This is a genomic window from Sphaerotilus uruguayifluvii, assembly GCF_013294065.1.
GTDB classification, from domain to species: Bacteria; Pseudomonadota; Gammaproteobacteria; order Burkholderiales; family Burkholderiaceae_C; genus Sphaerotilus; species Sphaerotilus uruguayifluvii.
In genome coordinates, this window is sequence record NZ_JABSNM010000007.1 from 173,015 (window position 1) to 229,134 (window position 56,120).

General features: G+C 69.8%; 49 protein-coding genes, 5 tRNA genes and 1 CRISPR repeat array (1 of these 55 cut by a window edge). Of the genes, 10 read left to right on the forward strand and 44 right to left on the reverse strand.

Annotated elements, in window-relative coordinates:
* The first annotated feature begins 29 nt into the window (after positions 1-29).
* Entirely contained in the window at positions 30-362 is a 333-nt protein-coding gene (locus HNQ01_RS09875; RefSeq protein WP_173805211.1) for a hypothetical protein, read from the forward strand.
* Between the two features lie 80 nt (positions 363-442).
* On the opposite strand, the gene HNQ01_RS09880 is transcribed toward HNQ01_RS09875, so the two are convergent.
* The 12 genes from HNQ01_RS09880 to HNQ01_RS09935 all read right to left on the reverse strand — a co-directional run bounded on the left by HNQ01_RS09880 (position 443) and on the right by HNQ01_RS09935 (position 12,332).
* Positions 443-673 (reverse strand): MbtH family protein, encoded by a 231-nt coding sequence (locus HNQ01_RS09880; RefSeq protein ID WP_173805212.1) that lies wholly within the window; start codon positions 671-673, stop codon positions 443-445.
* Between the two features lie 196 nt (positions 674-869).
* A tRNA-Pro gene (locus HNQ01_RS09885) sits at positions 870-946 on the reverse strand.
* 105 nt (positions 947-1,051) lie between these two features.
* Positions 1,052-1,513 (reverse strand): MerR family transcriptional regulator, encoded by a 462-nt coding sequence (locus tag HNQ01_RS09890; protein WP_173805213.1) that lies wholly within the window; start codon positions 1,511-1,513, stop codon positions 1,052-1,054.
* Positions 1,514-1,548: 35 nt separating this feature from the next.
* Positions 1,549-1,911 (reverse strand): integration host factor subunit alpha, encoded by a 363-nt coding sequence (locus HNQ01_RS09895; RefSeq protein ID WP_173805214.1) that lies wholly within the window; start codon positions 1,909-1,911, stop codon positions 1,549-1,551.
* A gap of 60 nt (positions 1,912-1,971) precedes the next feature.
* Complete coding sequence (gene pheT, locus HNQ01_RS09900; RefSeq protein ID WP_173805215.1) at positions 1,972-4,434, reverse strand: phenylalanine--tRNA ligase subunit beta; 2,463 nt, start codon at positions 4,432-4,434, stop codon at positions 1,972-1,974.
* Between the two features lie 46 nt (positions 4,435-4,480).
* On the reverse strand, positions 4,481-5,524 hold the full coding sequence (gene pheS / locus HNQ01_RS09905; protein ID WP_173805216.1) for a phenylalanine--tRNA ligase subunit alpha: 1,044 nt from the start codon (positions 5,522-5,524) through the stop codon (positions 4,481-4,483).
* Between the two features lie 134 nt (positions 5,525-5,658).
* Complete coding sequence (gene rplT, locus HNQ01_RS09910) at positions 5,659-6,015, reverse strand: 50S ribosomal protein L20 (RefSeq protein WP_173805217.1); 357 nt, start codon at positions 6,013-6,015, stop codon at positions 5,659-5,661.
* A gap of 25 nt (positions 6,016-6,040) precedes the next feature.
* The gene (gene rpmI, locus HNQ01_RS09915) at positions 6,041-6,244 is read right to left on the reverse strand and encodes a 50S ribosomal protein L35 (RefSeq protein ID WP_173805218.1); all 204 of its coding nucleotides are present in this window, start codon (positions 6,242-6,244) and stop codon (positions 6,041-6,043) included.
* Positions 6,245-6,445: 201 nt separating this feature from the next.
* On the reverse strand, positions 6,446-6,994 hold the full coding sequence (gene infC / locus HNQ01_RS09920) for a translation initiation factor IF-3 (RefSeq protein ID WP_173805278.1): 549 nt from the start codon (positions 6,992-6,994) through the stop codon (positions 6,446-6,448).
* A gap of 77 nt (positions 6,995-7,071) precedes the next feature.
* On the reverse strand, positions 7,072-8,997 hold the full coding sequence (gene thrS, locus HNQ01_RS09925; RefSeq protein WP_173805219.1) for a threonine--tRNA ligase: 1,926 nt from the start codon (positions 8,995-8,997) through the stop codon (positions 7,072-7,074).
* 405 nt (positions 8,998-9,402) lie between these two features.
* On the reverse strand, positions 9,403-10,719 hold the full coding sequence (gene aceA / locus HNQ01_RS09930) for an isocitrate lyase (RefSeq protein WP_173805220.1): 1,317 nt from the start codon (positions 10,717-10,719) through the stop codon (positions 9,403-9,405).
* Positions 10,720-10,958: 239 nt separating this feature from the next.
* Positions 10,959-12,332: a transaminase gene (locus HNQ01_RS09935; RefSeq protein ID WP_173805221.1), complete on the reverse strand. Its 1,374-nt coding sequence runs from the start codon at positions 12,330-12,332 to the stop codon at positions 10,959-10,961.
* 48 nt (positions 12,333-12,380) lie between these two features.
* Between HNQ01_RS09935 and HNQ01_RS09940 the strand changes: the two genes are divergently transcribed.
* The 3 genes from HNQ01_RS09940 (at position 12,381) to HNQ01_RS09950 (ending at position 14,845) form a co-directional block, all read left to right on the forward strand.
* Positions 12,381-13,316, forward strand: coding sequence for an agmatinase (locus tag HNQ01_RS09940; protein WP_173805222.1), 936 nt, complete (start codon positions 12,381-12,383; stop codon positions 13,314-13,316).
* A gap of 138 nt (positions 13,317-13,454) precedes the next feature.
* Positions 13,455-14,000 (forward strand): hemerythrin domain-containing protein, encoded by a 546-nt coding sequence (locus tag HNQ01_RS09945; protein ID WP_286180660.1) that lies wholly within the window; start codon positions 13,455-13,457, stop codon positions 13,998-14,000.
* A 44-nt stretch (positions 14,001-14,044) separates the two neighbouring features.
* Positions 14,045-14,845 carry a sulfite exporter TauE/SafE family protein gene (locus HNQ01_RS09950; protein WP_173805223.1) on the forward strand — a complete coding sequence of 267 codons (801 nt, stop codon included), beginning with the start codon at positions 14,045-14,047 and terminating at the stop codon, positions 14,843-14,845.
* Positions 14,846-14,872: 27 nt separating this feature from the next.
* Here HNQ01_RS09950 and HNQ01_RS09955 read toward each other — a convergent pair whose 3' ends face one another.
* Positions 14,873-15,259: a hypothetical protein gene (locus HNQ01_RS09955; RefSeq protein ID WP_173805224.1), complete on the reverse strand. Its 387-nt coding sequence runs from the start codon at positions 15,257-15,259 to the stop codon at positions 14,873-14,875.
* Positions 15,260-15,383: 124 nt separating this feature from the next.
* Between HNQ01_RS09955 and HNQ01_RS09960 the strand changes: the two genes are divergently transcribed.
* Entirely contained in the window at positions 15,384-15,704 is a 321-nt protein-coding gene (locus HNQ01_RS09960; RefSeq protein ID WP_173805281.1) for a DUF2322 family protein, read from the forward strand.
* Between the two features lie 27 nt (positions 15,705-15,731).
* Here the strand turns inward: HNQ01_RS09960 and HNQ01_RS09965 are convergent, their stop codons facing one another.
* On the reverse strand, positions 15,732-17,459 hold the full coding sequence (locus HNQ01_RS09965) for a putative bifunctional diguanylate cyclase/phosphodiesterase (protein WP_173805225.1): 1,728 nt from the start codon (positions 17,457-17,459) through the stop codon (positions 15,732-15,734).
* 139 nt (positions 17,460-17,598) lie between these two features.
* Complete coding sequence (locus HNQ01_RS09970; RefSeq protein WP_173805226.1) at positions 17,599-18,330, reverse strand: ABC transporter ATP-binding protein; 732 nt, start codon at positions 18,328-18,330, stop codon at positions 17,599-17,601.
* A gap of 65 nt (positions 18,331-18,395) precedes the next feature.
* Here HNQ01_RS09970 and HNQ01_RS09975 point away from each other — a divergent pair, with 65 nt between their 5' ends.
* The gene (locus HNQ01_RS09975) at positions 18,396-20,627 is read left to right on the forward strand and encodes a helicase-related protein (RefSeq protein WP_173805227.1); all 2,232 of its coding nucleotides are present in this window, start codon (positions 18,396-18,398) and stop codon (positions 20,625-20,627) included.
* A gap of 16 nt (positions 20,628-20,643) precedes the next feature.
* On the opposite strand, the gene HNQ01_RS09980 is transcribed toward HNQ01_RS09975, so the two are convergent.
* From HNQ01_RS09980 to argG, 11 genes are all read right to left on the reverse strand, one after another.
* A complete protein-coding gene (locus tag HNQ01_RS09980; protein ID WP_173805228.1) occupies positions 20,644-21,372 on the reverse strand; it encodes a VIT1/CCC1 transporter family protein in 729 nt (242 codons plus the stop codon).
* 127 nt (positions 21,373-21,499) lie between these two features.
* Positions 21,500-21,898 carry a VOC family protein gene (locus tag HNQ01_RS09985; protein ID WP_173805229.1) on the reverse strand — a complete coding sequence of 133 codons (399 nt, stop codon included), beginning with the start codon at positions 21,896-21,898 and terminating at the stop codon, positions 21,500-21,502.
* Between the two features lie 25 nt (positions 21,899-21,923).
* Entirely contained in the window at positions 21,924-22,199 is a 276-nt protein-coding gene (locus HNQ01_RS09990; protein ID WP_173805230.1) for a hypothetical protein, read from the reverse strand.
* Positions 22,196-22,645, reverse strand: coding sequence for a hypothetical protein (locus tag HNQ01_RS09995; protein ID WP_173805231.1), 450 nt, complete (start codon positions 22,643-22,645; stop codon positions 22,196-22,198). Before HNQ01_RS09995 ends, HNQ01_RS09990 begins: the two co-directional genes overlap by 4 nt.
* Before the next feature lie 184 nt (positions 22,646-22,829).
* Positions 22,830-25,437: a CRISPR direct-repeat array (repeat unit 28 nt; unit sequence TTTCTGAGCTGCCTACCCGGCAGTTCAC).
* A 137-nt stretch (positions 25,438-25,574) separates the two neighbouring features.
* Entirely contained in the window at positions 25,575-26,132 is a 558-nt protein-coding gene (cas6f, locus tag HNQ01_RS10000) for a type I-F CRISPR-associated endoribonuclease Cas6/Csy4 (protein WP_173805232.1), read from the reverse strand.
* Positions 26,133-26,144: 12 nt separating this feature from the next.
* The gene (csy3, locus tag HNQ01_RS10005; RefSeq protein WP_173805233.1) at positions 26,145-27,203 is read right to left on the reverse strand and encodes a type I-F CRISPR-associated protein Csy3; all 1,059 of its coding nucleotides are present in this window, start codon (positions 27,201-27,203) and stop codon (positions 26,145-26,147) included.
* Between the two features lie 21 nt (positions 27,204-27,224).
* The gene (gene csy2 / locus HNQ01_RS10010; RefSeq protein WP_353621679.1) at positions 27,225-28,244 is read right to left on the reverse strand and encodes a type I-F CRISPR-associated protein Csy2; all 1,020 of its coding nucleotides are present in this window, start codon (positions 28,242-28,244) and stop codon (positions 27,225-27,227) included.
* Between the two features lie 25 nt (positions 28,245-28,269).
* Positions 28,270-29,577 (reverse strand): type I-F CRISPR-associated protein Csy1, encoded by a 1,308-nt coding sequence (gene csy1 / locus HNQ01_RS10015; protein ID WP_173805235.1) that lies wholly within the window; start codon positions 29,575-29,577, stop codon positions 28,270-28,272.
* 24 nt (positions 29,578-29,601) lie between these two features.
* A complete protein-coding gene (gene cas3f, locus HNQ01_RS10020) occupies positions 29,602-33,030 on the reverse strand; it encodes a type I-F CRISPR-associated helicase Cas3f (RefSeq protein ID WP_173805236.1) in 3,429 nt (1,142 codons plus the stop codon).
* A complete protein-coding gene (cas1f, locus tag HNQ01_RS10025; protein ID WP_173805237.1) occupies positions 33,027-34,052 on the reverse strand; it encodes a type I-F CRISPR-associated endonuclease Cas1f in 1,026 nt (341 codons plus the stop codon). Before cas1f ends, cas3f begins: the two co-directional genes overlap by 4 nt.
* A 309-nt stretch (positions 34,053-34,361) precedes the next feature.
* Positions 34,362-35,705, reverse strand: coding sequence for an argininosuccinate synthase (argG, locus tag HNQ01_RS10030; protein WP_173805238.1), 1,344 nt, complete (start codon positions 35,703-35,705; stop codon positions 34,362-34,364).
* Between the two features lie 238 nt (positions 35,706-35,943).
* Here argG and HNQ01_RS10035 point away from each other — a divergent pair, with 238 nt between their 5' ends.
* On the forward strand, positions 35,944-37,227 hold the full coding sequence (locus HNQ01_RS10035) for a putative Na+/H+ antiporter (protein WP_173805239.1): 1,284 nt from the start codon (positions 35,944-35,946) through the stop codon (positions 37,225-37,227).
* 163 nt (positions 37,228-37,390) lie between these two features.
* Here HNQ01_RS10035 and HNQ01_RS10040 read toward each other — a convergent pair.
* The 9 genes from HNQ01_RS10040 to HNQ01_RS10080 all read right to left on the reverse strand — a co-directional run bounded on the left by HNQ01_RS10040 (position 37,391) and on the right by HNQ01_RS10080 (position 42,336).
* Positions 37,391-37,466, reverse strand: a tRNA-Lys gene (locus HNQ01_RS10040).
* A 39-nt stretch (positions 37,467-37,505) separates the two neighbouring features.
* Positions 37,506-37,581: transfer RNA gene (locus HNQ01_RS10045), tRNA-Lys, on the reverse strand.
* Between the two features lie 56 nt (positions 37,582-37,637).
* Positions 37,638-37,713: transfer RNA gene (locus HNQ01_RS10050), tRNA-Lys, on the reverse strand.
* A gap of 49 nt (positions 37,714-37,762) precedes the next feature.
* Positions 37,763-37,838, reverse strand: a tRNA-Lys gene (locus tag HNQ01_RS10055).
* Positions 37,839-37,907: 69 nt separating this feature from the next.
* The gene (locus tag HNQ01_RS10060; RefSeq protein WP_173805283.1) at positions 37,908-38,687 is read right to left on the reverse strand and encodes a tRNA threonylcarbamoyladenosine dehydratase; all 780 of its coding nucleotides are present in this window, start codon (positions 38,685-38,687) and stop codon (positions 37,908-37,910) included.
* A gap of 14 nt (positions 38,688-38,701) precedes the next feature.
* Entirely contained in the window at positions 38,702-39,523 is an 822-nt protein-coding gene (gene ybgF, locus HNQ01_RS10065) for a tol-pal system protein YbgF (protein WP_173805240.1), read from the reverse strand.
* A 1-nt stretch (position 39,524) separates the two neighbouring features.
* The gene (pal, locus tag HNQ01_RS10070; protein ID WP_173805241.1) at positions 39,525-40,082 is read right to left on the reverse strand and encodes a peptidoglycan-associated lipoprotein Pal; all 558 of its coding nucleotides are present in this window, start codon (positions 40,080-40,082) and stop codon (positions 39,525-39,527) included.
* 50 nt (positions 40,083-40,132) lie between these two features.
* Positions 40,133-41,443 carry a Tol-Pal system beta propeller repeat protein TolB gene (tolB, locus tag HNQ01_RS10075; RefSeq protein ID WP_173805242.1) on the reverse strand — a complete coding sequence of 437 codons (1,311 nt, stop codon included), beginning with the start codon at positions 41,441-41,443 and terminating at the stop codon, positions 40,133-40,135.
* Between the two features lie 8 nt (positions 41,444-41,451).
* A complete protein-coding gene (locus tag HNQ01_RS10080) occupies positions 41,452-42,336 on the reverse strand; it encodes a glycosyltransferase family 2 protein (protein ID WP_173805243.1) in 885 nt (294 codons plus the stop codon).
* Between the two features lie 115 nt (positions 42,337-42,451).
* Between HNQ01_RS10080 and HNQ01_RS10085 the strand changes: the two genes are divergently transcribed.
* The 3 genes from HNQ01_RS10085 to HNQ01_RS10095 are packed head-to-tail and all read left to right on the forward strand — an operon-like array spanning position 42,452 to position 45,053.
* A complete protein-coding gene (locus HNQ01_RS10085; protein ID WP_173805244.1) occupies positions 42,452-43,039 on the forward strand; it encodes a peroxidase-related enzyme in 588 nt (195 codons plus the stop codon).
* A gap of 42 nt (positions 43,040-43,081) precedes the next feature.
* Positions 43,082-43,972, forward strand: a complete 891-nt coding sequence (locus tag HNQ01_RS10090; protein ID WP_286180667.1) for a glycosyltransferase family protein — start codon at positions 43,082-43,084, stop codon at positions 43,970-43,972.
* A 10-nt stretch (positions 43,973-43,982) separates the two neighbouring features.
* Positions 43,983-45,053, forward strand: a complete 1,071-nt coding sequence (locus HNQ01_RS10095) for a glycosyltransferase (RefSeq protein ID WP_173805246.1) — start codon at positions 43,983-43,985, stop codon at positions 45,051-45,053.
* Here the strand turns inward: HNQ01_RS10095 and HNQ01_RS22590 are convergent.
* The 9 genes in view from HNQ01_RS22590 to nadD are tightly spaced (at most 55 nt apart) and all read right to left on the reverse strand, a layout consistent with a single transcriptional unit that may run on beyond the window.
* Complete coding sequence (locus HNQ01_RS22590) at positions 45,011-46,168, reverse strand: glycosyltransferase family 9 protein (RefSeq protein ID WP_173805247.1); 1,158 nt, start codon at positions 46,166-46,168, stop codon at positions 45,011-45,013. The genes HNQ01_RS10095 and HNQ01_RS22590 overlap by 43 nt on opposite strands.
* The gene (locus HNQ01_RS10105; protein ID WP_173805248.1) at positions 46,165-47,142 is read right to left on the reverse strand and encodes a DUF5672 family protein; all 978 of its coding nucleotides are present in this window, start codon (positions 47,140-47,142) and stop codon (positions 46,165-46,167) included. Before HNQ01_RS10105 ends, HNQ01_RS22590 begins: the two co-directional genes overlap by 4 nt.
* Positions 47,143-47,145: 3 nt before the next feature.
* Positions 47,146-50,379 (reverse strand): glycoside hydrolase family 99-like domain-containing protein, encoded by a 3,234-nt coding sequence (locus HNQ01_RS10110; protein WP_173805249.1) that lies wholly within the window; start codon positions 50,377-50,379, stop codon positions 47,146-47,148.
* Positions 50,366-52,126, reverse strand: a complete 1,761-nt coding sequence (locus HNQ01_RS10115) for an ABC transporter transmembrane domain-containing protein (protein ID WP_217427482.1) — start codon at positions 52,124-52,126, stop codon at positions 50,366-50,368. Before HNQ01_RS10115 ends, HNQ01_RS10110 begins: the two co-directional genes overlap by 14 nt.
* 16 nt (positions 52,127-52,142) lie before the next feature.
* Positions 52,143-53,624, reverse strand: coding sequence for a ribonuclease G (gene rng / locus HNQ01_RS10120; RefSeq protein ID WP_173805287.1), 1,482 nt, complete (start codon positions 53,622-53,624; stop codon positions 52,143-52,145).
* Positions 53,625-53,679: 55 nt separating this feature from the next.
* Positions 53,680-54,288, reverse strand: coding sequence for a Maf family protein (locus HNQ01_RS10125; protein ID WP_173805250.1), 609 nt, complete (start codon positions 54,286-54,288; stop codon positions 53,680-53,682).
* Between the two features lie 48 nt (positions 54,289-54,336).
* Positions 54,337-54,807 (reverse strand): 23S rRNA (pseudouridine(1915)-N(3))-methyltransferase RlmH, encoded by a 471-nt coding sequence (gene rlmH / locus HNQ01_RS10130; protein WP_173805251.1) that lies wholly within the window; start codon positions 54,805-54,807, stop codon positions 54,337-54,339.
* 15 nt (positions 54,808-54,822) lie between these two features.
* On the reverse strand, positions 54,823-55,503 hold the full coding sequence (rsfS, locus tag HNQ01_RS10135; RefSeq protein WP_173805252.1) for a ribosome silencing factor: 681 nt from the start codon (positions 55,501-55,503) through the stop codon (positions 54,823-54,825).
* Positions 55,503-56,120: the 3' portion of a nicotinate (nicotinamide) nucleotide adenylyltransferase gene (gene nadD, locus HNQ01_RS10140; RefSeq protein WP_173805253.1), read on the reverse strand. It continues 63 nt past the right edge of the window; 618 of the gene's 681 nt are visible here — the last part of the coding sequence; the start codon falls outside the window, past its right edge; its stop codon occupies positions 55,503-55,505. Before nadD ends, rsfS begins: the two co-directional genes overlap by 1 nt.

The window sequence follows — 56,120 nt, forward strand, 5'->3', positions numbered from 1 at the left end:
TGCTCCAGACAATCACGAGGGAGATCTTCATGAGGAAAACGATCCAGCTCCTGGCGGGCCTGTGCCTGCTGCTGCCAGCGCTGGTGCTGGCGAAGGACAGCGGCCACGGCACCCAGTCGGTGGCACGCATCAAGCAGACGATGATCGCCGAGTCCCGGGCGGACTATCCCGGACGCTGCCCCTGTCCGTACGACACCATGCGCAACGGCGCCTCCTGCGGCGGGCGCAGCGCCTACAGCCGTCCGGGCGGCAGCTCGCCGCTGTGCTACGAGCGCGACATCGATGCGGCGATGGTGCAGGCGTGGGCGGCACAGCGTCGGGCCACCACGATGCCTGAAACACCAGAAGCGCCGGCACAGTAAGCCCTCCAAGGCCGAAAGGGCCCGCCCCCTCGCGGAAGCGGACCCTTTCCAGGCAATGCGGCGGCAGACCGGCCGCGGCTTCAGTCGGACACGTCGCTCATCGCCTCCATCCGCTTGCGCAGACTCAGCGGTCGCATGTCGGTCCACACTTGCCTGATGTGCTCGAGGCATTCGGCTTTCAGGCCCTGCATGCCTTCGTCGCGCCAGCCCGGCGCATTCAGGCGGTCAGCCGGCCAGATCGAATACTGCTCCTCGTGGTTGACCACCACCTTGTAAAGGGTCAGGTCCTCGCGGTCTTCGTCGTAACTCATTCGGCGTCTCCTCTGACAGATGGGACAAGGAGAGGCCATCGTAGAAGAAGCCGGATGATTTTTTCACATGCGGAGACACGAATGTGACAGGGCGCACGTAACATCCAGCAGGCACCGTACAGGCACCCGCGCGAATTTCGGATCCCACAAAGGCCAACGGGTTGGACCCTTGTGAGGTCCAACCCGTTGAGTTCATTGGTCGGGGCGGCGGGATTCGAACTCGCGACCCCTTGCACCCCATGCAAGTGCGCTACCAGGCTGCGCTACGCCCCGACTGCTGAGAAAGAAATTATATGACGCTTTTCGCGGCTGCGTCCAGCGTTTTTGGCTCTTTTTTGTCACCGCCGCCCGGCTGCGGCGTCAGTCCTGGCACGCGGATCAGTCGAGCTGCAGCAGCGCGCGGATCGCCAGCAGCTCGTCGCGCAGGCTCGCACCCGGGAGCGGCAGGTCCACGGGCGCGACGGCGGGCGCTGGCGCAGCGACCACCACCGCCTCGGCGGGCGCCGGGGACAGGGCCGGCGCGTCGTCGTCGGGCAGCAGCTCGTCCAGGTCGGCCTCGTCCTCGAGCGCCCGCACGCCGCCGGGCCCCAGTTCGGCCAGCCGGTTGCGCGCGCCGCTGATGGTGAAGCCCTGCTCATAGAGCAGCTCGCGGATCCGGCGGATCAGCAGCACCTCGTGGCGCTGGTAGTAGCGCCGGTTGCCGCGGCGCTTGACCGGCCGGAGCTGCGCGAACTCCTGCTCCCAGTAGCGCAGCACATGCGGCTTCACGCCGCAGAGCTCGCTGACCTCGCCGATCGTGAAGTAGCGCTTCGGCGGGATGGCGGGCAGGACGTTTTCCATTCCAGATCAAGGCCTTCGGACAGGGTCCTCAGACTTTACTCCGAGTCGCCCGGCCCGGGAACCTCGCCCTGGACGACCGCCTTGAGCTTGTGGCTGGCATGGAAGGTCACGACGTTGCGCGCCTCGATCGGGATCGGCTCGCCGGTGCGCGGGTTGCGGCCCGGGCGCGGCGCCTTGCGCCGGACCTGGAAGTTGCCGAAGCCGGAGAGCTTGACCTCCTCGCCGCGCTCGAGCGAGGCGTGGATGAACTCGAAGAAGGCCTCGACCATGTCCTTGGACTCGCGCTTGTTCAGGCCGAGCCGCTCGAAGAGCATCTCGGCCAGCTCGGCCTTGGTCAGCGTCGGGGTCTCGATCGAGACGACGCGGGCGGGGACGGGATCGTGGTCATCGATGGGCATGCGGTCTCCTCGAGTATCACTGCATCGTCGTCGTCATCGGAATCGGCGTCGGCCGCTCCTTCATTCGCCACGCAGGCGCGCGCCCACGGCCTGGCGGGCGGCATCGATCGCGGCCTTGACCGCCGCATCGCTGCGCTCGTCGGTCAGCGGGGCCTCGTCGTCGAGCAGCTCCAGGCGGATCGCCAGGCTGCGCTCGCCGCTCTGGAAGCCCGCGGCGCCCGGCGCCGGCCGGTAGACATCGAACAGCCGCGCCGAGCGCAGCAGCCCGCCGGTGTCGGCCGCCAGCAGGCTGCCGATCACCGCATCATGGCCGGCCGCCTCGCCGACGATCAGCGCGATGTCGCGGTTGACCGCCTGCTGACGCGCCACCGGCTGGTAGGCCGGCACCGGACGGGCCAGCAGCGCCGGCACGTCGAGCTCGAACAGCACCGGCGCGCCCTGCCCGGCCGGCAGCTCGTAGCCCTGCTTCCATCGCGGATGCAGCTCGCCGACGAAGCCGACCGTGCGGCCGCCCAGCTCGACGCGGGCGCAGCGGCCCGGGTGCATCGCCGGATGCTCGGCGGCGACGAAGGTCGCCACCCGCGGCGCCAGCAGCGCCTCGACATCGGCCTTGACGTCGAAGAAGTCGACCGCGCGCTCCCTGGCGCCCCACTGCAGCGGCTCGACCGGGCCCCAGGCGAGACCGGCGAGCTTCAGCGGCTGGTCGATGCCGACCACCGTCTGCTCGCTGGTCTGCACCGAGGCATCGCGGCGGAACACCCGGCCCAGCTCGAACACCCGCACGCGGGTGGCGCGGCGCGCCAGGTTGTGGCGCAGCACCTGCACCAGCGAGCCCAGCAGGCTCGAGCGCATCACCGACAGCGGCGCGGCGATCGGGTTGAGCAGGCGGATCGGCTCGAGGTTGCCGGCCAGCTCCGCCTCCCAGCGCTCCTCGACGAAGGAGAAGTTGATCGTCTCCTGGTAGTCGAGCGCGGCCGCGGCGCGGCGCAGCGCATGGCTGCCGCGCTGCGCCTCCGGGCGCACCCGGGCGCTGACAGGGGCCAGCGGCGCGCTCAGCGGCAGCTTGTCGAAGCCGATGACGCGGATCACTTCCTCGATCAGGTCTTCCTCGATCTCGAGGTCGAAGCGCCAGCTCGGCGGGGTGACGGTCAGCACGCCCTCGGCCTCGGTGAAGTCCAGGCCCAGGCGGCGGAAGACCTCGGCGCACTGGGCCTGCGTCACCGGCATGCCGATGACCTTGGCCGCGCGCGCCACCCGCAGCGCCACCGGCGAGCGCGCCGGCAGGTTCGGCTGCACGTCGGTCACCGGGCCGCAGGCGGTGGCCTCGCCGCCGCAGATCTCGAGGATCAGCTGCGTGATGCGCTCGATGCGCGCCACCGTCTGCGCCGGGTCGACGCCGCGCTCGTAGCGGTGGCCGGCGTCGGTGCTGAAGTTGTAGCGACGGCCCCGGCCGGCGACCGCGTCCGGCCACCAGAAGGCGGCCTCGACGTAGACGTTCTTCGTGTCGTCGCCCACGGCCGTGGCGTCGCCGCCCATGATGCCGGCGAGCGACTCGACCACCTGGCGGCCGTCGGCATGCTCGTCGGCGATCACGCCGACCTGGCCGTCGACCGTGATGGTGTTGCCGTTGAGCAGCTTGAGGCTTTCACCCTCGCGGCCCCAGCGCACCACCAGGCTGCCGTGGATCTTGTCGAGGTCGAAGATGTGGCTGGGCTGGCCGGTCTCGAACATGACGTAGTTCGAGATGTCGACCAGCGCGCTGACCGGGCGCTGGCCGCAGCGCGCCAGCCGGTCGACCATCCACTGCGGGGTCTTGGCGGTGGTGTCGATGCCGCGCACGATGCGGCCGGAGAAGCGGCCGCACAGGTCGGTCGCCTCGACGCGCACCGCCACCGTGTCGTCCAGCGTCGGCGCGACCGGCGCGGCCGTCAGGGCCTTGAGCGGCGCGCCGGTCAGGGCAGACACTTCGCGCGCGATGCCGTACACGCTCAGGCCGTGGCCGAGGTTCGGCGTGAGCTTGAGCGTGAACAGCGTGTCGTCGAGGTTCAGGTAGGTGCGGATGTCCGTGCCCACCGGCGCGTCGGCCGGCAGCTCGAGCAGGCCGCCGTGGTCGTCGGCGATCTTCAGTTCGCGCGCCGAGCACAGCATGCCGAAGCTCTCGACGCCGCGCAGCTTGCCCTTGCCGATCTTGAAGGGCTTGCCGTCCTCGCCGGGCGGCAGCTCCGCGCCGATCGTGGCCAGCGGGATCTTGATGCCGGCGCGGGCGTTCGGGGCGCCGCAGACGATCTGCAGCGGGCCGTCCTTGCTGAACGGGCCGGCCGCGACGGTGCACACGCGCAGCTTGTCGGCGTTGGGGTGCTGGTCGGCGGTCAGGATCTCGGCGACGACGATGCCGGTGAAGGGCGGCGCGACCGGCTGGAGCTCCTCGACTTCCATGCCGGACATCGTCAGCAGGTCGGCAAGCTCTTGCGTCGTCAGCTCAGGGTTGCAGTACTCGCGCAACCACGATTCGGGAAATTGCATCTTCTGGTCCTTGGAATCCGGGGCGTGGCGGGCTGGGGCCGGGAAATCAGCGGAACTGGCCGAGGAAGCGCAGATCGCCCTCGAAGAACAGGCGCAGGTCGGCCACGCCGTAGCGCAGCATCGTCAGCCGGTCCGGGCCCATGCCGAAGGCGAAGCCGATGTGGCGCTCCGGATCCAGGCCGAAGTTGCGCACCACGTTCGGGTGCACCTGGCCGGAGCCGGCCACCTCGAGCCAGCGGCCCTTCAGCGGCCCCGACGAGAAGGCGATGTCGACCTCGGCCGACGGCTCGGTGAAGGGGAAGAAGCTCGGACGGAAGCGCAGCTGCAGGTCGTCGGTCTCGAAGAAGGTGCGGAAGAAGTCGGTGAAGACCGCCTTCAGGTCCTTGAACGAGACGTTCTCGCCGATCCACAGGCCTTCGCACTGGTGGAACATCGGCGAGTGGGTCGCGTCGCTGTCGACGCGGTAGGTGCGGCCCGGCGCGATGACGCGGATCTCGGGCAGCGGATCCTTGCCGGCATGGGTGGCGGCATGCTGGCGCGCATAGCGCACCTGCATCGGCGAGGTGTGCGGACGCAGGCACAGCGGGCGGCCGGCCTCGTCCTTCATGTCGACGTAGAAGGTGTCCTGCATCGAACGCGCCGGATGGTTCTCCGGGTTGTTCAGCGCGGTGAAGCTGTACCAGTCGGTCTCGATCTCGGGGCCGTCGGCGACGTCGAAGCCCATCGAGCCGAAGATCTGCTCGATGCGCTCCATCGTGCGCGACACCGGATGCAGGCCCCCGACGGAGCGGCCGCGACCGGGCAGCGTGACATCGAGCGCCTCGGCCTTGAGCTGCGCCTGCAGCTCGGCCTCGGCCAGCGCCTGGCGGCGGGCCGTCAGCGCGGCTTCGATGCGCTGCTTGGTCTCGTTGATCGCGGCGCCGCGGGTCTTCTTCTCTTCGGGCGACAGTTTCGCCATGCCCTTGAGCAGCTCGGTCACCTGACCGGTCTTGCCGGTGTAGCGCGCCTTGGCGTCTTCGAGCTGGGCGGGCGTGGCGGCCGCCGCGAAGTCGGCCTGCGCGGCCTGCACGAGTTGGTCGAGATCGTTCATCGGGGGACGGGATGTGCGTGCCGTCGCCTTTCCGCACACGCGGGCAGCGACGGCCAAGAAAAAAGGCCGAACGCAGTGTCGGCCTTTTTCGTGGGACACGGAAACGGCGCGAACCGCTTCCGGTGCCGTCAGACTCAAGCGAGCTGGGCCTTCACCTTCTCGACGATGCTGCCGAAGGCGGCAGGATCGTTGACGGCGAGGTCGGCCAGGACCTTGCGGTCGAGGTCGATCTGGGCCTTCTTCAGGCCGGCCACGAACTTGCTGTAGGTCAGACCCAGCGAGCGCGAAGCGGCGTTGATACGCGCGATCCACAGGCGGCGGAATTCGCGCTTCTTGGCACGGCGGTCACGGTAGGCGTACTGGCCCGCCTTCATCACCGCCTGCTTGGCGATGCGATAGACGTTCTTGCGACGACCACGGAAACCCTTGGCCAGGGCGAGGACCTTCTTGTGACGGGCGCGGGCGGTGACACCACGTTTGACGCGAGGCATTGTGTGACTCCTTCAGTGTGGTGGATTACAGACCGGCGAACGGCAGCATCTGTGCGATGTGACCCATGTTGGTCTCGTGCACATTGGCGGCGCCGCGCAGCTGGCGCTTCGTCTTGGTCGACTTCTTCGTCAGGATGTGGCGCTTGAAGGCTTGGCCGCGCTTCACGGTACCACCCGGACGCACGCGAAAACGCTTCTTCGCGCTGCTCTTGGTCTTCATCTTGGGCATGACTGCTCCTTCGGATTGTTCCTGCGAGGCGGCCCGAACGGACTCGGACTCTTGGGGGCCTGCGGGCACTGAGCCACGGGGATCGGCGACCAGACCGCCCGCGGGCTCGAAAAACGTCGATTGTCGCCCAGCGGCGACTTTTCTGCCAGCCCCCTGCCCCGACGAAACGCGGGGCACGGGCTCAGGCAGAGCGCGCAGGCTTCACTTCTTGCGCTTCGGGGCCAGCACCATGATCATCTGGCGGCCTTCGAGCTTGGGCATGTGCTCGACCACCGAGACGTCGGTCAGCTCGTCGCGGACGCGCTCGAGCAGCCGCATGCCGATCTCCTGGTGGGTGATCTCGCGACCGCGGAAGCGCAGCGTGACCTTGCCCTTGTCGCCATCCTCGAGGAAGCGGCGCAGGTTGCGCATCTTGATCTGGTAGTCGCCTTCGTCCGTGCCCGGACGGAACTTGACTTCCTTCACGTCGATGACGTGCTGCTTGGCCTTGGCCTCGGCGGCACGCTTCTGTTCCTGATACTTGAACTTGCCATAGTCCATCAGGCGGCACACCGGCGGCTGCGCCGTCGCGGAGATCTCCACCAGGTCCACGTCGCTTTCGGCGGCCAGCCGCAGGGCCTCCTGGATGCTGACGATGCCCAGCGGCTCGTTTTCCGGTCCGTTCAGACGGACTTCGGGGACGACGATCTCGCGGTTGAGGCGATGCTTGCGCTCCGCGTTGGGCGTGCGGCGATCAAGAAAGGTAGCGATGGTGAGATTCCTTCAAGGGCTGGCGACCCAAAAACCATGGATTCACGCCTGGGGACAAGGACCGAAGGCGCCGGGCCTCACTCGCTCCGCACGGGAGCCAGTTCGGCGGCGATCTTCCGGGAGAAGGCTTCGAGAGCCATCACCCCGAGGTCCTGATTGCCTCGGGCGCGCACTGCAACGGCCCCCGCGGCCCTCTCCTTGTCACCGACAACGAGCAGGTAAGGAACCTTCTGCAAAGAATGCTCGCGGATTTTATACGTGATCTTTTCATTACGCAAATCGAGAGCCACCCTAAGTCCTTGTTTTTGCAGCGTTTTGACCACGTCGCGTGCATAGTCGGCCTGCGCGTCGGTGATGTTGAGCACCACGACCTGGGTCGGCGCCAGCCAGGCGGGCAGCGCGCCGGCGTGCTCCTCGATCAGGATGCCGATGAAACGCTCGAGGCTGCCGAGGATGGCGCGGTGCAGCATCACCGGGTGCACCCGATCGCCCGATTCCGCGACATATTCCGCACCCAGGCGCTCGGGGAGCGAGAAATCGACCTGGATCGTGCCGCACTGCCAGTGGCGGCCCAGCGCATCCTTCAGCGTGTACTCGATCTTCGGGCCGTAGAAGGCGCCGTCGCCCGGGGCGATCTCGAACTCGCAGCCGGTGCGGCGCAGGCTCTCGATCAGCGCGCTCTCGGCCTTGTCCCACAGCGCGTCGGCGCCGATGCGCTTCTCCGGGCGGGTGGCGACCTTGTAGAGGATCTCGGTGAAGCCGAAGTCGGCATAGACCTTCTGCAGCAGCGCGGTGAAGGCGTCGCACTCGGCCTGGATCTGGTCCTCGGTGCAGAAGATGTGGCCATCGTCCTGCGTGAAGCCGCGCACGCGCATGATGCCGTGCAGGCCGCCGGTCGGCTCGTTGCGGTGGCACTGGCCGAACTCGCCGTAGCGCAGCGGCAGGTCGCGGTAGCTCTTGATGCCCTGCTTGTAGATGAGGATGTGGCCGGGGCAGTTCATCGGCTTGAGCGCGTAGTCGCGCTTCTCCGACTCGGTCACGAACATGTTGTCGCGGTACTTGTCCCAGTGGCCGGTCTTCTCCCACAGGCCCTTGTCGAGGATCTGCGGACCCTTGACCTCCTGGTAGCCGTTGTCGCGGTAGACCTGCCGCATGTACTGCTCGACCGCCTGCCAGACCGTCCAGCCCTTCGGGTGCCAGAAGACGGTGCCGGGCGAATGCTCGTCCATGTGGAAGAGGTCGAGCTCGCGGCCCAGGCGGCGGTGGTCGCGCTTCTCGGCCTCTTCCAGCATCGTCAGGTACTTCTGCAGATCGTCCTTGGTGGCCCAGGCGGTGCCGTAGACGCGCTGCAGCATCTCGTTGCGGTGGTCGCCGCGCCAGTAGGCGCCGGCCACCTTCATCAGCTTGAAGAACTTCAGCTTGCCCGTCGACGGCACGTGCGGGCCGCGGCACAGGTCGGTGAAGGCGCCCTCGGCGTAGAGCGAGACGTCCTGGTCGGCCGGGATGCTCTCGATGATCTCGGCCTTGTAGGCCTCGCCGATCGACTTGAAGTAGCCGACCGCCTCGTCGCGCGGCACGACGCGACGCACGACCTTCTCGTCCCGGTTCGCCAGCTCGGTCATCTTCTTCTCGATGGCCGCCAGATCCTCGGGCGTGAAGGGGCGCTTGTAGGCGAAGTCGTAGTAGAAGCCGTGCTCGATCGTCGGGCCGATGGTGACCTGCGCGTCGGGGAACAGCTCCTTGACCGCGTAGGCCAGCAGGTGGGCGGTCGAGTGGCGGATGATGTCCAGGCCGTCGGCGTCCTTGGCGGTGATGATCGCCAGCTTCGTGTCGGCCTCGATCAGATGGCTGGTGTCGACCAGGCGCGCGCCCTCGCCCGCGCCGACGCGACCGGCCAGGGCCGCCTTGGCCAGTCCGGTGCCGATCGACGCGGCGACATCGGCCACGGTGACCGGGCCGGGAAATTCACGCAGGGAGCCATCGGGGAGCTGGATCGAGATCATCGGGGAACCTTGGACGGAAGAGGAATTCGGAAAAGCAAAAAGCGCGGGGCCGCCGCGCTTTCCGTCTGGGGACTGTCGGGAAACAAGCCGCGGCCGACCGGTCAGACCGCGGTGGCGGTCCGTGATGGCGGAGGAGTTCGCGGTGTCATAACCCTTGGTGCCTTTCCCGTGTCTTGCTGGTCGGTGGATCGGAGGGATCCGGTCATTTTATCCGATGGCATCCGCTCGTGCCGAGCGGCGATGTCGTCGGCGATCGCACAAAAAAAGAGGCCCCGGAGGCATGAACTCCAGGGCCTTCAAGAACAGAACTCAAAACAGAACGTTGCAAAGCCACATGAACTGTGGGTTGGCACCCGCGCGGCCGACCGGATCACGGACCGGCCCGCACGGGCGCCGGAGCAGTCATCAGTGGAACTGCTCTTCCTCGGTCGAGCCGGTCAGCGCCTTGACGCTGGACGACCCGCCCTGGATCACGGTGGTCACTTCGTCGAAGTAGCCGGTGCCGACTTCCTGCTGGTGCGACACGAAGGTGTAGCCTTGTTCGCGAGCCTGGAATTCCGGCTCCTGCACCATGTTGACGTAGTGCTTCATTCCTTCGCCGCGGGCATAGGCGTGGGCGAACTTGAAGGTGTTGTACCAGTTGACGTGGATGCCGGCCAGCGTGATGAACTGGTACTTGTAGCCCAGCGCGCTCAGCTCTTCCTGGAAGGAAGCGATCTGGCTGTCGCTCAGGTTCTTCTTCCAGTTGAACGACGGCGAGCAGTTGTACGACAGCAGCTTGCCCGGGCAGGCGGCCAGGACGGCCTGCGCGAATTCACGGGCGAAGCCGATGTCGGGCACGCCGGTCTCGCACCACACCAGGTCGGCGTAGGGCGCGTAGGCGACGCCACGGCTGATCGACTGCTCCAGACCGTTCTTCACGCGGAAGAAGCCTTCCTGGGTGCGCTCGCCGGTCAGGAACGGCTTGTCGTTCTCGTCGTAGTCCGAGGTGATCAGGTTGGCGGCTTCGGCGTCGGTGCGGGCCAGGATCAGGGTCGGCACGCCCATGACGTCGGCGGCGAAACGGGCGGAGATCAGCTTCTCGACGGCTTCGCGGGTCGGGACCAGCACCTTGCCGCCCATGTGGCCGCACTTCTTGGCCGCGGCCAGCTGGTCTTCGAAGTGAACGCCGGCAGCGCCCGACGCGATCATGTTCTTCATCAGCTCGAAGGCGTTCAGCACGCCGCCGAAACCGGCTTCCGCGTCAGCGACGATCGGCAGGAAGTAGTCGATGTAGCCTTCGTCGCCCGGGTTGATGCCGCGGCTCCACTGGATCTCGTCGGCGCGCTTGAAGGTGTTGTTGATGCGACGGACCATCGTCGGCACCGAGTCGTAGGCGTACAGCGACTGGTCCGGGTACATCGTCTCGGAGGTGTTGCCGTCGGCGGCGACTTGCCAGCCCGACAGGTACACGGCTTCCAGGCCGGCCTTGGCCTGCTGCATCGCCTGACCGGCGGTGATCGCGCCGAAGGCGTTGACGTAGCCCTTCTTGGCGCCGCCGTTGACCTTGTCCCACAGGACCTTGGCGCCGCGCTGGGCCAGGGTGTACTCGGGCTGCAGCGAGCCGCGCAGACGCACGACGTCGGCGGCGCTGTAGCCGCGCTTCACCAGCTTCCAGCGGGGGTTCTCAGCCCAGTCCTTCTCGAGGGCGGCGATCTGTTGTTCGCGGGTCAGGTTCGTCATGAGTCTCTCCGTTCGACGGTGTTTCAAGGAGGCTGAACACGGCGTGTTCGATGGCTCAAGCTTAATCCCGACCCTTCCGGACGCCAACACTTATGTCTTATATAAGACATCTTTTTGATCTCAATTAAATCAACAACTTAGCGCATTCATTGCACATCATGGGAAAAGTTTTCTCACGATGGAAAATTTTGATGCGCCGCAGCACCGATTCTTTCCGCATTATGGAAACGCTTTCGCCTTCATGAAAAAAGTGCCCCGTCGCCGAGGCCCGGCCGCGCGAGCAGTTCGTCGAGCCGCTGCGCGACCCGGTCGATCGCCGCATCGTCCGTCTCGGGCGAGACCAGCAGCATGTCGTGGAAGGGCGTCAGCAGCACGCCGCGGTTGAGCAGCCACAGGTGCAGCAGCCGCTCCAGCGGCGCGTGCATCGCCGCGGCGGCCTCGCGCGCATCGCGCGGCGCGCGGGCACAGAACTGCAGTTCCATGCGCGCGCCCAGCCGGGTGACGCTCCAGGGCAGCGCACGCGCGGCGATCACCTGCTCCAGCGCGGCCTGCAGCCGCGCCGCGCCGGCCTCCATGCGCGCCCAGGCCGCGGGCGTCATCACCTCGGCCAGACAGGCCTGCAGCGCCGCCAGCCCGAGCAGGCCGCCCGAGAGCGTCGTGCCGATGCCGGAATGGCCCTCGGGCGCGGCCTCCTTCGTGCGCGCCATGCGCTCGGCCACCGCATCGGTGAAGCCGTAGACCGCGCAGGGCATGCCGCCGGCCACCGCCTTGCCGGCGACCAGGAAGTCCGGCTGCAGCCCGAGCCGGCGGCCCAGCCCGCCGGGGCCGCTCGACAGCGTGTGCGTCTCGTCGAGCACCAGCAGCGTGCCGTGGCGCCGGCAGGCCGCCTGCACCGCCTCCAGGAAACCCGGCAGCGGCGGCACCAGGCCGCAGTTGGTGAGCGCGGGCTCGGTCAGCACCGCCGCGATGTCGCCGCCGGCCAGCGCCGCCTCGACCGCCGCGGCATCGTTGAACGGCACGACGACGGTGCCGATCGCCAGATCCTGCACCTGGCCGAGCAGGCTGGCGCGGGTGAGCGTGCGCCCGTCGTCGGCGCGGTCGACCAGCGTGTCGTCGACGGTGCCGTGATAGCAGCCCTCGAAGACCAGCAGCTTCGGCCGCCCGGTGATCGCGCGCGCCCAGCGCAGCACGAAACGGTTGGCGTCGGTCGCGCTCAGCGTGACCTGCCAGCGCGGCAGCCCGAACAGCGCGGCCAGCCGCCGGCCGATGTCGGGCAGCGTCCCGGGCGGCAGCATCGCGGTCAGGCCGCGCCCGGCCTGAAGCGCCAGCGCCTGCGCCACCGGCGCCGGGCCGTGGCCGAACATCGCGCCGGTGTCGCCCAGGCAGAAATCGTCGTAGACATGCCCGTCGACGCAGCGCAGCCACGCGCCGCGCGCCTCGGCGACGAAGAGCGGCCTCGGCGCCGGCCAGTCGCGCATCCAGTGCATCGGCAGGCCGTAGAGCCAGTGGCGCGTGGCCTCGTCGGCCAGCGCGACCGAACGCGGGTGGGTGTCGAGATAGCGCTGCACCTCGGCGGCGTGCAGGGCCTGCAGGGTTTCGGGCGAGGTCTTCATGCCGCGGATCTTGCACACTGCGGGCCTGATCGACCCTCGGTTCAAGCCATGAGCGACCACGCCTTCGCCTTCCTGTCCGCGCACACCTTCCTGAAGGTGCCCGCAGGCCCGCAGCCCCGCCCCTTCGGCCTGGCCGGCATCGCCTGGGACGGCGCCGTCACCAACCGCCCCGGCGCGCGCTTCGGCCCGCGCTCGATCCGTCAGGCCAGCCACATGCTGTGCGACGGCATCCATCCGCTGTTCGAGGTCTCGCCGGACGCGCTGCTGTGCGACCACGGCGACCTGGCGCTGCCCAACACCAGCCTGGAGCGCATGCGCGCGGCGCTGGAGCCGCAGGCCGCGGCGCTGCTGGCGCGCCAGCACATGGTCTGGCTCGGCGGCGACCACTCGATCACGCTGTCGCTGCTGCGCGCCCAGCGCCGGCTGCACGGCCGCCCGCTCGGCGTGCTGCACTTCGACGCCCACTGCGACACCTGGGAAGACCATTTCGGCGAGCCCAGCGGCCACGGCACCTGGGTGTACGAGGCGATCCAGGAGGGCCTGGTCGATCCGCAGGCGTTTGCGCAGATCGGCATCCGCAGCGCCGGCCACCGCGCCGCGCGCGACTACGTGCGCGACCAGGGCGGCCTGATCTGGACCGCGCGCGACCTGCGCGGGCGCGAAAGCGCCGCCCAGCTCGCCGAGGTCATCGACGCGCTGAAGGCGCGCTGGGCCGCCTGCGGCCAGCCGCCGCTCTACCTCAGCTTCGACATCGACGCGCTCGATCCGGCCTTCGCGCCGGGCACCGGCACGCCCGAGCCCGGCGGCCTGACGACCGCGCAGGCGCTGACGCTGCTCGAGGAGCTCGCCGGCGAGAACTGGGTCGGCATGGACTGCGTCGAGGTCGCGCCGCCCTACGACCACGCCGATCTCAGCAGCAACGCCGCCGCGACGCTGGTCTGGACCTATCTGTGCGGCCAGGCGGCGAAGAAGGCACCAGAATGAGGCAAGATCGGCTCGGATGCACCTGAAATGTGAATTCCGGCATGACTGATCCCGGGTTGACCTCGCTCAACCCGCGCCTGCGCCGCAGGTCAAGAATGGGCTCATCGCGCTGCAGCAGCGCACACCCAGGAGTCGATCATGAGCATGCTTGCGTCCGTTGCCGTCGAAGCCGTCGTCCCGATGATGCCGCTGGCGGCCGAGCACGAATTCGAGGCCCTCGATGCCTGCCACCGCGAGGTGCTGGCGACGCTGCGCGACCTGGCGCGCCTGATCGAGCATCTGGACGACCAGGGCGTCGATCCGGTGGCGCGCCGCATGGCCTCCGACGTGGTGCGCTTCTTCGGCCAGACCGCGCGCGCCCACCACGCCGACGAGGAACGCCTGGTCTTTCCGGGCCTGCTCGCCAGCGACGACGCCGCACTGGTGCAGCACACCCGGCGCCTGCAGCAGGACCACGGCTGGCTGGAAGAGGACTGGCTCGAGCTGTCGGCCCAGCTCGACGCGGTCGCGCAGGGCTACAGCTGGTATGACATCGACGCGCTGCGCCAGGGCGTCGTCATCTTCACCGAGCTGTACAAGGACCACATCGATCTCGAGGAATCGCTGATCTATCCGGAAGCGCGGCGCCTGCTGGCCGAGCGTCCGGAGGCCGGCCAGGCCCGCGAGCGCCGCGCGCAGCGCTGAGCCGCGCCGGGGCGCCGGTCGCGGCCGGGTGCGACACTCGGGGCATGTCCCCGAACGACCTGGCTCTTACCCTTCCCCATCTGCTGATCCTGGCCGCCTCCGCGCTGGGTGCCGGCGCGCTCAACGCGATCGCCGGCGGCGGCAGCTTCCTCACCTTTCCCGCGCTGGTCTGGACCGGCCTGCCGCCGATCGCCGCCAACGCGACCAGCGCGGTGGCGGTCAGCCCCGGCTACCTGGGCAGCGCGCTGGGCTTCCGGCGCGAGCTTGCCGCGCTGCCGGCCGCCCGGCGCCGCGTCGAGGCGCTGATCTGTGCCGTCGGCGGCCTGGCCGGCGCCGGGCTGCTGCTGGTCACGCCGGCCCGGCTGTTCTCGGCCGCGGTGCCGTGGCTGCTGCTGTTCGCCACCGTGCTGTTCGCGCTGGGTCCGCGGCTGCTGGCCGCGCGCCGCGCCCGGGCCGAGGCCGCCGGCCGGTCATCCTCGCCCGAGGCCGTGTCGCCGCTGGCACAGCGGCTCGGCCTGCTGGCGGTGGCCGTCTATGGCGGCTACTTCAACGGCGGCCTGGGCATCCTGCTGATGGCGCTGTATGCGCTGACCGGCGAGTCGAATCTCAACACCGCCAACGCGCTGAAGAACCTGAACTCGCTGGTGCTGTCGCTGCTGTCGGTGGCGGCCTTCGCCTGGGCCGGCGCGGTCGCCTGGCCGCAGGCGCTGGTGATGATGGTGGCGGCCACGCTGGGCGGCTTCATCGGCGCGCGGCTGGCGCGGCGCCTGCCGGCGGCCTGGGTGCGCACCGGCGTGGTGCTGACCGGGCTGGCGATGACGGTGGCCTTCCTGCTGCGCGGCTGAGCCCCGTCCGCCTTCCGCCGCCCGACGTCAGCCGAAGCGGCGCCGCTCCAGCGCCGCGCCGCCCTGGCCGTCGCCGCCCGGCGGCTCGCGGTAGCGCTCGAGCAGCAGCTCGCGCGCGCTGCGCTGGCTGAGCCGGCCGACGAAGGGGGCGGCATCCGTCGACGCCAGCACATGCAGGTACTCGCCCGAGGGCAGGCGCAGCACCAGCGTCAGCGCCGGCACCGCCGGGCGCCAGAACGTGCCCGGCCGCGGCGTCTCGACCGAGCGCATCACCTCGAAGCCCGGCCCGACGGCCGTCTCCACATGCGCCATGCAGCGCCGATGCCAGTCGGCGGGCGGCCTGGCCCCGGCCCGCCACAGCCCTGCGGCCGCCAGCAGCGCCAGCGCGACGCCACCCCAGTCCATCCACTCCATTGTTCTCCCTCGTGCACGGGATGAGCTCCCGACGAACCTGATCCTAACGCCTGCAGAGATAGACTCGGCCTGCCCGAGAATCTCTCTCCCGACCCTGACCGAACCGTTCCCGATGAGCCCTGCCCTGACCTTCGCCGAACAGCTGGCCCGCCTGCCCTCGATCGCCCACATCGCCGCCGTCGAGCTGCTCGACGCGGCCGGCACCGTGGTGTCGACGCTGCCCAACCGTCCCGGCACCGCCGGCTCGGCCGCCGTCTACCACGCGCTGGCCGCCCGCCACGGCGCGATCACGCCCGAGGCCGCCCGCGAGGGCCTGGCGCTCTACGCCGAGCACACCGCCGACGCCCGCGCCTTTCCCGGCAAGCATCCGAACATCGACCGGCTGATCGACATCGAGGCCGGCCGGATCGCGCCGCTGACGGTGCGCCTGCAGCCGGGCGCCTGAGCCCCGCACGTCCGGCCCGCGGCCGGCTCAGCAGGCCCGGCCGTGGGGCGGCAGCGTGCCGCCGCGCGTGTCCGCGCAACCGCAGCGCCCGCGGATGAAGTCGAGAAAGAGCGCGAAGGGCTGCGGCATGCCATAGCCGTAGCCCTGCACCGCGTCGCACTGCATGCGCCGCAGCATGTCCATTTCCTCGTCGCTCTCGGCGCCCTCGGCCACCACCTGCAGCTGCAGCGCGTGCGACAGCCGCACCAGGCTGTGCACGATGGTGCGGCTGCTGGCCTGGCTGACCATGTCGTGCACGAAGGAGCGGTCGATCTTCAGCGTGTGCACCGGAAAGCGCGCCAGGTAGGCGAAGGACGAGTAGCCGGTGCCGAAGTCGTCGATCGACAGCCGCACGCCCAGCGCCGACAGCGCCGCCAGCACCCGGGTGCTGACCTCGACGTCGCGCATCAGCGCGTTCTCCGGAATCTCGATCTCCAGCAGCTCCGGCGGCACGCCGTGGCGCTCGATCGCCGCCTGCACGTTCTCGACCAGCAGCAGATCCGACAGCGACTCGACCGACAGGTTGATGCTGATCGGCAGCCGGTGGCCACCGTCGAGCAGCAGGCGCTGCAGCCGCATCACCTCGTCGATCACCCAGCGGTCGAGCTCGACCATCAGCTGGCATTCCTGCGCGATCGGCAGGAAGCTGCCCGGCATCAGCGCGCCGCGCAACGGATGCTGCCAGCGGATCAGCGCCTCCGCGCCGATGACCGCGCGGTCGCGCAGCCGGCCCTTGGGCTGCAGCGCCAGGCTCAGCCGGCCGGCCGTGGCCGACGAGGTGCCGCACAGCACCGCGCGGAAATCCAGCTCCAGCTCGGCGCGCAGCCGCCCGGCCGCCTCGAGCTCGTCGTCGAACAGCGCCATCGACGCGCTGGCGCGCTTGGCCTGGCGCAGCGCCAGCGCCGCGCGGCGCAGCAGCAGCGGCGCCGCGTCGCCGTGCGAGGGAAACAGCACGCCGCCGGCATGGCTGCCGAGCACGAAGACCTGGTCGCGCATCAGGATCGGCTGGCCGATGCGCGAGGCGATCATGCCGACGCGCTCGCGCAGCCGCGCCTCGTCGTCGGCCGGCGTCAGCAGCACGAACTCGACGCCGGTCAGCCGGAACAGCGCCTCGCCCTCGACGGTGGCGGCCTGCATGCGCGAGACCACGTCCATCAGCGCCAGGTCGCCCAGGCCGTGGCCGAGCGTGTCGTTGATCGCGTTGAAGCGCCTCAGGCCGATCAGCACCAGCGCGCCGCGCTGACGCTGCGCGAGCCGCTCCTCGAGACCGGCCAGCAGCGCGCGCTTGTTGCCGATGCCGGTGAGCGGATCGCGCAGCGCCTCGCGCGCCAGCTCGAACTGGCCGACCGTGTGCTCGTCGGCGTCGTTGGCCAGCGCGACCATGCCCTCGCCGAGCGGGAAGGCCCGCACCATCAGCCAGCGCCGCACCACCTTCGAGAAGCCGATGCCGATACGCGGCTGGCGATCGCGCCGGCAGGCCTGCAGCACCCGGTGGAAGACCGACTCCTCGAAATGCGCCTGGTACTCGAACGGCGTGCGGCCGATGACCTCGCTGGCCGGCAGGCCCAGCCCTTCCAGGTAGGCGGGGCTGCAGTAGCGCACCCGCCAGTGCGCGTCGACATGGACGACGCATTCGCCGATGCCCGCAAGCAGCTCCTCCAGCTGCCGGGCCTGCGGCCGATCGACGATCGGGTCCGCGCTCCGAATTCCGTGCACTGCAACGCTCCCTGATCCGCCGCGCGGCCGGCCCGCTTCGACGCCCCCCGCGGCGAATGCGACCGGCCCTGCGCAGGCTGCCGCTGTATCGGCGCGACCGCGCGGGCAGTTGAGCGGCCCCGCCCGATCCGGTGAACACTCACCGGACGGCGGACACACCCGGTACGGCAGCGACATCCAGCGACAGCCGCGCCGCCGGCGCCGGCATCAGCCGGTCGTCATGGCCGGTGACGACGATCAGCCGGCCGGCGGGGGCCTCGTGGTGGCGGCGCAGCGCCTCGGCGAGGTGGCGCAGCGAGCGTGCGTCCAGCGCCGCGCCGGGATCGTCGAGCAGCACCAGCGTCGCGCCCGAGGCCAGCGCGGCGGCCAGCCGCAGCTTGCGCCGCGTGCCGGTGGAGAGCATCTCCAGACGCTTGTCCAGATGCTCGTGCAGCGCAAAGCCCTCGAGCTGCGCGGCCAGCGCCGCCTCGCTCCAGCCCGGGCGGCCCTGGCGCTGCATCGCCAGGTAGTCGCGCGCGACCCGGCCGTCATGGCGGTCGGACTGCGGATCGCACCAGAACAGCCGCTCGCGCAGGCGGGCGTCGCCGGCCGGCAGCGCGTGAGGATCGAGCGCCTCGGCCGGGGCGTCGATCCGGATCCGGCCGGCGTCCGGGCGCAGCTCGCCGGCGATCAGCCGCAGCAGCGCGCTCTTGCCGCGGCCCTCGTCGCCGGTCACGCCGAGCACGCCGGCCCCGGCCTGCAGGCCGAGACCTGCGAACAGCGGCGGCGCCCCCTCGAAGGGGGCGCGCCAGTGCAGGCCCTCGACCTGCAGCAGCGGCGGCGCGGCGACGGACAGGGCCGCGGAATCGGAATGGACGGGAAGGACGGGCATGGCCGGGATTATCGAGTCGGGACCGAGCGGTTAGAGTTCGACCCCTGACCGTTCCGGATTCCCCCATGGCCACGACAACAACAACACCTCGCCCGCTGCCCCATCCGCGCCACGCCGCACGCATTCCCGCCGACATCGACCCGCTCGCGCTCGACCGCATCCGCCAGGCCGGCTACCTGCTGCCGCAGGTGGTGCGCCCGTCCGACATGCTCGAGGAGGGCACGCCCGAGCCCGAGGCGGCGATGGACCGCCTCGGCCTGATCCTGCTGCAGCGCGGCGCCGCCGGCCAGCGCCCGAGCCGCTGGATCGACCCGGCGCTGATCGGCGAGGCGCTGCGCCACCTCGACGCGGTGGGCAGCGGCCAGGGCGTGCGCCCGCTGATGGCCGAGCGCGCCGCGGTGCTCGACGGCCTGGGCGTGAGCCGCCGGCTCGGCGCCTGGGAGCGCGAGGCGCGCCAGGGCCTGGAGCTGCCCTCGGCCGACATGCGGCTGACGGTCGCCTACGGCCAGGCGGTGCCGGCCGCGGCCGTCTGGGACTTCTTCCGCACCGGCGACCGCCCGGCGCTGGTCCAGGTGCTCTCCGCGCTGCCGGGCCACCCGCAGGCGGCCGAGCTGGCCGCGCAGCTCGACGCGCTGGTCGAGCGCGCCTGCGCCTTCGCCGACGACCAGCTCGGCTCGCTGGAGCCGGCGCTGCAGGCCGAATGCGCGCAGCCCCAGGCCGCCGAGACGCTGATCGCCGCGTGCCAGCGCGCCTTCGAGCGCTGGATCCACCGCGTCCACGAGCAGGACACGCTCGAGGACCTGAACGACGAGCTCGCCTTCCAGGGCTATCCCGACAGCTTCGGCCAGGCGCGGCGCCTGCAGCGCCAGGTCACGCTCTTCGTCGGCCCGCCCAACAGCGGCAAGACCTACCAGGCCTTCGAGCGCCTGGCGCAGGCGGCCAAGGGCGCCTATCTCGCGCCGCTGCGCCTGCTCGCGCTGGAGGGCCGCGACCGGCTGGCCGCGCGCGGCGTGCCCTGCTCGCTGCGCACCGGCGAGGAGAACGTGCCGGCGGCGGATGCGCGCGTCATCTCCAGCACCATCGAGATGGTCGACACCAGCACGCCCATCGAGGTCGCGGTGATCGACGAGGCGCAGATGATCTTCGACCCCAGCCGCGGCTGGGCCTGGACGCAGGCCATCGTCGGCGTGCCGGCCAAGGAGCTGCTGATCATCTGCTCGGACTACGCGGTGGAGGCGCTGCGCAACCTGCTGGGCCTGTGCGGCGAGCAGGTCACGGTACGCCGCTTCGAGCGCAAGCAGCAGGTCGAGCTGCTGCCCGGCCCGGTGTCGCTGCATGCGCTGAAGAAGGGCGACGCGGTCGTGGCCTTCAGCCGCCGCGACGTGCTGATGCTGCGCGACCAGGCCTCGGCCGACGGCACGCCGGTGTCGGTGATCTACGGCGCGCTGCCCCCCGAGGTGCGCCGTCGCGAGGCCGAGCGCTTCGCGCAAGGGCAGTCGCAGATCCTGATCGCCACCGACGCGATCGGCATGGGCCTGAACCTGCCGGTGCGCCGGGTGCTGTTCAGCACGCTGACCAAGTTCGACGGCCAGGGCGACCGCGCGCTGACCGAGTCCGAGGTGCACCAGATCGCCGGCCGCGCCGGGCGCTTCGGCATCCACGAGGAAGGCTTCGCCGGCGTGCTCAAGGAGGCCGAGCCGACCGCGATGAAGCAGCTGCGCCTGCTGATGCAGCGCTCGCCGAAGGCGCCGCGCCACTTCAAGGCGCCGGTGGCGCCGAACTGGTGGCACATCGAGACCATCGCCGAGCGTCTGGGCAAGAACAGCCTGGCCGAGGTGCTGCGGGTCTTCGTCGAGCAGCTGCAGCTCGACAACTCGCACTTCGCGGTGGCCGAGCTGGAGCAGATGCTGGAGCTCGCCGGCGAGATCGACCGCGTCGCCGCCAGGCTGCCGCTGCGCCAGCGCTTCACCTACGCGCAGGCGCCGGTCGACACCCGCACCGCCGGCCAGGTGGCGCAGTTCCTCGACTGGGTCGCGCACCACGCCCGCAGCGGCCAGGCCGGCCCCGCCTGGTTCCTGCAGGACACCGACGAGAACAGCCGCCTCGAGCGCATGGAGCAGGCGCTGCGCACCTGCACGCTGTGGCTCTGGCTGGACCTGCGCTTCCCCGGCGTCTACGGCGAGGTCGACGAGGTGATGGACCTGCGCTCGCGCCTGAACGACGGCATCGAGCGCGCGCTCAAGGCCAAGCGGCCGCTGTGGCAGAAGCGCGGCGGCCGTCCGGGCGGACGGCGCTGAGCGCCGGCGACCCGGATCAGACCGCCACGCCGAAGAGCCGGCCGATGCCGGCGGTGGCGGCCATCGCCACCGCGCCCCAGACGCTCACCCGCAGCGCCGCCGCCAGCGGGGCCGCGCCGCCGACCCGCGCCGACACCCAGCCCAGCAGCGCCAGCGCCGCCAGCGAGCCGGCGCCCAGCCCGGCCATGCGCATCGGCGCCGGCAGCATCACCAGCGCCAGCGGCAACGCCGCGCCGAGCGCGAAGGACGCCGCCGAGGCCAGCGCCGCCTGCCCCGGGCGGGCCGACAGCGCCTCGGTGATGCCCAGCTCGTCGCGGGCATGGGCGCCGAGCGCGTCGTGGCGCATCAGCTGCTCGGCCACCTGCACCGCCAGCGCCGGCTCCAGCCCGCGCTTGACGTAGATCGCCGCCAGCTCGGCGCGCTCCTGCTCGTCGTCCTCGGCCAGCTCGTGGCGCTCGCGTGCGAGGTCGGCGCGCTCGATGTCGGCCTGCGAGCTGACCGAGACATATTCGCCCGCGGCCATCGACATCGCGCCGGCCACCAGCCCGGCGGTTCCCGCCACCAGCAGCGCGCGGGTGTCGGCGCCGGAGGCCGCCACGCCGAGCAGCAGGCTCGCGGTCGAGACGATGCCGTCGTCGGCGCCGAGCACCGCGGCGCGCAGCCAGCCGCTGCGGTGGACGAGGTGCGGCTCGTGGTGGCGGGCGCGAGGGCCGGCGGCGGCGGAGGGTGGCGGACGACTCGACATGAGCCCCAGCATCGCAGGTCAGGGCCGCGGCCGGATGGCCGCATCGCAGTCCGGCGCCCTGGCCGGCTCATCCGATGCGCCCGCGCCACACTCGGCCGCCGAAGCCTCCAGCGCGCCATGCGCGCGTTCAGCCCGGCAGCGCCTGGTGGCAGGCCACGGCGAGCTTGTTGCCGTCCGGGTCGCGCACATAGGCGCCGTAGTAGTCGGGGTGGTAGTGCGGGCGCAGCCCCGGCGGGCCGTCGCAGCGCCCGCCGTGCGCCAGCGCGACCGCGTGCACCCGGTCGACCTGCTCGCGCGAGCCGGCCAGGAAGGCGGTCATCTGGCCGTTGCCGGGATCGTGCGCCAGGCCGTCGAAGGGCCGGCCGATCAGGAACAGCGGCCGGGGACCGGGCGTGCTCTGCCACCCCGCCCAGGGCCGCTCGGCCTCGACGAAGCGCAGCGGCAGGCCCAGCGCCTCCATCACCGGCCGGTAGAAGGCCATCGCCCGATCGAAGTCGGACACGCCGACGAAGACATGCGAGAACATCGCTGGATTCCTTTCCCTTGCCGGATCAGTCGCCCCCGCCGCCATCGCCGCCGCCCCCGTCGCCGCAGCCGCCATCGTCGTCGCCGCAGTCGCTGCCGGCATCGTCCGGTCCGAAGCCGGAGCCGCCCGACGCGCTGTCGTCGCTCGGCAGGTACTCGCGCGACAGCAGCCATTGCAGCACCCGGTGCAGCAGCGCGAAGCCCAGCACCAGCACCACCATCGACACCAGCGATCCCATCAGGAAGCCCAGGATGCCGCCGGCGAGCAGGAAGGGCAGCCGGGGCAGGCGGCGCCGGCTCATGCGCGGTGCTCCGGCCGATGTCCGGGCGCCGGCCGGTGCGCACGCGCCTCGGCCTGCCGCTCGAACAGGTTATCCTGGTAGAGATGCCCGCCGCGCGCCCAGGCCCACAGGCTGGCCAGCGGATAGGCGAGCAGGAACAGCGCGCCGAGCTGCTCGTACTGGCGCACATGCACCTGCTCGTGCGGGCGCAGCCGCGCCAGCAGCTCGTGGCTCTGGCCGAGGATGACGTGGCCGAGCGTGATCGCGCCGAACGGCAGCGCCCTCACCCGCCGCGGCAGCCCCGCCTGGAGCGGCCGCAGCCCGACCTCCAGCACGCCCTCGACGCGCCGCGCGCTGCCCCCGGCCAGCAGCACCGGCGCCGCGGCGACCAGGCCGACGAGGGTGCAAGGCAGCGCCCACAGCCGAGGCAGCAGCCTTCGCGACAGGATCCCGGAATCAGACGACATGCCGGACAGTCTATGCCGCCCGGGCGCCCTCGTGGCGGCGCGCCGTTGTGGGCATGACGCCCCCCACCCCCGTCATCCTCGCGAAGGCGAGGACCCACCCGACCTTCACCGCCTCTCCCCACTCGCCACCCTTCCCTGACCGACGATTCGTCGCCGACTTTCAGAGGCTGGTGCTGCTGTTCAATTTCTGAGCTGCCTACCCGGCAGTTCACGGTGCTGGCCATGATCGACCGGCGCCACCGGATTTCTGAGCTGCCTACCCGGCAGTTCACACCGCGCGATGCCCGAGCCGGTCAGCATGTGATTTCTGAGCTGCCTACCCGGCAGTTCACGTTTCCCTGAGCGGCACCACGGACGCGTTCGTTTTCTGAGCTGCCTACCCGGCAGTTCACGGGAAAGGGGTTTGCTGACGAGCGGCACCTATTTTCTGAGCTGCCTACCCGGCAGTTCACCGACCATGTACATCGGCGCGTGCATCACCGATTTTCTGAGCTGCCTACCCGGCAGTTCACCTGGACATGGAGGTCAACATGGACCACGGACATTTCTGAGCTGCCTACCCGGCAGTTCACAACAAATATCTATCTTGTTAGCGTGCCACCGTTTTCTGAGCTGCCTACCCGGCAGTTCACTCGCAGTATTCGGCGACCCCTCGGCGCTGGTTTTTCTGAGCTGCCTACCCGGCAGTTCACGAGTACGCCGACGGCACCGTGATTGCCCAGCATTTCTGAGCTGCCTACCCGGCAGTTCACCGGACAAGCTCGATGGGTCGGCCGATCTCGAATTTCTGAGCTGCCTACCCGGCAGTTCACGACGGCAAGGAGCGCTCCATGGGCAGCGTCATTTTCTGAGCTGCCTACCCGGCAGTTCACTCCGTCGTCTCCGAAGCCGGCCCGCTGATCTCTTTCTGAGCTGCCTACCCGGCAGTTCACCGGCTGCGGCTCGGCGAGCTGGCGCAGGTGCATTTCTGAGCTGCCTACCCGGCAGTTCACTCGGTGCGGGTCAGCTTGACGCGCTTCGAGTCTTTCTGAGCTGCCTACCCGGCAGTTCACGGGCAGACGAGTAGCTTCCTCTTTGCCTCCCATTTCTGAGCTGCCTACCCGGCAGTTCACACGATCAAGCTGTGGAACGCCGGCCGCATCCCTTTCTGAGCTGCCTACCCGGCAGTTCACTGGATTGCGCGCGACTGCGGCTCCGATTGACTTTTCTGAGCTGCCTACCCGGCAGTTCACAAATGCCGCGCCGGGCTACCTCGAGACCGTCCTTTCTGAGCTGCCTACCCGGCAGTTCACCCTGCCGGCGCTGCTGGTGCTGTCGGCCCGCATTTCTGAGCTGCCTACCCGGCATTTCACCATGCCGCGGGTGTTGACGCCGCAGTGCGCGATTTCTGAGCTGCCTACCCGGCAGTTCACTGTCAAATATCAACGTACCCGCCGCGCCTACATTTCTGAGCTGCCTACCCGGCAGTTCACTCCGTCGTCTCCGAAGCTGGCCCGCTGATCTCTTTCTGAGCTGCCTACCCGGCAGTTCACATTGCTGGCGGGGTGGTCAATGCTCGCCGGTATTTCTGAGCTGCCTACCCGGCAGTTCACGTCGAGGCCCTGGCCGCCCAGGCTGCCGATGTTTTCTGAGCTGCCTACCCGGCAGTTCACTCCGAGGGCGCGGCATTGGTGGAAGGGCGGGATTTCTGAGCTGCCTACCCGGCAGTTCACGCACTCTGGACCATCGCCGGCGGCGGCCTCGTTTTCTGAGCTGCCTACCCGGCAGTTCACTAGCTGGTCGATCGACACCAGCAGGCGCATCATTTCTGAGCTGCCTACCCGGCAGTTCACGATCATGGGCAGCACGCCGGGTGCGCCGATCTTTTCTGAGCTGCCTACCCGGCAGTTCACAGCACCGCGGTCGGCCGGTCGCGCTCGGCGTATTTCTGAGCTGCCTACCCGGCAGTTCACCGAGCGTCGGGACGATGTGGCGCATGGGGCATTTTCTGAGCTGCCTACCCGGCAGTTCACACCATCGGCGTGCTGTTGTTCGACACCGACATTTTCTGAGCTGCCTACCCGGCAGTTCACAGCGATCTGGCCGGGACGACGATCAACGCGCTTTTCTGAGCTGCCTACCCGGCAGTTCACGACCAAGATCATCGAAGCGCGGCAGCGCGCCGTTTCTGAGCTGCCTACCCGGCAGTTCACGGCTTGATCGTCACGAGAGGGATCTCCGGCAGTTTCTGAGCTGCCTACCCGGCAGTTCACATCGAAGACCGACGCGCGCGAGTTCACACGCATTTCTGAGCTGCCTACCCGGCAGTTCACGTAGCGCAGCCGCCCGGACTCGTGCCCGATCTTTTCTGAGCTGCCTACCCGGCAGTTCACTGCGGGTCATCCCCGCGCCGTGCGATTCTATCTTTCTGAGCTGCCTACCCGGCAGTTCACGTCGGGCGCCGCGTTGCCCAGCCGCTCGCGCATTTCTGAGCTGCCTACCCGGCAGTTCACGTGTCCTTGGTCCATGAGGGTGGCCAGGACCTTTTCTGAGCTGCCTACCCGGCAGTTCACGTGGCGGTAGACGCGCGGCGGCACGGCGCCGGTTTCTGAGCTGCCTACCCGGCAGTTCACGGCCCGGCTGGTCCGCAGGGGCCTGCCGGCCCTTTCTGAGCTGCCTACCCGGCAGTTCACGGGCTGCTCGTCGTCGCGCCCCTGACCTTCGATTTCTGAGCTGCCTACCCGGCAGTTCACTCGTCGAGCTGCAGCTCTTCGCCGGCCTCGTGTTTCTGAGCTGCCTACCCGGCAGTTCACAAGAGCTGGCAAACGCGCAAGTGCTTGTCGCGCTTGAGCATTCTGCCAGACTCTGGCGCGAGACCCTCTTGCGGGATCCTGCGCTAAGTGCTTGATTTTTAAGGAGCAGAGGCTGCCGCCCCGAAAAAGGGTCGTCGTCAGAACCAGGGCACGGTGGCGGTGGCGCTGAGGCCGTAGGCGTTGAAGACGCCGGGCACCGGGTCGTTCTGGAGCGGTCCGTGCCGGATGAACAGCCGGAAATGCTGGCCGGTGCTGCTGCTGCGCACCTGCAGGCTCGGCAGCCTCAGGAAGGTGGCGGCCTGGTCGGGAATGCGCTCGCGGGCCGTGGCCTCGTCGATCTGCTGGCGACGCATCAGGCGACGGCGCATCCGCTCAGGGCTGCTGTGGGACTGCCGCCGCGACACGCAGCAATGCCGAGCCTGCGCCGGCACCGCGCTGATCTCGCCGATCGCCAGGTGATCGCGCATGCCGCGCAGCCAGGCCGTGCCCATCAGCATGGCCAGCGCCTCACGTGAACCATGCAGCCGCAGACACAGCCCCAGATCGAGCCCCTTCACGTCCGGAAAGCTCACGCCGATGCCGGTGGTGCCGCCCGCGGCCAGCGCCCGGTGAAGCTTGGCGTACAGCGCCTCCATCAGGGCCAGCGGACCGAACTCAGGGTCCGGCAGCAGCCGAAGATCGAGATGGTGATCCATCGTCGTCCCCGCTCAGTCCTTGCCGGCGTCGCCGAAGACGCCGCCGCGCACCAGCGTGGCCATCACGAAGTGCCGGTCGCCCTCGCTGGCCGGCGCCTGGTCCTTCAGCAGCCACTGGTCCAGCAGCGTGTAGAAATCGACCTTCTTCACCGGCGGGCGGCAGGCCGAACCCAGCGTCGTCACCGAACCGTACGGCTCGACGGCGATCGGCCCGATCTGGTCCGGCGCAAAGTCCGGGTACCAGGTGTCGATCGTGCGCAGCGCATTGCCGATCTTCTGCGAGTGCATGCCGGCGATGCCGCCCACCGTGTACAGCGTCTTGCTCTTGCCGGCCTTCTCCTTGTCGAGGATGAGTTCCTGCGACGGGAACACCTCCTGCCCGGCCCCGATGCGCACGAAGGCGGTCACCTGCAGCAGCACATGCCGGCTGCCCGCCAGCCCTTCGGCGATCAGCGCCCCGACGGCGTCGAGCGCTGCGGCCTGGTCGGCCGGCACCGCATCGAAGCTTCGCAGCGACAGCGACAGCGCGTCGAAGGTCCACGACGCGGCCGGCTGCCCGCCGACCAGGTGCGCCACCTGCACCTCCACCTGCTCGGCCCCGACGCGGTTGCGCCACAGGAAGCGGCCGTTGGCCAGGTTGGTGGCATAGCGCCGCGCCAGCACGCCGAAGCCCTGCGTCTCCACATAACCCTTCACGGTCGCCAGCAGCTTGGCCTGGTAGTCGGCGCTGTTGCAGGCCGACGGCGTGCCGGTCCCGCCCAGCACCCGCAGCGTGAAGGTCACCTTCAGCGTGTCGGCCTCGGCCGGCAGCGCCGCCACGTCGACGGTCTGCAGATTGGGGTTCTGGATGGCGGCATCCAGCTTGGCCGGATCGGCGTCCTTGGTCTTCAGGCGGTTGGAGATGGTGCCTCGCACCGATTTCGCGCGCACCTCCACCGCCGGCCAGCCGGCGCTGCTCTTGCGCCCATCCCAGGCACCGGCAAAGAACAGCGCGTCCGACGGGTCGAGCTTGCGCTCGAAGGCCAGAACGGAAGCGGTGACGAGGCCGGTCGAGTCTTTCTTGGTTGCCATGATGAATCTATCTCCTTGAATTCAGACGTAGTGGAACGGGTCATCGAGGTCGTCCAGCGCCTCTGCGAGATCGGCAGGCGCCGATTCAGGCGGCGGCGCCGGAGGCCGGTACGCATTGCGGCAGCGGTAGAGGCCGGTGGCCGGGTCGTGAGCGGGCCACCACATCAGCTCGGCGGCATCCCCCAGCCGATGCGGGCTGATCCACTGCCCCAGGCTGTAGACGCTCTCGACAAAGCGCAGCGGCGTGCCACCGTCGCGCGCACGAGCCACGGCACCGGCCTCATGCAACGCCGACAGCGCGGCATAGCCCACCGGAATCGGCACGATCCAGCCTGGCGAGCGCTCGGTCTGCCATTCGACTTGTTCGGTGCCATCGGATGCCTTGACACGCCGTGCCCGCTGGGTCAGCGCGGCCGTGTCGAGCCAGGCGTCCAGCAGCGTGGCCTCGGGCTCCTCGGCACGAAGACCCGCCAGCCGGCTGGCCAGAAGATCGTCGCGGGCCACCAGGGCGAAGCCGGGCAGCCAGCGCCGGCTCAGGCGCCGCCAGGCCCGGGCCTGTTCGTCGGGCTGGTAGTGCAAGGGCCAGGGCAAGAGGGTTGGCTCGGTCTGGCGTGGCAACAGCGACAACGCAGGCATCACGCTGCCACCGGCCACGCGCATGCCGGCCAGCACCTCGGCCACGTGGCGTGCCTGCTGCTGCAGTGCAGCAGGATCGGCATGCGCCATGCCGGCCGCCCGCAGTCCGAACACCAGCGTGATGTCCAGATGGACCCGGCCTTCCTCGACGATGGCCGGTGTGCTTCCATCCTTGTCCACCGGGTTGCGCGTCAGGTTGAAGCTGATTTCGTGCTTCTGGTCCGCCACCTGGGCCTGCAGATCGTGGCAGATGACGCCCACCGACCTGAACTCGAACGGCGTCTGGTCGCCCAGACGGCGCTGAAGCGCATGCATCAGCCCGGTGAAGGCCGTGATCGACGGAAACCCCCACGTCAGCGGGCTGGAGATGGCGTTGGCGTTCTGGATGCGCAGCCGCGGCAGCACCAGCAGGTGGTTGAAGTCGGGCGGATTAGTCGACATGGGTCAGCTCCTCCTTGTGGTCGGCCAGCGCTTCCAGCAGGTCGCGCCGCCAGTGGGCATGCTCGGCATCGCCCATCTTCAATGCGTCGGTGCTGCCGAGCTGGGCGTTGAGCCAGTTGGCATAGCGGCCGGCCAGCTCTCGCGGCCAGTCGCCGGGGATCCGCGTAGGTCGACGGTCCAGAAAGGCCCGCTCGCAGTCCGGCAGCCGGCATTCGGGCACATCGCTCCAGCCCGGCGGCAGCTCGCGCATCTCGGCCGCGAACAGCAGGAACTGGTCGGTCAGGGCTTCGGCCAGATCGTCTCGGGTGTCGCGGGTGTCCTTGATTTGCGGAGGCTGAGTGGCCAGAAATCTGCGCAGTTCCCTGACCCCACGGCGCACCTCCGGCCGCCAGCCAAAGCGGTGGAACAGCGTCTCGGTCTGCAGCAGTGGCACCACATCGCGGCTGCGCCATTGCGGTGGCAGCGAGACCAGCAACAGGTTGCTGCCGCGGCGCTCGCTGTTGAGCTGGCTGATGTTCTGGGGCTTGGTGCCACCCAGGTTCTGCTCGGCCATGCCCGGCCAGGAACGGATCGGCCGGTCGTGGAACTGCCTAGCCTTGCGAGCCTCCTGGGCTTGCCGGGCGGCGTCGCCAAAACGCTCCGCACGGAAACGCTTGAAGACACGGTGCGCCAGCGAAGTCGCATAGAGCGGTGCCAACAGATGGTACTGACCATCATCGAGCGGGTCTGTGCCGGTCAGCCAGTAGAGCTGCTTGAGCTTGCGATGCGAGGCCGGTGTCGGGCAGCGCGGGCCGTCAATGTCAGCCAGCAGCGCCGCCTGCTCGGCCTCCATCCCCAGCGCGGTCACGACATCCGCGTCATTCGCCTGAAGGCGAGCCAGCAGCGACCGGCCCTCGAAGCGCGTCTCCATCAGCACGGCCGCCAGATCGGCGACCTTCTTGTTGACCGCCCCATTGCCGGTGGCGTCGAGATCGAAGTCCTCGCCCAGCACATGCGAGCCCACCTCCTGCAGCGCTGGCATCTCCTGCGGCCGCACCAGCAGGTTGGTGGCCGAGCGCACCGGCGGGTCCGGATGCACGGCCTTGACCAGATGCGTGGCCAGCTGCACCTGCCCGAGGTACTTCATCCCCTCGTCCAGCAGCTGCGGCCATCGCCACGTCTCACGCAGGGCCGCCCGGCGGGTTTCCGCCGCCGCATCGCTGCCCTTGACCTGATCCAGCAGCGCGGCCAGCCGCTGCTGCACCGCGTGGTGGATCTGCTGCCGGATGTCTGCCGGCCTCCCTGAAAGATTCGGCACTGTCGGCCCTCCTTTGATCATGATTCAGATGCGCCTCACGAATCCCAGCACTGCGTGCGAGCGCCACCCCTGTGTGCTGTCCGGCAGGCTCAGCGTGCCGAACCGCTCGGCACAGCGCTGCAGCGGCAGGTCCATCGCCTCGGCCAGGGCCTGAAGGGCCTCGGCGTAGTCCGTGTCGGCCCACGGCACGATGCCTGGCCCCTGCACAGCGTCATCAGGCCACGGCAGATGGCGAGCCTCGATGGGCTGGTAGCGCAGGCGGCCGGTCTTCTGGTCGAGCACTTCGGTCAGCTCGATGTGGTCGGAGTCGTCGTCGCTCGGGCGCAGGCACAGGTCGATCTGCTGCCGACGGTCGTCGCGGAACGGCTGGTGCTGTGGCAGCAGCGCGGTCAGCAGCACATCTCGGGCCGGTCGGGCCCACCACCACCAGGCGGCTTCACCAGGCGGCAGCCCCGGAGCGCTGGTCGCGGCGGGCGGCAGCAGCGCACGCTGCAGGCGGTGGTGCTCCAGATCGACCCAGCGTTTTGTTGGCTCCGGCGACTCGGGCTGCCGGATGCGTGGCCGCGCATCGACCACGCCGAACTCCTCGCGGCGCAGCAACTGCGGCAGCAGGTGGTGCTCCAGCAAGGCCGTCTTGTCCTCGAAACCAGGTTTGCAATACACCGGCTCACCAGTGCGCCGACTAAAGCAGCGCAGGTTGGTGTTCCACACCCGCACGTTGGGCGTGGTGCACACCCCCTCGCGATGGCGCCGCACCCGGCCGACCAGTTGGATCAGCGACCGCATCGACGAGGGCTCGACGATGGCCCAGTCGTAGTCGTGGTCCCGGCCAACCTCGGTCACCGGCGAGCCGAGCACGATGAATATCTGCTGCAGCGCCTGCGGATGGGCATCCAGCCGGGCGCGGATGTCGGGCAGGTCGAACACGGCCTCGGGCCGACGGCGATCCAGCGCCGCATCCAGCCGCCGCTCGATGTTCGAGCGCACCAGCAGCGGAAACTGCGAGTGATAGACGCAAAGGTGGATCACATGGCCGTCCGGCGCACCCGCCTTGAACAGCTGGAGCGCCACCTGCACCAGCGGCTCGATGTTGGCCATGCGAATCAGGCCGAAGCTGACTCGCCGCTCAGGCTGTCGGGGATCGGCCACCGCATGCAGCGTGTGCAACTCGACGGCATGACGCCGCAGCAGTTGCGCCAGCGCGGCATACCGTTCGTCGTCGCGCTCAGCCTTCTGCAGCTCGCGCACATCGATCAGGGCGCAGCGGCGCCGGGCCTGCGTGGCGGCCTGCTCGGCCAGCTGTTTGCTGCGCTGCGCCGTGAACTGCTCGTGCGCCTGCTGGAAATGATCGGGCGTCGGGCAGGTGGCGGCCTGCCGCTGGAATTCGTCCACCCACAGACAGACCACCTCGGGCGGCCTTTCGGCTCCTCCGGGCTCGGCGCCACGGTGACGCTCGAACGACGCCCGGCCAGCCCGGTACGCCACGAACAGCCCTTGCACCAGCGCTGGGGTCAGCGTGGCCGACGACAGCAGCACTCGACTGCCGAGCAATCCAGCCCAATGCACCAGCCGGGTCAGTGCCGGCAGGTCGGCCAGATCGAAGTCGTCTGGCTCATCCAGCACCAGATCGCTGGTCAGCAGACGCAGCATCGGCGCGATCTGCCGGCCACCGCGCAGGCTTTCCGTGGCCGGCACGAGGTGGTCGATGGTACAGACCAGGATTGGCGCCACCAGCAGACTCTTCACCTTGGGGTCGTGCAGCGCGCGGGCCAGCAGCGGGTGGCGGGTGTCGATGGCCGCATCCCCGCCGAACTCGATCGAACCTTCTTCCTCCGGCTCCAGCAGCAGGGCCTGCCGCGAGGCAGAGCCGGTGGCTTCGGCACGCTGCTCGAAGTGCTCGAACAATGCCCGGCTCGCACTACCGCCGACCCGGATGGCCAACTGATCGTCCTTGAGCTGCAGTTGCTGCTGGAACGCTCGCCCGGTCTGCAGCGTCAGCGTGCGCAGACCCATCGCGAAAGCACAGCGCAGCCCCTGCTCGGGATCGGCCAATGCGTTCATGAGACGCGCATTGGCGAGCGTCTTGCCGCAGCCGGTGCTGGCCATGTTGACGATGAACGCACCATGCCGTGCGGCCTTCTCGCGTTGCTCTGCGGCCAGATCGGCCGCCTTGTCCTGCCAGCGGAAGCGCTCGTCCGCGCTGCGCTGGCGCAGCAGCCGGTTCTGCTTCAACCCGTCCAGGCTACGCGCCAGACTGGGCAACGCATGCGTGATGGCCCGGCTGTCGGCCGCTACACCCAGCAGGTGTTCATCCAGGGTCTGGTTGCCCACGGTGCGGCCACGCGAGTCCTTGCGGGTGTTGGCCAGCAACTTGCAGCCGGCCGGTACGCTCAGACGTCCATCAGCCTTGCGCTCATCGGTACCCAGCACCCCCAGGCTGGAATAGTGATGGTCGGCCAGCATCAGCGCCATGCGGCTCAGGTGCATCACCCACGGCTCATCCATCCACGCGAACCCCGCGCGCCGATCCGGCCGCTGCACCAGCGCCTGCAGCCTGACCGCCAACCGGCGCGCCTGGGTGCGCCAGTGCGCCAATGTCACCGGCAGGCCATGCGGGAATGTCCAGTACGGCTGCACCTGTTCAGCAGGCGCACCCGTCACCACTTCGTTCCAGTTGGCCTGCATGTACAGCAGCGCATCCTGCAGACTGTCGTCAACAAAGCGCGCACTTGGGGCGCCGGCAAAGCGTTGTTGTCCATCTTCGCCATAGGCCGGCATCACGGGAAGCCGGTGATGCGTCACCACCAGCCACCCGACCGCCTGCGCCAGCGGGGCGTGTTTCAGCGCCACGAACGGTGTCGGCAGCACGCCGCCGTCCACCCCGTCGCGTCGCAGGCGATCGATCCATCTGTCGTCATCCTCCGGGGTCGGCGCGATCAGCCTCTGCAGCCAGGTGGCATCGTCGTCAGCACCGACAAACGCCTCGAACAGCCGCAGAGACACCCATTCATGCCGGTACTGGTTGCGTTCGGTCAGCCGCCCAGCCAGCCGATCCTGAAAGGCCTGGCTGGCCTTGCCCAGGTCGTGCAGCAGCGCGGCCAGCGCGGTCAGCAGGTGGATGTCCTCGCCGGTGTGCCAGTCGTTCTCGTCCTGGGTGCGAAGCATGTTGCGGGTGGTGGTGTTGGTCGGAACCGTGCCCTGGGCATTGAAGCGACGGGCATCGCCGACCACCCACAGCAGTTCGCTGTGATCGAGCCCGCGGATCCAGTGGCAGGCCACCGCCGTGTTCTTGCGCGCGGTCTTGCGCAGCAGGCGGCGCAGGGTGTCCAGGCCGTCCTGCGTGATCGGGGTCTGCCAGGTGCGGTCGCCACGCCGCTCGGCGAACTGGTCGAGGATGCGGCGGGTTTCGGTGAGAGCACGCTTGTCGCACTGCGAGACGAGCAGGATGTTCACGGCGCCTCCGGCAACGGAGCGCAGGCGTCGGGCCGGGACGATTCCTGTGCCAGCCGGCCAAACCGCAGCGCCGTGTCCTTCAGCGTGTCGATCATGAAGTCGAGCGCCTCGGTGCGGGTCAGCGTCTCGATGCAGGCCCGTCGGAACTCCTGTTCGCTGTCGCCGCGCATGGCCGAGATGAAGGCCTGCGGCAGCACCACGGCATCCTTGACCAGATCGGCCACGTCGAACACCAGCCCGCCCTTGCGGGTTTTTCCGTGCAGCACCGCCAGTCCGTGCGGCAGGCCGAGCACCCAGGTCGCCGTGGCGCCCAGGCCATAGGCCAGATAGTTGCCATGGTCCAGAAAACGGTTGGATGAATCGGTGCTCTCGCCGCGCTTGCTGCGCGTGAACTCGCCGTAGCGGGTAGCCTGCGCCGCCAGTCGGTAGAGCTGCTTGGACAGGCGAGCCTCTTCGGTCAGCAGCGAGGTGTGGTCAGGCGCAGCATCGATGGCAGGCCCCGAAGCATCCAGCAGCGCATCGAGCCGGGCCAGATCCGGGCTCCACGGCTCGTCGCGGTCTCCCTTGAACTGGCGCGGCCAGACAGCGCGCACCCGCGCCAGCCGGGTGTGCTGGAACATCCGGGCGGCCTGCAGCCGCAGCGGCTCGTCGAACCAGAAGCGCACCCAGTGCTGCAGATATTCGGTCGGACGGTACTCGCTCTGCGGCGACATCCAGGCGATGTCGAGGCCGCCATCCGTGCCGGCAAACAGCGGCGTTCCGCCGCCACCACAGAAACCGACCATCACCCCGGCCTTGGCCAGCTCGCGCATGGCCGCCTGCGTCAGCGAGGTCCCTGTGCCGAGCAGGAGGGTCGTCGTGTTGGCGATCGGGATGTTCCAGTACAGCGAGCGCGCGCCCTGCTCGGTGACGTACTCGACCCGCCCGCCGTTGACGAGCACGCGGCAATGCTCGAGGTAGTAGAGGTTGGCCCGTTTGGAATGAAGAATGGTCTTGAGGTCCCCTGCCCCGATGTCCTGCATCGACGATGTCTCCCTTGCGCCGGCAACGTATGCTTTTGCAGAAATCGTCGCACCGAAATGCGCAATGCCGTCGGCGGTTTTTCACGGATCATTCCGTCGATACATTTGTCAGATCGAGCCAAGCGCGCTGCGCGGGCGACAACGGAAGTTCGTGCCTGCTCGTGGCTGCCCGCCTTCGCGGGCATGACGGGGAGAAACGAGCGCAGAAACGACAAGAGGCCCCGAAGGGCCTCTCGTGGGGTGTCGATGTCCCTCGCGAGCGGGTCTCGCGGGGGCATCAGGCGGGCCGCGCGGCCCGCGCGTTCAGACTCAGGCGTCCTCGCCGCCTGTCAGCAGCGGCAGCGCGCCGCCGGCCGAGCCGCCCAGCAGGCCGGCCTTGCCGTACAGGCCCAGCTTGGCGCGGGTGTCGCTGATGTCGAGGTTGCGCATCGTCAGCTGGCCGATGCGGTCCAGCGGCGTGAAGGCGGCGTCCTCCACCTTCTCCATCGACAGGCGCTCCGGCGCGTAGGTCAGGTTCGGGCTGTCGGTGTTCATGATGGTGTAGTCGTTGCCGCGGCGCAGCTCCAGCGTCACTTCGCCGGTGATGGCGCTGGCGACCCAGCGCTGCGCCGTCTCGCGCAGCATCATGGCCTGGCTGTCGAACCAGCGGCCGTGATACAGCAGCTTGCCCAGCACGCGGCCGTTGGCGCGGTACTGCGCCAGCGTGTCCTCGTTGTGGATGCCGGTGGCCAGGCGCTCGTAGCAGATGTGCAGCAGCGCCATGCCCGGGGCTTCGTAGATGCCGCGGCTCTTGGCCTCGATGATGCGGTTCTCGATCTGGTCGCACATGCCCAGGCCGTGGCGGCCGCCGATGCGGTTGGCTTCCTCGAACAGCGCGACCTGGTCGGCGAAGGTCTGGCCGTTGATCGCCACCGGCACGCCTTCCTCGAAGCGCACGGTCACGGTCTCGCGCTTGACCTCGACGTCATCGCGCCAGAAGGCCACGCCCATGATGGGCTTCACGATGTGCATGCCGGCGTTCAGGAACTCCAGGTCCTTGGCCTCGTGGGTCGCGCCCAGCATGTTCGAGTCGGTCGAATACGCCTTCTCGACCGACATCTTGTAGTCGAAGCCGTTGGCGATGAGGTATTCGCTCATCTCCTTGCGGCCGCCCAGCTCGTCGATGAAGGTCTGGTCCAGCCAGGGCTTGTAGATCTTCAGCGCCGGGTTGACCAGCAGGCCGTAGCGGTAGAAACGCTCGATGTCGTTGCCCTTGTAGGTCGAGCCGTCGCCCCAGAGGTTGACGCCGTCCTGCTTCATCGCGGCCACCAGCATCGTGCCGGTCACGGCGCGGCCCAGCGGGGTGGTGTTGAAGTAGGTGGCGCCGCCGGTGGTGATGTGGAAGGCACCTGCCTGGATCGCGGCGATGCCCTCGGCCACCAGCGCGGCACGGCAGTCGATCAGGCGCGCGATCTCGGCGCCGTAGGCCAGCGCCTTGCGCGGGATGTCCTCGTAGTCGCTCTCGTCGGGCTGGCCGAGGTTGGCGGTGTAGGCGCAAGGGACGGCGCCCTTGGCGCGCATCCAGTGCACGGCGGCCGAGGTGTCGAGACCGCCCGAGAAGGCGATGCCGACCTTCTGGCCGGCGGGGAGGTTTTGCAGGATGGTGGCAGACATGGCGCTGTTGACGGTCGCGACGGCCGCGACGACGAAGAACGGAATGAATCCTCGATTGTCGCAAACTTGGGGCCCGGATCGAAGCGTCCTCGCGCGAGGAGCGGATGTCCTCACGCCCGCGCCGGCCCGCGCCCTGCGGCTAGACTGGCGTCGGGTGCCGGGCCGCAGGAGCCGTCAGGCAGGTATCACGCGAAGGTCGGGCCGCCTCGCGGGACCTGTCCTGCCGGAGCCTCTCCCGATGAGCCTGTCCGCCTCCCCCAGCGGCGTCGAGATCCTCGCCACCGCCCTGTTCGCCCTCGCGCTGCTGCACACCTTCGCCGCCCGGCAGTTCGAGCGCCTGGCGCACAGCCACCCCCGCCACGAAGGCGTCTTCCATCTGCTCGGCGAGGTCGAGGTCGTCTTCGGCTTCTGGGCCATCGTGCTGGTGCTGACGATGGCGCTCGGCATGGGCGGCGACACCGCGCTGGCCTACGCCGAGTCGCGCAACTACACCGAACCGCTGTTCGTCTTCGTCGTCATGGTGATCGCCGGCTCGCGGCCGATCCTGGAGGCGGTGATGCGCGCGGTGACCGCGCTGTCGGCGCTCGCCGGCGCGCGGGCGGCGCCGCTGGCCGGCGCCTGGCTCGGACTGGCCGCGGTGCCGCTGCTGGGCTCGCTGGTCACCGAGCCGGCGGCGATGACGATCGCGGCGCTGCTGCTGGCGCCGCGCGTGTTCCGGCCCGACATGCCGGAGCGGCTGAAATACCTCGCGCTGGGCGTGCTGTTCGTCAACGTCTCGATCGGCGGCACGCTGACCGCCTACGCCGCGCCGCCGGTGCTGATGGTCGCCGGCGCCTGGGGCTGGGACAGCGCCTTCATGCTGGCGACCTTCGGCTGGAAGGCGGCGCTGGCGGTGCTGGTCAACGCCAGCGTGGCGGTGTGGATGCTGCGCGGGCCGCTGGGCACGCAGCCGGCGGCCGCGGACCGCGAGGCGCCGGCCCGCCGGCCGGTGCCGTGGACCGTCACCGCGGTGCACCTGGCGCTGCTGGCCGGCGTGGTGCTGACCGCGCATCACCCGGTCGCCTTTCTCGGCCTGTTCCTGCTCTTCCTGGGCTTCACCCGCGCCTACGAACGCCACCAGGATCCGCTGCTGATCAAGGAGGCGCTGCTGGTGGGCTTCTTCCTGGCCGGGCTGGTGGTGCTCGGCGGGCTGCAGCGCTGGTGGCTGCAGCCGCTGGTGTCGGGGCTGGAGCCGATGGCGCTCTTCTTCGGCGCGCTCGGCCTGACGGCGATCACCGACAACGCCGCGCTCACCTACCTGGGCGCGCAGATTCCCGGCCTCGGCGAGGGTGCGCGCTACATGCTGGTGGCGGGCGCGGTCGCCGGCGGCGGCCTGACGCTGATCGCCAATGCGCCCAACCCGGCCGGCGCGGCGCTGCTGCGGCGCGGCTTCCAGGACGAGTCGATCGGCGCCGGGGGCCTGCTGGCCGGCGCGCTCGGGCCGACGCTGGTGGCGGTGGCGGCGTTCGTGCTGCTGCCCTGATCGGACGGAAAGACAATTCGCCCTGAAGGCCGCCGGGCGCATCGCCTCGAACGGCGCCGGCGCGGTCTCGCGCCGGCTGCCCGGTCACGGCAGCCAGAAAGCAAAAAAGGACCCTGCACTGCTGCAAGATCCTTTCTGCCCAGCGCTTCTGGCGCTGATTTTATGGTGGGCCCTGAGTGACTCGAACACTCGACCTACGGATTAAGAGTCCGCTGCTCTACCAACTGAGCTAAGAGCCCGTTTCCGCCACTTCGGTCGGCAACGGAGAAATCGAATTTTGGTGGGCCCTGAGTGACTCGAACACTCGACCTACGGATTAAGAGTCCGCTGCTCTACCAACTGAGCTAAGAGCCCGTTTCCATTGCCAAAGGCAATGAAGACGAATGAAGCACACGACAGCCAGGCAAGTTTGGTGGGCCCTGAGTGACTCGAACACTCGACCTACGGATTAAGAGTCCGCTGCTCTACCAACTGAGCTAAGAGCCCTTGCCTGACGACCCTGATTTGCATCAAGACCGTGACTATATCATGTTTTTGGTGGGTCGTGCGGGACTCGAACCTGCGACCTACGGATTAAAAGTCCGCTGCTCTACCAACTGAGCTAACGACCCTCACCGCCCCGGCCAATCAGTCACTGATCAGCCGAGCCCTAGATTCTAATACACCTCACTACCGTGCCGTCAAGCACCTCGTGCACCTGCGCGCACGCCTTCGAGAATCTGCGCCGCGGCAGCCAGGCCGAAGCTGGCGGTGACCATCACGCTGGAGCCGTAGCCGTGGCAGTTCAGGCTGCCGTCGACGGCGCAGGCGCCGTCCGTCTGCGGGCGCTGCACCGTCTCGCGCGAGAAGATGCAGCGCACGCCGATGCGCCCCTGGCGCGGCGCGCCCTCGCGGCGCAGCTGCTGGCGCAGCCGGGCCAGCAGCGGGTCGTGCGTGACCTCGGCCAGATCGGCCGCCTCCACCCGCTCGGGGTGCGACTTGCCGCCGGCCGCGCCGGCCATCACCAGCCGGTGCCCGCCGGCCAGCGCCCAGCGCGCCATCGCCAGCTTGGCGGCGTTGCGGTCGCAGGCGTCGATGACCCCGTCGACCTCGATCGGCAGCAGGGCCGGCCAGTTCTCCGGCTCGACGAAGTCCTCGACCGCATGCACCCGGCAGCCCGGATGGATGTCGGCGATGCGCTCGCGCAGCGCCTGCACCTTGGCCGCGCCGACGGTCGCGCCCAGCGCCTGGATCTGGCGGTTGATGTTGGACTCGGCGACATGGTCGAGGTCGATCAGCACCAGCTCGGCCACGCCGCTGCGCGCCAGCGCCTCGACCGCCCACGAACCGACGCCGCCCACGCCCACCACCGCCACCCGGGCCGCGCGCACCCGCGCGTAGGCCGCGTCGCCCCAGAGCCGGCGCAGGCCGCCGAAGCGGCGCTCGAGGTCGGCGTCGTCGACCGGCGACGGCGCCTCCATCACGGGCGCGCCGCTCACTTCAGCTGCTTGATCCGCTCGGCCCCGGCCTGCGCGGCCTCGGACTGCGGATAGTTGCGCACCAGCTCCTCGAGCGTGCGGCGCGCGCCCTTCGGATCCTTCAGCTCGATCTGGCAGTTGGCCAGCGCCAGCAGCGCCTCGGAGGCGCGCGGGTGGTCCGGCGTCGAGGTGACCAGCGTGCGGAAGATGGTCATCGCCTCCTTCACCTCGCCCTTGCCGTACAGCGCGTTGCCGAGCCAGTACTGCACATGGGCCTGGTAGGGACTCGAGGGAAAGCGCTTCTGGAAGGCGGTCAGCGCGGTCACCGCGTTGGCGAACTCGCCCTTGCGCAGGATCGCGATCGCCTCGTCGTAGGCCTTCTTCTCGGGCGCGTCGACGACGGCGTCCTTGCCGTCGAGCGAGACGCGCTGCGGCTCGAGCCGGCGCATCCGGTCGTCGAGCGCGGCGAACTGGTCCTTGAGCCGGCGCTGCAGGTCGGAGATCTCGCGGGCGAGGTCCTTGCCGGCCTGCACCTGCTGCTCGTCCTGGCCGCGCAGCTTCGCCAGATCGGCGCGCAGCGACTCGAGCTGGCCGTTGAGGTCGAGCAGGCTGCGCTTGAGCATCTCGACCTGATCGCCGAGGTCGCGGATGCGGGCGTCACGCTCGACGTTCTCCTGCTGGGTGCGCTCGATGCGGCCGCGCAGGTCGACGATGGCCTTGCGGGCCTCCTCGTCGTCGAACAGGCCCGCGCTGGCCCCTGTCGGCCACACCGCGGCCAGGGCCAGCATCAGCGCCGCCGGCGCGCGCAGCGCGCGGAGCGACAGAGGTCGGGCGCCCATCTCAGCGGTCCTTCAGCTCGGCACGGCGGTTCTTCGCCCAGGCGGCCTCGTCGCTGCCCTGCACGGCCGGGCGCTCCTTGCCGAAGCTCACCGCCTCGAGCTGGCCGTCCTGCGCGCCCAGCAGCACCAGCGAGCGCACCACCGCGTCGGCGCGCTTCTGGCCCAGCGCGAGGTTGTACTCGCGGCCGCCGCGCTCGTCGGTGTGGCCCTCGACGATCATGCGGCGCTTGCGGTCGGCGCCCAGGCGCCGGGCCTGGCCCTCGACCACGCTGCGGTACTCGTCCTTGATGACGAAGCTGTCGAAGTCGAAGTAGACGATGCGGCCGGCGCCCGCGCCGGCATCGGCCTGGCGGCCGGTGTCGACCGGGGTGACGGCGGTGCTGCCGACGCCGCTGGTGCCCGCGCCCTGGGAGGCGCCGGTGCCGGCGCCGGAAATCGTGCCGGTGCCGCGGCTCTCGACCGGTGCCGGCGGCTCCACGCGGGTGTTCGAGGCACAGCCGGCCAGCAGGGCCGCGCCCAGGCCGAGCGACAGGAAGGCAGAGCGGGAACGAAGGATCATGGACATTCGGTGTTCTCCAGAAACGTCTCGTCGAGACGGAACGGCCGCCCTCAGCGGCCGAAGGGCCCCCAGACCGGTTCGCGCACGTCGACCATCGGCGGGCTCAGGCGGGCCTTGATGGACCCGTCGAGCGTGGTGGTCATCAGCACATCACGTCCGCCGGAACGGCTGGCGTAGATGATGAGCCGGCTGTTGGGCGCGAAGCTCGGGCTTTCGTCGTCGTTGGTGTCGGTGAGAGAGGTCACGGTTCCCGAGGACAGGTCCATCAGCTGCAGACGGAAGGCGCCGCCGCCGTTGCGGGTGATGTAGGCCATCCATCGGCCGTCGGGACTCAGCGCGGGGCTGATGTTGTAGCTGCCGGAGAAGGTCACGCGCTCGGCGTTGCCGCCGGCCGCGCTCATGCGGTAGATCTGCGGGCCGCCCCCCCGGTCGCTGACGAAGTAGATCGAGCGGCCGTCGGACGACCAGGCGGCCTCGGTCTCGATGCTGGGCGCGCTCGTCAGCCGGCGCGGCTCGCCGCCGCCGCGGCCGACCAGGTAGATCTCGGAGTTGCCGTCGCGCGTGAGCGTGACCGCGATCTGGCTGCCGTCGGGCGACCAGGCCGGCGCGCTGTTGGAGCCCTTGAGGTTGGCGATCACGCGGCGCTGGCCCGAGCCGACCTCCTGCGCGTAGACGACCGGCTTGCCGCTCTCGAAGGAGACATAGGCCAGCTCGTGGCCATCGGGCGACCAGGCCGGCGAGATGATGGGCTGCGCGCCGCCGACCGCCACCTTCGCGCCCTCGCCGTCGGCATCGGCGACGAAGAGTGTGTAGCGGCCGGCGCTCTTGGAGACATAGGCGATGCGGGTCGAGAAGATGCCGCGCTCGCCGGTGAGCTTCTGGTAGATCTCGTCGGCGACGCGGTGCGCGGCGCGGCGCAGGTCGTCGCGCGGCACCGCCAGCGACTGCCCGAGCAGGTCGGCGCCCTTGACGGCATCCCAGAGCCGGAAGCGCAGGTCGTAGCGGCCGTCGGCCAGGCGCGCGGCCGAGCCGGCCGCCAGCGCGTCGGCGCCGCGGTTGCGCCAGGCGGGAAAGTCCGGGCGCGAGAGCTCGTCGAGCGACTCGCCGGCGGCCGGCACCAGCCGGAACAGCCCGCTGCGCTCCAGGTCGGAGCGGATCACCTGCGACACCGCCACCGCCGCGCGGTCCTCCTCGCGGAAGGGCGCGATCGCCACCGGGATCTGCGAGGCGCCGATGCCGGAGATCTCGACGCGGAACTGGGCCTGCGCGGCCGGCAGCGCGGCCAGGCCGCCCAGCGCGACGCAGCCGGCCGTGGCCTGGCGCAGGAAATGACGGCGATCGCTCGGACGGGGAAGTCTCATCGGTGCGTTCATCGGGTCGGGGGGCTCGGGGAATTCGAGGAAGGCGGGGAAGCGGGCGCGCGCGGCGGCTCGCCGCCGCACTCCAGCCAGATCTTCAGATAACGGTAGTAGGACGCCTCGGCATTGTGGACGGCCAGCACGAAACCCAGGCGACCGTCGAGAAAGCCCCGGCGCAGGATCCAGGTGCGCACGAAAGCCCACAGGCCATGGCCGATCGCGCGGCCCAGGCCGCCGCGGCGCCCGCGCGCGGCCAGGTCGGCGGCGCGTCCGCTCGAATAGCGGTTCATCTTGTCGTTGGCCACCGTCAGCGTGGCCATGCTCTCGTGCAGCAGATGGCCGTGGCCGTCGAGGTCGGCGCGGAGCCCGGACCAGAGCAGGCGCTCGTGCACGCGGTCGTCGCTGAAGCGCGCGCCCTCGCGCGGGAAGAGCCGCAGCACCCGGTCGGGATACCAGCCGCCGTGGCGCATCCACTGGCCGCAGAAGGACGACAGCCGCGGCAGCCGCCACGCCAGGTCCGCCGGCGGCGCGGCGACGATGCGCGCGACCTCGGCCGCCAGCGCCTCGTCGAGCCATTCGTCGGCATCCAGGCTCAGCACCCAGCGCCCGCGCGCCAGCGCCAGCGCGCGGTTCTTCTGCGCGCCGAAGCCGGGCCAGTCGGACGTGACCTCGACGCGGGCGCCGTGAGCGCGCGCGATCTCGACCGTGCCATCGGTGCTGCCGCTGTCGACGACGATGATCTCGTCGGCAAAGGCCACCGAGCGCAGGCAGCGCGCCAGGCGGGCGGCCTCGTCACGGGTGATGACGACGACGGACAGCTCAGGCACGGGCGTGGCGCTGCCGGAGCGGGCCGCGCTGGATTCGCTGGATTCGCGGGGATCGGAAGGATCGGTCATGGGCATGCAAGGCGCCGATTGTAGGCACCTGCCGGAACCGGCAGGCCGGCGGCGGGCTGAAGGGCGGGTGCCGCGCAGCGTCGATAATCGGCCTCGACACTTCGAGGACACACCGATGACCCCGCCGATCAGCCGCTTTCCGGTGCCCGACCTGGCCGACCTGCCCGAGGACCTGCGCGCGCGCATCCTGGCGGTGCAGGAGAAGGCCGGCTTCGTGCCCAACGTCTTCCTGGCGCTGGCGCACCGCCCGGACGAATGCCGCGCCTTCTTCGACTACCACGACGCGCTGATGCTGCGCCCCTCCGGCCTGAGCAAGGGCGAGAAGGAAATGATCGTCGTGGCGACCTCGGGCGCGAACCGCTGCCTGTACTGCGTCGTCGCGCACGGCGCGATCCTGCGCATCCTCGAGAAGAGCCCGCTGATCGCCGACCAGATCGCGATCGACCACCGCAAGTCCGACGCCACGCCGCGCCAGAAGGCCATGCTCGACATGGCGCTCAGGCTCTGCCGCGAGCCCGACGCGGTCGACGAGACCGACTTCGCCCGGCTGCACGAGCACGGCTTCTCCGACGAGGACATCTGGGACATCGGCGCGATCACCGCCTTCTTCGGCCTGTCCAACCGCATGGCCCACCTGCTGGCGATGCGGCCCAACGACGAGTTCTTCCTGATGGGACGGGTGCCGCGCGCGCCGCGCCCCTGAACCCTGCGCCAGCCCTCCCCTGCCCTTCAAGGCCTTTCCCGGATGACGATGTCCCGTGCTGCCCCCGCCTCGATCAGCGGCTTCACCTTCCTGCGCCACGGCGTCAAGCTCGGCTTCCCGTTCGAGGCCTCGATCCGCTCGATCCTGCCGCTGGTCGACGAGTTCGTCATCGCGCTGGGCGCCGGCGAGGATGCCACCGAGGCGCGCATCCACGCGCTGGCCGCCGAGCAGCCCAAGATCCGCATCATCCCGACGCGCTGGAACGAGCGCATGGCCGAGAAGGGCTTCGTCTACGCGCAGCAGAAGATGATCGCCCAGTACGCCTGCACCGGCGACTGGGCCTTCTACCTCGAGGGCGACGAGGTGCTGCACGAGGCCGAGCTGCCGGCCATCCGCGCGGCGGTCGACCGCCACCACGCCAATCCGGCCGTCGAGGCGCTGGTGTTCGACTACCTGCACTTCTACGGCTCGCCGCAGTGGCTGGCCGTGAGCCCGGCCTGGTACCGGCGCGAATGCCGGCTGATCCGCAACACGATCCGCAGCTACGCGCCCGACGGCCAGTTCTGGGTCGTGATGGACAGGCACCGCAAGGGCCGCCACCCGCAGGCCGCGCTGGCGGGTGCGCACATCTACCACTACGGCCATGTGCGCCGGCTCGACTACATGCAGGCCAAGATGGACCAGGTCAGCAAGTACTGGTCGCACCAGCCGCCGAAGATGAGCTACTCGATCGACCCGCAGGCGCTGCGGCCGTTCGAGGGCACGCACCCGGCCTGCATGGCCGACTGGCTGGCGCATGACGCCGAGCCCGCCTTCACGCCCGACCCGGCCCATCCGCTGACCCGCCGCGAGCGCAAGCACCGCAAGGCGATGGTGCTCGAGCGCTGGTTCGGGCTGGACCTGAGCCACAAGCACTATCGGCTGGTGGCGTGACGGAGGCGTGATGCGTGACGTGACCCTGAGCCTGGGCCGCATCGGCTCGCTGATCGACGGCCTGGGCGAATACTCGACCCAGCTCGGACACCATGTCGCGGCCGCGGCCCCGCTGTGGCGCGAGCGCTGGGGCGTGCGCTTCCATTTCCATCTGCCCGCGCGCTGGATCGGCCTGTTCGGCGACGAGGTCGGCTACCTGCCGGTGCGGCCCTGGCAGAGCCGGCTGAACCTGCAGCCGCGCCGGCACGCGATCTGGCATGCGCTGAACCAGCTCGGCCGCATTCCCCCGCCCCCCGGCACCCGCCATGCGGTGATGACGGTGCATGATCTGAACCCGATCTATCACGACGCACCGGACGCTGCCGCGCGCGCCATCGACCAGCTGCGCCGGCGCCTGTCGCGCTTCGACGAGGTGATCACGCTGACGCGCCATGTCGAGTCCGACATCCGCCGCCACCTGGGCTGGCAGGGTCCGGTGCAGGTGATCGCCAACGGCGTGCGCGACCTCTCGCAGGCACCACGCTCGCCGGTGGCGGCGCTGCAGGGGCGGCCGTATTTCCTGCACCTGAGTCGCATGGCGCGCTCGAAGAACCCGCACCTGCTGCTCGACCTCGCTGCGCTGTGGCCCGACCATGCCCTGGTGATGGCGGGCCCCGACGGCAGCGACAGCCGTGCGCTCGAGGCCCGGGCGCGCGAGCGCGGACTCGACAACGTGATCTTCCTGCGCGACATCGACGACGCGACCAAGGCCTGGCTCTATGCCGGCTGCGAGGCCTTCCTGTTCCCGTCGCAGACCGAGGGCTTCGGCCTGCCGCCGCTGGAGGCGATGTGCTTCGGCAGGCCGGTCTTCCTGTCGACGCTGACCAGCCTGCCGGAGATCGGCGGCACGGCGGCCGCCTACTGGCCGGAGCTGAACGCCGCGGCGATGGACGCGACGCTGCGCGCGGAGCTGCCACGCCTGCGGACACGCGCCGCCGAGATCCGTGCCCATGCCCTCGCCTACCGCTGGGTCGACTGCGCGCAGGCCTGTCTGGCGCTCTACGCCCGACGGCTCGGCATCGAAGCGGGCGCGCCGCCCTGAGCGACGTCCGCGCCGGTCTCGGCCAGCATCTCGCCGGCCAGCGCGGCCACCCGATCGGGATCGATGTCGTCGACCCGCTCCGGGCCGTGCAGCCAGCGGGTGCGGTTGGCGGCGGTGACGCGGAACGCCGGATCGATGATGCCGGCGAACAGGCCCAGCACCGGCACGTCGGCAGACTGCGCCACATGCAGCAGGCCGCCGTCGGCGGCCAGCACCAGCGCGCAGCGCTGCAGCAGCGCGTGCACCTCGGGCAGGCTGTGGCGGTCGACGCGATCGACGAAACGCACGCCGGGCAGCGCCGCCACCAGCCGGTCGCGCATCTCCAGGCCGTTGGCGGCGCCGACCAGCACGACCGGCGGACAGCCCTGCGGCCGGCGGGCCAGCCGCTCGAGCACCTCGCCCCAGCGCGAGCAGGTGCGCCAGTCGCGCACGCCGCCCACCGCCACCGCCAGCAGCGGCCCCGCAGGCAGCTCCGCCGCCTCGATCGCGGCCTCGTCCTGCGCCGAATGCCACATCACCGTGCGGGCTCGCGCACGGATCTCGGCCTCGGCCGGTGCCTGCGCCAGCAGCGCGGCCACGCGATGGAAGCCGAACAGGGTGCGGTTGAATTCCGGACCGGTGTAGACGCCGTGCAGATGCACGAAGGGCACGTCGCGGAAGAAGCGGAACTTGTCGCGCGTGCCGCGCGAGCTGGCGCTGTGCAGCAGGATCAGGTCGTAGCCGCCGGGCAGGTCCTGCGGACGGGCAGCCACCGCGGTGAAGAGGCGGTCGGCCTGGTACAGCGGCAGCAGATGGGCCTCGGTGAGCAGGTCGAGCCGCTCGAAGCGATCGGCGAGCAGCTGGCGGGCCGCCAGGTCCATCAGGGAGTCGCCGACCTGCGGCGTGCCCTGGTGGATCCACAGCACGCGGCGCACGCCGGGATCGATGCGCAGGCGCTGCAGCGCACGCTGCCCGTGCAGCACCAGGCTCAGCTCGCGCATCAGGCGCCGCCTGGCCGCGCGCCACGGCGAGACGCCGGCCAGGAAACGCGCCCGATCCGAAGGCAGCTCCGCCTCGAAGGGCGGGGTCCAGGTCGCGGCCGCGTAGCGGCGCACCGCCTCGGGCACCCAGCTCACCGCGCCCCTCCCCGGCCCAGCAGGCGCAGCCCGGCCAGCCGCGCATGCAGGCGAGCGTCGGCGGCCCAGGCGCCCGGGCCGGCCTGCCGGCGACGCGCCAGCAGCGCCGCCGCGGCCTCCAGGAAGCGGTACCGCAGCAGCGCCTTGCAGAGCTGGCGCCCCGGCTCCGAGCGGCACGTCGCCTCCGGCCACTCCGGAATAGCCGCCTCGAGCCAGTCCTGCCAGACCCGGCGGGCCTGCGCATCGGCGCCGCGCATCTCGCGCATGAAGCTGCCCATCCACCAGGAACCCAGCGCCGACACGGACAGGTCGCCGATGAAACGGCACAGCGTTCCGGTGTCGAGCACCTCGGGCAGATGGAAGGGCCCGTGAAAGCCGAAGGGACGGCCCTCGAGCGAGCCCTCCTCGACGGAGAAGCGGCGCGCCAGGGCCGCGTCGGCGAACCGCAGGCCGCGGGCCTCCAGGGCCGGGCGGTAGCGCACGCCGATGCACACGTCCTCAGGATGCTCCGGCGGGAACTGCGGCTCGCGCAGCAGCTCCAGCAGCCGGCGCGAGCGCAGCGAGAAGCCGCCGTTGCCCACGTCGTGCGGCGCCGGCAGATGCGGCCAGGGCGCGCCGATGTAGTCGAAGCCCAGGAATTCGTCCGACCAGGCCTGCGCATTCAGCACATGGCCGTCCCACTGGATGACCAGCACATGCGACTGCGCAGGCCGCAGGTGCGCCAGCAGCCCGTCCAGCATGAACCGCGAGTAGGCCTCGACGCTGCGCAGCGGCTCGATGCCGACCCGCCGCACCGAGGCGGGCAGATCCGCCTCGCCGACCTGCCCGACCCGGTCGGTCAGCAGCACTGCATCGCCGAAATGCACCTGCGCCAGGCTCTGGCGCATCGCACGCAGCGACCAGGGCAGCCGGTCGGTGCAGTCGATGCAGCACAGCGCCACGTCGGGGAGTTGCAGGAGGTCGTCGTCGGTCACGGCTCAGGTCGGGGCGTCAGGCCTCAGCTGCTGCTCGAGCCGGGCCAGATAGTCGGCCTGCTGACGCAGGACCTGCGGCGAGACGTCGAGCCGCTCGGCCACATGGCGATGGATGGCGCGCACTTCGTCCAGATGGCGCTCGGCCGCCAGCGACTGCGTCACGCCCTGGGCGTGACGTCGGTGCACGTTGAGCGAGCGCGGCACGTACACCACCTGAGCCCCGGGCTGCAGCAGCACCTCGATGTAGAGACGCCAGTCCCCCGCCAGACGATGGCCGCGGATGTCCTGCCCGGCCGCCTGCAGCGCCCGGTCGAGCTGCTCGCGCTCGAACAGCACGCCACTGACATTCAGGATGGGATTGAAGACCGCCATCCGCTCCCGCACGAAATCGGCGCCACGCTGAACCAGGGGCTCGCGCAGGCCACCCGGCCAGAACGTCTCGTAGTAATGGTTGTAGCTTTCGGCCAGGACCTTGCCGCGCGCGTCGATCTGCCGGGAATCGCAGAAAGCGAGCGCGGCACGATCCGCGCCGGCGGCCAGCATCTCGGCCAGGAAGGTCGGCTCGACCAGGTCGTCCGCCTCGGCGATCCAGACATGGTCGCCCCGGCAGGATGCCACCGCCGCTGACCAGTTGCCGAACGCGGATCCCGAATTGACGGACCGGGCCGTGATGTCGACCTCGCGCCCGACCGATTCGCAGTAGCGACGGGCCCGCTCGACCGAGGCATCGGAGGATGCGTCGTCGACGCAGCGGATCTCGTAGACCGGATAGGTCTGCGCGAAGAGGCTCGCCAGCCGCGCTTCCAGATGATCCTGGTGGTTGTAGCTGGTCACCACCACGGACACCTTGCGCAATCCCGGACGCAGCAGCGTCAGCAGGTCGAAGACGTACTCGGCCATGTCGAACCGCGACCGCGCGAACAGGCTGCGCCGCTGACGGGCAGCGTCATCGTCCTCGCGGACCCGGTCCCGCACGGCCTGAGCCATCGCCGTGACGTTGCATTTCTCGACCAGGGTGCCGCATCCCGGCTCGGCCAGGACATCGGCGGACCCGCCCGTGCCGGCAAATGCCACCACAGGCACGCCCAGGGCCAGCGCCTCGAGCATGACCGACGGGAAGGGATCCTCGCGGGAGGTCAGCGCGAACACGTCGGCGACCGCGACATAGTCGAGCACCTGGTCGGTGAAGTCGAGCAGCCGCAGATGCGAGGACTGGCTCATCACCGGATCGGTCTCCAGCCAGTGCATCAGCTGCGGGTCACGCCGGCCGACCCACAGGAAGAAGACGTCGTCGCCGAGAATGTCCTGCCGCTTGCTCAGCTCGACGAACAGGTCGAAGCCCTTGCGCAGATCGGCGTAGCCCGCGTTGACGACCAGCCGTGCCCCTGCAGGCAGTCCGAGCTTCTCGAGAATGGCCGCCCGGTCCGGCCTGACGCGTCGCAGGTCCCCGTAGATGCCCTGAGGCCTGACGACGGACCGCCGTGGCCGCCCACCGGCCACCTCGTCGAACGAGGCCTCGACGAACGCGGAGGGAAAGACCACCACGTCGGCATCCTGGGCGATGCCACGGGCGCAGCCCTCCAGCTGCCGCTCGCGTATCAGGTGGCCGAGCTCGTGGATCAGCGAGACGATGCGCATGCGCCGCTTGCGCAGCGCGGAAACCACCTCGCCCGTCACCACGGTGTTGGTGATGACCGACAGGCCGTCGGCTGCGCCAGGCATCAGCCCGAGCGACTCCAGCGCCTCGTCCAGCGAGCCGCCCGGCTGCAGCACCTGCGTCGGGCCGATCTGGCGATAGGCGTCGAGCAGCGGTCCGCCGTCCTGGACCAGCAGGAAGCGCACCGGCACGCCGAAACGCCGCTGCAGCATGGCACCGATGTTCAGCAGCAGCTGCTGTGCACCGTGCAGCTGGGCGTCATGTCCGACCAGAAGGACCCCGTGACGCTGATCCGAGACACGCGCGGCGCCGCAGACGGCCCGCCGCGTCGCGTTCAGATAGGCGTGCCCGTAGTGCACGTCCGGCTCCAGGTAGGCCCCTTCGGCCCACTCGTTCCAGGCGTTCACGAAGACCAGCGCCCGCTGGCCTGCCGCCGGGTGAGCGCGTGCATGGTCGATCATGCGCGCCAGCCAGCGCTCGTATTTCAGCGGCGTCGATCCGACGAAGCCGAATCCGCGCCCCGGCTTGCGGGCCTCGTTGTCCCAGTTCGGCACCACGGTGCGGATCAGATCGAAGTCCGGAGGCTCCACGGCCAGGCTGCGCTCGACCAGAGCGTCGTAGCGGCAGTAGGTGCCCAGGAAGCGGGGATCGTAGACCTCCTTGTAGTCGACCTGCGGCAGGTCGACGCCCAGCTTGTGTGGCGGGAACTCGATGGCGCCGTCGAATCCCCAGGGGCGCGGATCTTCGCTGCCGAAGCCCTGGACCATCAGCACGTACGGATTGACGCCGATGCGGTCCTGGCAGTGCTGGCGAAAACGCGCCAGCCGGCCGGCGATGTCGGGCACAAGTCCGGGCCTGTAGATGATGAACAGCGGCCGATCGCCGACCCGCAGATAGCGTGGATCGACGAAATGCCGGCAGACATCCGCCGCGAAATCGGCCTCGCCGGCAGGGTCGTAGGTCTGCTCGAGCAGCACCTCCTGGTCGTTGCCGTCCCAGCGCCGGCTCCAGTTCTCGTTCGCCCAGTTCAGGCAGAAGCCGATGTCGATCGACGGATCGGCCAGAAAGTTCTCCACCGGCCGCTCCAGCAGGCGCCGGCCGTCGAAGTTGTAGTAGTGGAAGCAGAAGGCACGCACGCCGGCATGGCGGGCGGCCTCGGCCTGCTGGTGCAGCACCCGAGTTCCGTCGGACAGGTCGTAGTGACCGTGATCGCGGGGAATGCGAGGCTGGTAATGCCCCTTGAAACGGGGCACGCCTCGCGCGACATTGCGCCACTCGGTGAACCCCGTTCCCCACCAGCGATCGTTCTCGGCGATCGGGTGGAACTGGGGCAGATAGAAGGCCACCACGTCCGCCATCGCGGCGACCGGCTCCTGGGCGGAGAGGCGAGGCTCGAACTCGGGCCCCGGCCCCTGGTGGGCGGCCAGCGCCTCGAAGAACGAGGCCTGGCTCGAAGGCTGTGCCGAAAACAGCACCTGACGGCGCCCCTGGCGCTTCAGGACCCGCCGCCGTTCGAGCCGCTGGTGATTGACCTCTCTGAAATAGGCAATGATCTTTTTCATGGCATCAAGGATGAACATCGATCGTCACGTCCTGGGACCTGACCATGGCGGCATACCGCCCACCTTGAAGCACCAGTTCGGCATGCGTGCCCGATTCGACCACCCGCCCATCCTCGAACACGAAGATGCGGTCGGCACGCCGCACCGTGCTGAGCCGGTGCGCGATCAGGATGATCGTCTTGTCGCCGGAGAGTTGCTCGATGCTTTGCTGAACGACCCGCTCGGACTCGGCGTCCAGCGCCGAGGTGGCCTCGTCGAAGATCCACACCGCGCTGTCCTTGTAGAGCGCACGCGCGATGGCCAGGCGCTGGCGCTGGCCGCCCGAGAGCCGGCTGCCGTTGACGCCGATGGCGGCCTCCATGCCGTCGGGCTGCTGCTCGACGAAGCTCCACAGGTTGGCCGCCCGCAGACAGGCCTCGACCCGTGCGTCGTCGCGCGGCTGCGCGTAGGTGACGTTGGCCGCGATCGAGCCGTCGAACAGCACGATGTCCTGCGACACCACCGCGAAGTGGCGCCGCAGCGAGGGCCGGCGGATGTCCTGGATCGACACGCCGTCGATCAGGATGTCGCCGCCGGTGGGCTGCACGAAGCCCAGCAGCGTGCTGACCATCGTGGTCTTGCCGGCTCCGGACGCACCGACGAAGGCCACCGTCTGGCCCGGGCGGATCGCCATCGACACGCCGTCGATCGCCGCGCGCGGGCTGTCGGGATAGCGGACCTCGAGCGCGCGCACGTCGATGTCGCCGCGGCAGGCCGGCAGCTCGCGCGTGCCCGGATCGGGTTCCTCGGGCGCATCGATCAGCTCGAAGGCGCCGCGCAGGCCGATCAGGCTGTGCACGAAGGACTGGGAGACGTCGGTGAGCTGCTTCAGCGGCGAGATCGTCATCAGCAGCGCGGTCAGGAAGGCGACGAAGTCGCCGACGCTGGCCTGGCCATTGCGCGCCTGCCACAGCGCCAGCGACAGGATGATCGACACCGCCAGCGCCGAGACCACCTGCGTGGCCGGGGTCAGCAGCGCGCTGGTGGCGGTGCGCTTGACCAGCAGCCGGCGCAGGTTCCAGGCCTCGCGCTCGAAGCGCTGCTGCTCGAAGCCGGCCGCGTCGAAGGTGCGCACGATGCGCCAGGCGCGCGCGGCGTCGTCGACGATGTTGACCAGCCGCTGCTGCGACTCGTATTCCAGGCCGCCGACCTTGCTCACCCGCTTGTGCAGCCGGCGCACCAGGACGATCAGCAGCGGCACCGTCACCATCGACAGGATGGTCAGCTGGAAGTTCAGGTAGAACAGGTAGCCCAGCAGGAACAGGAAGGTCGAGGCCGAGCGCAGCAGCGAGTTGGTGTTGGCCGACAGCGAGGTGATCGATCCCTGCGGATCCGAGATGATCTTGTTGACCGCCAGACCGGGCGTCAGCCAGCCGAAGACCTTGGCGTCGACCTTCAGCAGCGAGCGCATCAGGTCCTGGCGCACGTCGTAGATGACGCGCGAGGAGGCGTCCGTCATCAGGTAGGTGCCGGAGAAGGTCGTCAGCCCCCGCACCGCGAACAGCAGGATGACGACGGCCGGCACCATCCAGATCGGAAAGCTGTCGGCCGCCTGGAAGCCGCTGTCGAGCAGCTTCTTGAACAGCGCCGGAATCGCCGGCTCGATCGCCGAGGTCATCAGCAGCGCGACGATCGAGGCGATGAAGCGCACCCGGTGGCGCGCGACATAGGTCAGCAGGCGCCGCAGCGTGGCGCGGTGATTGATCTCGGGCGTCTCGGTCGTCATGCGCGGTTCAGGCTCTTCACATCAGCACGATGTCGTACTGCTCCGGGTTCATCGTCGGCTCGGCCTGCAGCGAGATCGGCTTGCCGATGAAGTCGCTCAGGCCGGCCAGGTGCGGGCTTTCCTCGTCGAGCAGCATCTCGATCACCGCCGGGCAGGCGATGACGCGGAACTCGCGCGGATTGAACTGGCGCGCCTCCCGCAGGATCTCGCGCAGGATGTCGTAGCAGACCGAGCGCGCCGTCTTGACCTGGCCGCGCCCGCCGCAGGTCGGGCACGGCTGGCACAGCATGTGCGCGAGCGACTCGCGGGTGCGCTTCCTGGTCATCTCGACCAGACCGAGCTGCGTGAAGCCGCTGACCGTGATCTTCGTGCGGTCGCGCGCGAGCTGCTTGCGCAGCTCCAGCAGCACCTGCTCCTGGTGGTCGGAGCGGGTCATGTCGATGAAGTCGATGATGATGATGCCGCCCAGGTTGCGCAGCCGCAGCTGGCGCGCGATCGCCTGCGCGGCCTCGAGATTGGTCTTGAAGATCGTGTCGTCGAAGTTGCGCGCGCCGACGAAGCCGCCGGTGTTGACGTCGATCGTCGTGAGCGCCTCGGTCTGGTCGACCACCAGGTAGCCGCCCGACTTCAGGTCGACCCGGCGCGCCAGCGCGCGCTCGATCTCCTGGTCGATGTTGTAGAGGTCGAAGATCGGCCGCTCGCCGCGGTAGTGCTGCAGCCGTCCGATCGCGCCGGGCGTGTAGAGCTGGCCGAACTCGCGCAGCAGGTCGTACTGCATGCGCGAGTCGATGCGGATCGAGCCGGTGCGCTCGTCGACCAGGTCGCGCAGCACCCGCTGCACCAGGTTCAGGTCCTCGAACAGCAGCGAGCCCGGCGGCGACTTCAGCGCCCGGTCGCGGATCAGCGCCCAGGTCTTGCGCAGGTAGGCGATGTCGTCGCCGAGCTCGGCATCCGTGGCGTCCTCGGCGTTGGTGCGCAGGATGAAGCCGCCGCCCCCGCCGCTGTCGCGCGTGCCCACCAGCGCGCTCATGCGCTGGCGCAGCTGGTCGCGCAGCTCGTGCGAGCCGATCTTCTGCGAGATGCCGATGTGGTCGTCCTGCGGCAGGTGCACCAGCAGCCGACCGGCGATGCTGATCTGCGTCGACAGCCGCGCGCCCTTGGTGCCGATCGGGTCCTTGATGACCTGCACCACCAGCGTCTGGCCCTCGTAGACCAGCTTCTCGATGGGGGGCAGCGTCATGCCCTCGCCGTGGTGGCCGCGGCCGGTCTGGCCGTTGATCTGCACGTCGGCGACATGCAGGAAGGCCGCGCGCTCCAGCCCGATGTCGATGAACGCGCTCTGCATGCCGGGCAGCACGCGCGCAACGCGGCCGGCATAGATGTTGCCGACCAGGCCGCGCTCGAGCGTGCGCTCGACGTGCAGTTCCTGGATGGCTCCGTTCTCGACGATGGCCACGCGCGTCTCCTGCGGCGACCAGTTCACCAGAATGTCATGCATCGGCATCGGGGGACTCTCTGTTCCTGCTTTGTGCTGTCTCGGACGTGCCCCGGTCTCAGATCGACCAGCCGGCCTCCCGCAGCAGGCCCGCGGTCTCGAACAGGGGCAGGCCCATGATGCCCGAATAGCTGCCGCTGATGTATTCGACCCAGGTCGCGGCGCCGCTCTGGATCGCGTAGGCGCCGGCCTTGCCCATCGGCTCGCCGGAGTCCACGTAGGCGGCGATGCGCTCGGACCCGATCGGCGCGAAGCGCACCGTCGACAGGCTGACCCGCAGCACCGGCAGGCCGCCCTCGGGCCGCGCCAGCGCCACCGCGGTCATCACCCGGTGCTCGCGGCCCGACAGCGCCTCGAGCATCTCGCGGGCCTCGCCGGCATCGGCCGGCTTGCCCAGGATGCGCTCGCCCAGCGCGACGGTGGTGTCGGCGCACAGGATCGGCGCCGGCGCGAGCCCGCGGCGCACGAGCCGGTCGCGCGCGGCCTCCACCTTGGCGCGGGTCACGCGCTGCACGTAGCTCAGCGGCGCCTCGCCGGGCCAGACCGCCTCGAGCGCCTCGGCATCCTCGCCCTCGTCCGGCAGCAGCAGTTCATGGCGCACGCCGATCTGGTCGAGCAGCTGGCGCCGGCGCGGGCTCTGCGACGCGAGATAGATCCAGGGAGTCATGGGAGACAGGCTCGGGAAGACGGTGCCGCGGGGCCGCGGCACCGCGGTTCATTCACGGTGATAGGGATGACCGGCGTTGACCGACCAGGCGCGGTAGAGCGCCTCGGCCAGCATCACCCGCACGAAGGCATGCGGCAGCGTCAGGTCCGACAGGCGCACGCGCTCGTCGGCCTGCTCGCGCAGCACCGGATCGAGCCCGTCGGGCCCGCCGATCAGCAGCGCGACGTCGCGGCCGTCGTGCTGCCAGGCCTGCAGCCGCTCGGCCAGCGCGACGGTGGTCAGCCGCGTGCCGCGCTCGTCGAGCACGACCCGGCGCACGCCGCGCGGCAGCGCCGCCTCGATGCGCGCGCGCTCGGCCGCCATCAGCGCCTCGACCGGCTTGCCGCCGGTGCGCGGCTCGGTCTTGACGGCCTTGAGCTCCAGCCGGCAGTCCGGCGGAAAGCGCTTGGCATAGTCGTCATAGGCCGTCTCGGCCCAGGCCGGCATGCGCTGGCCGACCGCGACGATCGTCAGCTTCACGGCGCGGACCGGGCGTCAGCCGCGCTTGGGCGCCGCGCGCTTGCGGGCAGCGGGCGCGGCGGCCTTGCGCTCGGGCGCGTTGATGACGACGGTCTGGACCTTCGGCGCGGCCTTGCGGGCGGCCGTCTTGCGCGGCGCGCTCTTGCGGGCAGCCGGCGCGCCCTCGGCGGCGGCCGCACGCGGAGCGCGCTTGGCGGCCGGGCGTTCCGGCTTGGCCACCGCCTCGGCGGCGGAGGAGCCGCGCTTGCGCGCCGGGACCTTGCGTGCCGGCACATCGACGCCGGCCTGTTCGCCCTCGCCCTCCTCCTCGTCGGCCGGGCCTTCCGAGGCCTTGGCCAGGCCCTTGCGCTGGCTCGAGAGCTTCATGCGCACCGCCTTGCCACCCCAGATCTCCTCGAGGTGGTAGTACTGGCGGATGGCCGGCTGCATGATGTGGGCGACGGCCGAGCCGCAGTCGACGATGATCCACTCGCCGTTGTCCTCGCCCTCCATGCTCAGGATCTCGCCTCCGGCGCTCTTGACCTGGTCGCGCACGCTGGCGGCCAGGGCCTTGGTCTGGCGGTTGCTCGTGCCCGAGGCGATCACCACCCGCTCGAAGAGCGGCGAGAGATGCTCGGTGTTGAAGACCACGATGTCCTGGGCCTTGACGCCCTCGAGGCCATCGACGATGGCGCGTTGCAGCTTGCGGATGTCCATTAGATCCGTTCTTGTTCCGTGTGCGGGGGGTGGGGATGGTACAGGCCGTGGCGTTCAATATAGCCTGCCACCGCCGGCGCCACCATCCGGGGCGCCAGGCTCGACGCCGGCTCGCCTTCGGCGAGCCGCGTCCTCAGTTCGGTCGACGACACCGTCATCGGCATCATCGCCAGCGGCACGATCCGTGCGCCGGCACCGGCCAGCTCGGCGGGCACCTGCACCGCGTCGCCGGCCCGGCCGGCCACCGCCAGGGCGACCCGCTCGAGCAGATCGCGCCAGCCGTGCCAGGTGGCGAAGTTGGCCAGCTGGTCCTGCCCGATGATCAGGAACCAGTCGGCCGGCTCGCCCGGATGCCGCTGCCCGTCGCGCCGCTGCAGCTCCGCGACGGTGTCGAGCGTGTAGCTCGGACCGTCGCGCTCGATCTCGCAGCGCTCGAGCACGAAGGCGGGATTGTCGCCGATCGCGAGGCCGACCATCGCGGCGCGATGTGCGGCCGGGGCCAGCTGTCGGCTTTTCTGCCACGCTTGACCGACCGGAATCCAGCGCAGCTCGTCCAGACCGAGCTGCTGCAGCGCGGTCTCGGCGAGCTGGCGGTGGGCCTGGTGGACCGGATCGAA

Excerpts from the sequence above, each read along its gene's own strand:
- HNQ01_RS09875 (WP_173805211.1), top strand. The coding sequence starts at position 30 with ATGAGGAAAACGATCCAGCTCCTGGCGGGCCTGTGCCTGCTGCTGCCA.
- HNQ01_RS09880 (WP_173805212.1), bottom strand. The coding sequence starts at position 673 with ATGAGTTACGACGAAGACCGCGAGGACCTGACCCTTTACAAGGTGGTG.
- HNQ01_RS09890 (WP_173805213.1), bottom strand. The coding sequence starts at position 1,513 with ATGGAAAACGTCCTGCCCGCCATCCCGCCGAAGCGCTACTTCACGATC.
- HNQ01_RS09895 (WP_173805214.1), bottom strand. The coding sequence starts at position 1,911 with ATGCCCATCGATGACCACGATCCCGTCCCCGCCCGCGTCGTCTCGATC.
- pheT (WP_173805215.1), bottom strand. The coding sequence starts at position 4,434 with ATGCAATTTCCCGAATCGTGGTTGCGCGAGTACTGCAACCCTGAGCTG.
- pheS (WP_173805216.1), bottom strand. The coding sequence starts at position 5,524 with ATGAACGATCTCGACCAACTCGTGCAGGCCGCGCAGGCCGACTTCGCG.
- rplT (WP_173805217.1), bottom strand. The coding sequence starts at position 6,015 with ATGCCTCGCGTCAAACGTGGTGTCACCGCCCGCGCCCGTCACAAGAAG.
- rpmI (WP_173805218.1), bottom strand. The coding sequence starts at position 6,244 with ATGCCCAAGATGAAGACCAAGAGCAGCGCGAAGAAGCGTTTTCGCGTG.
- thrS (WP_173805219.1), bottom strand. The coding sequence starts at position 8,997 with ATGATCTCGATCCAGCTCCCCGATGGCTCCCTGCGTGAATTTCCCGGC.
- aceA (WP_173805220.1), bottom strand. The coding sequence starts at position 10,719 with ATGACGAACCTGACCCGCGAACAACAGATCGCCGCCCTCGAGAAGGAC.
- HNQ01_RS09935 (WP_173805221.1), bottom strand. The coding sequence starts at position 12,332 with ATGAAGACCTCGCCCGAAACCCTGCAGGCCCTGCACGCCGCCGAGGTG.
- HNQ01_RS09940 (WP_173805222.1), top strand. The coding sequence starts at position 12,381 with ATGAGCGACCACGCCTTCGCCTTCCTGTCCGCGCACACCTTCCTGAAG.
- HNQ01_RS09945 (WP_286180660.1), top strand. The coding sequence starts at position 13,455 with ATGAGCATGCTTGCGTCCGTTGCCGTCGAAGCCGTCGTCCCGATGATG.
- HNQ01_RS09950 (WP_173805223.1), top strand. The coding sequence starts at position 14,045 with ATGTCCCCGAACGACCTGGCTCTTACCCTTCCCCATCTGCTGATCCTG.
- HNQ01_RS09955 (WP_173805224.1), bottom strand. The coding sequence starts at position 15,259 with ATGGAGTGGATGGACTGGGGTGGCGTCGCGCTGGCGCTGCTGGCGGCC.
- HNQ01_RS09970 (WP_173805226.1), bottom strand. The coding sequence starts at position 18,330 with ATGCCCGTCCTTCCCGTCCATTCCGATTCCGCGGCCCTGTCCGTCGCC.
- HNQ01_RS09975 (WP_173805227.1), top strand. The coding sequence starts at position 18,396 with ATGGCCACGACAACAACAACACCTCGCCCGCTGCCCCATCCGCGCCAC.
- HNQ01_RS09980 (WP_173805228.1), bottom strand. The coding sequence starts at position 21,372 with ATGTCGAGTCGTCCGCCACCCTCCGCCGCCGCCGGCCCTCGCGCCCGC.
- HNQ01_RS09985 (WP_173805229.1), bottom strand. The coding sequence starts at position 21,898 with ATGTTCTCGCATGTCTTCGTCGGCGTGTCCGACTTCGATCGGGCGATG.
- HNQ01_RS09990 (WP_173805230.1), bottom strand. The coding sequence starts at position 22,199 with ATGAGCCGGCGCCGCCTGCCCCGGCTGCCCTTCCTGCTCGCCGGCGGC.
- HNQ01_RS09995 (WP_173805231.1), bottom strand. The coding sequence starts at position 22,645 with ATGTCGTCTGATTCCGGGATCCTGTCGCGAAGGCTGCTGCCTCGGCTG.
- cas6f (WP_173805232.1), bottom strand. The coding sequence starts at position 26,132 with ATGGATCACCATCTCGATCTTCGGCTGCTGCCGGACCCTGAGTTCGGT.
- csy3 (WP_173805233.1), bottom strand. The coding sequence starts at position 27,203 with ATGGCAACCAAGAAAGACTCGACCGGCCTCGTCACCGCTTCCGTTCTG.
- cas1f (WP_173805237.1), bottom strand. The coding sequence starts at position 34,052 with ATGCAGGACATCGGGGCAGGGGACCTCAAGACCATTCTTCATTCCAAA.
- argG (WP_173805238.1), bottom strand. The coding sequence starts at position 35,705 with ATGTCTGCCACCATCCTGCAAAACCTCCCCGCCGGCCAGAAGGTCGGC.
- HNQ01_RS10035 (WP_173805239.1), top strand. The coding sequence starts at position 35,944 with ATGAGCCTGTCCGCCTCCCCCAGCGGCGTCGAGATCCTCGCCACCGCC.
- HNQ01_RS10060 (WP_173805283.1), bottom strand. The coding sequence starts at position 38,687 with ATGGAGGCGCCGTCGCCGGTCGACGACGCCGACCTCGAGCGCCGCTTC.
- ybgF (WP_173805240.1), bottom strand. The coding sequence starts at position 39,523 with ATGGGCGCCCGACCTCTGTCGCTCCGCGCGCTGCGCGCGCCGGCGGCG.
- pal (WP_173805241.1), bottom strand. The coding sequence starts at position 40,082 with ATGATCCTTCGTTCCCGCTCTGCCTTCCTGTCGCTCGGCCTGGGCGCG.
- tolB (WP_173805242.1), bottom strand. The coding sequence starts at position 41,443 with ATGAGACTTCCCCGTCCGAGCGATCGCCGTCATTTCCTGCGCCAGGCC.
- HNQ01_RS10080 (WP_173805243.1), bottom strand. The coding sequence starts at position 42,336 with ATGACCGATCCTTCCGATCCCCGCGAATCCAGCGAATCCAGCGCGGCC.
- HNQ01_RS10085 (WP_173805244.1), top strand. The coding sequence starts at position 42,452 with ATGACCCCGCCGATCAGCCGCTTTCCGGTGCCCGACCTGGCCGACCTG.
- HNQ01_RS10090 (WP_286180667.1), top strand. The coding sequence starts at position 43,082 with ATGACGATGTCCCGTGCTGCCCCCGCCTCGATCAGCGGCTTCACCTTC.
- HNQ01_RS10095 (WP_173805246.1), top strand. The coding sequence starts at position 43,983 with ATGCGTGACGTGACCCTGAGCCTGGGCCGCATCGGCTCGCTGATCGAC.
- HNQ01_RS10110 (WP_173805249.1), bottom strand. The coding sequence starts at position 50,379 with ATGTTCATCCTTGATGCCATGAAAAAGATCATTGCCTATTTCAGAGAG.
- HNQ01_RS10115 (WP_217427482.1), bottom strand. The coding sequence starts at position 52,126 with ATGACGACCGAGACGCCCGAGATCAATCACCGCGCCACGCTGCGGCGC.
- rng (WP_173805287.1), bottom strand. The coding sequence starts at position 53,624 with ATGCATGACATTCTGGTGAACTGGTCGCCGCAGGAGACGCGCGTGGCC.
- HNQ01_RS10125 (WP_173805250.1), bottom strand. The coding sequence starts at position 54,288 with ATGACTCCCTGGATCTATCTCGCGTCGCAGAGCCCGCGCCGGCGCCAG.
- rsfS (WP_173805252.1), bottom strand. The coding sequence starts at position 55,503 with ATGGACATCCGCAAGCTGCAACGCGCCATCGTCGATGGCCTCGAGGGC.